The organism is Thiohalorhabdus sp. Cl-TMA, from assembly GCF_041821045.1.
Lineage (GTDB): Bacteria > Pseudomonadota > Gammaproteobacteria > Thiohalorhabdales > Thiohalorhabdaceae > Thiohalorhabdus > Thiohalorhabdus methylotropha.
This window is the reverse complement of the sequence record NZ_JBGUAW010000008.1, coordinates 56,383-112,450: the sequence shown is the minus strand read 5'-3', so window position 1 is coordinate 112,450 and position 56,068 is coordinate 56,383. Positions and strand designations below refer to the sequence as shown.

The window sequence follows — 56,068 nt, the reverse complement described above, 5'->3', positions numbered from 1 at the left end:
ATGGGTGTTTCCGCCTACGCGGCGGGCATCTTCCACCTCATGACCCACGCCTTCTTCAAGGCGCTGCTGTTCCTGGGCGCGGGCTCGGCCATTCACGCCGTCCTGGATGAACAGGATATGCGCAAGATGGGTGGGCTGCGCAAGTACATGCCCGTGACCCACTGGACCTTTTTGATCGGCTCCCTGGCACTGGCCGGCATCTGGCCCTTCGCCGGCTACTACTCCAAGGACACCATCATCGAGGCGGCCGCCCTGTCCCATACGCCCGGGGCCGGCTTCGCCTATTTCGCGGTGCTCGCCGGCGTTGTGATTACGGCCCTGTACACTTTCCGGATGTATTTCATGACCTTCCATGGCCCGGAGCGCATGGACGAGCACACCAAGTCGCACGTGCACGAATCGCCCCGGGTCATCACCGTGCCGTTGATCCTGTTGGCGATTCCGTCGGTGTTCGCCGGGTACGTGTGGCTGGAGCCGGTGGTGTTCGGGGATTACTTCGGCGGTGCCATCTTCGTGGACCATCACCACGACGTACTTCACGAGCTGGCGCATCACCATGCCGGTTGGAGTAAGTATATCCCGCTGGTGCTGGCGGTGGGCGGAATCGGCCTCGCCTACTACCTGTACATGGTTCGTCGGGACCTGCCGTCCAAGATCGCCGACATGAGCGGGCCCATCTACCCGATACTCACCAAGAAGTACGGCTTCGACGAGCTCTTCGAGCGCGTCTTCGCCGAGGGGGGCATAGGGCTGGGTCGGGTACTCTGGCGCCGCGGCGACCAGCAGCTCATCGACGGCGCTCTGGTCAACGGCAGCACCCGCCGTGTCGCAGAACTGGCCGCGCGCCTGCGCACGATCCAGAGCGGCTACGTCTATCACTACGCTTTTTCCATGCTGATCGGGGTGTTCGTCCTGGTCAGCTGGTACTTGATCCGGTAAACCGTCGATCCGGGAAATTTCTTCGGGAGAGGACCTCGTGGAACAGCTGCCCATCCTGAGTTTATCCATCTGGCTGCCCATTCTGGGCGGGGTGCTGGTCCTGGCCCTGGGACCCAATCGTGACGAAATGGCCCGGTGGCTGGCCCTGGTGGTGTCCGGGGCGGTATTTCTGGTGACCACCCTGCTCGTGCTGGGCTTCGATACCGGAACGGCGGGGATGCAGTTCGTGGAGGACCGGGTATGGATATCCGCCTTCGACATCCACTACAAGCTGGGTGTGGATGGCCTGTCGGTTCTCCTGGTGCTGCTCACCTCCTTTTCCACGGTGATCGCCGTGGCGTCCTCCTGGGAAGCCATCACCCGGCGGGTGCCCATGTACATGGCGGCCTTCCTGATCATGAACGGCATCATGATCGGGGTGTTCTCCGCCCTGGACGCGGTGCTGTTCTACGTGTTCTGGGAGGCCATGCTGATCCCAATGTTCCTCATTATCGGGATCTGGGGCGGGCCGAACCGCATCTATGCCACCATAAAGTTCTTCCTCTACACCTTCCTGGGCTCGGTGCTGTTGTTGGTGGCTCTGATCTACCTGTACAGCCAAGCGGGGACCTTCGACATCCTCGCCATGCACGAGGTGCCCCTGTCGCTGTCCGAGCAGATCTGGATCTTCCTGGCCTTCCTCATCGGCTTCGCCGTGAAGGTGCCCATGTGGCCGGTGCATACCTGGCTGCCGGACGCCCACGTGGAGGCTCCGACGGCGGGCTCGGTGATCCTGGCGGCCATCATGCTGAAAATGGGCGGCTACGGCTTCCTCCGCTTCACGCTGCCCATCACTCCGGACGCCAGCCACGAGCTGGCCTGGCTGGTGATCGCCGTATCCCTGGTGGCCGTGGTCTACATCGGGCTGGTGGCGCTGGTCCAGGAGGACATGAAGAAGCTGGTGGCCTATTCCTCCATCGCGCACATGGGCTTCGTGACCCTGGGCTACTTCATGTTCAACAGCCAGGGTATCGCCGGCGGACTCGTGCAGATGATCTCCCACGGGTTCGTGTCCGCCGCCCTGTTCCTGTGCATCGGGGTCATGTACGACCGCCTGCACACACGCCTGATAAGCGAGTACGGCGGGGTCGCCAACGTGATGCCGGTGTTCGCCGCCTTCTTCATGCTGTTCGCCATGGCCAATGCCGGGCTCCCCGGAACCTCCGGGTTCGTGGGCGAGTTCATGGTGATCCTGGGGGCCTTCAAGGTGGAGCCCTGGTTCGCCATCCTGGCCGCCACCACCCTCATCCTCGGGGCGGCCTACACGCTTTGGCTGTACAAGCGGGTGATATTCGGATCGATCACCTCCGAGAAAGTGGAAAAGGAAATGCCGCCCATGTCCCGGCGGGAGAAGTGGGTGTTCGCGCCCCTCGCCGCGTTGGTGCTCCTGATGGGCCTGTGGCCGGCGCCTTTCCTGGAGATCATGGATAGCTCGGTCACGCAGCTGGTCGAGCAGGTCAACACCACCAAGCTCTGATCGCCGGTTGCGAGACAGGGTAAGAGGGTAGGAACGCATGGAGTTTTCAGCGAGCGACCTGGGGGCCATCCTCCCCGAGCTTTTCGTGGTGGTAATGGCCTGCTTCATCCTGGTCCTGGATCTATATCTGAAGCCCGAGCAGCGCGGCATCACCTATGCCGCCACGGTGCTCACCCTGCTGGTGGGTGGCCTGTTGGCCGTGAATACCCTTCCCGGGGCTCGGGAGACGGCATTCAACGGGCACTTCATCCACGATCCGCTGAGCGGAGTGCTCAAGACCGTGCTGCTGGGCATGACCGCCCTGGTGGTGATCTACGCCCGCCGGCCGCTCCAGCGTCTGGAGATGTACAAGGGAGAATTCTTCCTCCTTGTCCTCCTGGCCGCCATCGGCATGATGCTCATGGCCTCCGCGGGGACCCTGCTCATGGCCTACCTGGGCCTCGAGCTCATGTCCCTGTCGCTGTATACCATGATCGCCATGGACCGGGATTCGGTTCCCGCCACCGAGGGCGCGCTCAAGTACTTCATCCTGGGCTCCCTTGCCTCCGGCGTGTTCCTCTACGGACTCTCCCTGCTTTACGGGGCCAGCGGCAGCCTGGTGATCGCCGATATCGCGGCCCATGCCGCCGAGATGGGCGCCGAGGACCCGCTCATGGTCATGGGCGTGGTGTTCGTCGCCATCGGGCTGGCCTTCAAGCTCGGCGCCGTGCCGTTCCACATGTGGGTCCCGGACGTTTACCAGGGCTCTCCGTCGCCGGTTACCGCGCTGCTGGCCTCCACCCCGAAGCTGGCCGCCTTCGCGCTGGTTATGCGGGTCATGGTGGACGGTCTCGGTCCCATGGCCGCCCAATGGCAGGAGATGGCCGCCATCCTGGCTGTGCTGTCCCTGATCATCGGCAATGTGGTGGCCATCGCGCAGAGTAGCCTCAAGCGCATGCTCGCCTATTCCGCCATCGCGCACGTGGGCTATCTGCTCATCGGGCTGGCCGCGGCTCCCACCGCCGATATCGGCTATATGCCGGTTATGATGTACATGATCATGTACACTCTCATGGGGGGCGCCGCCTTCGGCATGGTCAGCCTCATGCACCGGCAGGGCGTCAGCGGCGACCGCATCCAGGACTACGCCGGGCTCTCCCAGACCCACCCCTGGAAGGCCTTCCTGCTGATGATCCTTATGTTCGCCATGGCCGGTATCCCGCCCACCGGCGGTTTCATGGCCAAGCTGTACGTGTTCCAGGCCGCGGTGCAGGCGGGCATGGTGGAGCTGGCGGTGTTCGGCGTGCTGATGGCCGTGATCGGTGCTTTCTATTACCTGCGCGTCATCAAGGTGATGTACTTCGACGCCCCGGAAGGGCAGCTCCGTCCCGACGGGGACGTGCTCGCCAGCGGCATGCTTTCCCTGAACGCCCTGGGTGTGCTGCTGCTCGGCATCATCCCGGGACCACTGGTGGACCTCTGCCTCTACGCGGTGCAGGGGATCTAAGCGGGCCATCGAAGTGGCGCGCGGATAAGGCCCCGGACGCGCCCGGGGCCTTATCGCTTTCCCGGTTCGAGGGGCTGCTGCGTCGGTGGCCCTCAGGTTGACCCCGGGGGGGCAGGGGTGGTACTTTTTTGAATTCCTGACAGGCGCGTAGCTCAGCGGGAGAGCGCTACCTTGACACGGTAGAGGTCGGCGGTTCGAAACCGCCCGCGCCTACCATCTTCCTGACCCGAGGCATCCGGCCGGATGCCTTTTTTTGTTTGGGGGGAACTTGGCCCGAAGGGATGGGCCAAAGTTCGGTGTTTCTGCTGCAATCCATTCTCGGTCCAAGCAACCACGGGAGGCCGCTGTGCCATCCGTATCCCTGCCCGACGGGTCCATAAAACAGTTCGACCAGCCTGTCACCGTTGGTGATGTCGCCGCGGAAATCGGCTCCGGCCTCGCCAAGGCCGCGGTGGCCGGCAAGGTGAACGGCCGTCTAGTGGATCTCTCCCACACCGTTCCCGACAACGCGGAAGTCGCCATTGTCACCTCCGAGGACGAGGAGGGCCTGGAGGTGCTCCGGCACTCCACGGCGCACTTGCTCGCGGAGGCGGTGAAGGAGCTGTTCCCGGAGGCACAGGTGACAATCGGTCCCGTGGTGGAGAACGGCTTCTACTACGACTTCGCCTACGAGCGGGCCTTCACTCCCGAGGATCTGGAGGCCATCGAGGACAAGATGGCCGAGATCGCCGAGCGTGACGAGCCCGTGAAGCGGGAAGTGTGGCCGCGCGACGAGGCGGTGCGCTTCTTCCGCGAGCAGGGTGAGGAGTACAAGGCCGAGATCATCGGTGAGATCCCGGACAGCGAGGACGTGTCCGTCTACTGGCAGGGGGAGTTCGTAGACCTCTGTCGCGGACCGCACGTGCCGAGCACCGGGAAGCTGAAGGCCTTCAAGCTTACCAAGGTGTCCGGCGCGTACTGGCGGGGGGACGCCCGCAACGAAATGCTGCAGCGCGTCTACGGGACCGCCTGGCCCGACAAGAAGTCCCTCAAGCGCTATCTGACGCAGCTTGAAGAAGCGGAAAAGCGGGACCATCGGCGCATCGGCCAGCAGCTCGACCTGTTCTCCATCCAGGAGGACGCCGGCGGCGGGCTGGTGTTCTGGCACCCCAAGGGCGCCCGGATCCGGCGGAATATCGAGGACTACTGGCGCAACGAGCACGAGCGGGACGGCTACGAGTTCCTGTACACCCCGCACGTGGCCGATTACGACCTGTGGTGCACCTCGGGCCATGCCGATTTCTACAGCGACTCCATGTATCCTCCCATGGAGGTGGAAGGGCACCCCTTCGAGATCAAGCCCATGAACTGCCCGTTCCATGTGCTTGTGTACAAGGACCAGCTGCGCTCCTACCGGGAGCTGCCCATCCGCTGGGCGGAGCTCGGCACCGTCTACCGCTATGAGATGAGTGGCGCCCTGCACGGGCTGATGCGCGTGCGCGGCTTCACCCAGGACGATGCCCACATCTTCTGCCGGGAAGACCAGATGGAGACGGAGATCGCGGGGGTCCTGGACCTGACCATGCGGGTCCTGCGCACCTTCGGCTTCGACGATGTGGACCTCTATCTCTCCACGCGCCCGGAGGAGAAGTCCGTGGGCTCGGACGATATCTGGGAAAAGGCCACCAGCGCGCTGCGCGGGGCCATCGAGCGCCAGGGCATGGAATACCACCTCGACGAAGGCGGAGGCGCCTTTTACGGGCCCAAGATCGACTTCAAGATTCGCGACGCCATCGGCCGGCAGTGGCAGTGCTCCACGGTCCAGCTTGACTTCAACCTGCCGGAGCGGTTCGACTTGGAGTATGTGAACGAGGAAAGCGGGCGCTCCAGGCCGATTATGATCCACCGGGCCATCTTCGGCTCTCTGGAACGGTTCTTCGGCGTGCTGGTCGAGCATTACGCCGGAAAGTTCCCGGCTTGGCTGGCTCCCGTTCAGGCCCAGGTGCTGCCCATCACCGACAAGCAGGGCGACTATGCCGCCGAGGTGGCAAACGAGCTGAAAAATGCCGGATTTCGGGCGGAAGCCGACTTGAGGAACGAGAAAGTCGGCTTTAAAATACGTCAGCATACCATGGACAAGGTCCCTTACATGCTCGTGGTGGGGGACCAGGAAATGGAGTCCGGCCAGGTATCCGTGCGCCATCGATCCGGGGAGGATCTGGGTGCTACGGACCTTGGCACGTTTATCGACCGCCTGCGGGACGAGGTCGATAGCAAGCAGATCGAATCGGAGGGCTAGAGATCGCTAAACAGGAGAAACAACCTCGCGTCAACGAGGACATCGAGGCTGAAGAGGTCCGGCTGGTTGATGCCGAGGGAGAGCAGGTAGGCGTTGTTTCCCTCCAGGAAGCGTTCGATAGAGCGGACGAGGCGGGGCTTGACCTTGTCGAGGTCTCGCCGCAGGCGGAGCCGCCTGTGTGCAAGATCATGGACTACGGCAAGTACAAGTACGAAGCCAGCAAGCAGGCACACAAGGCCAAGGCCAAGACCAAGCAGGTCCAGCTCAAGGAAGTCAAATTCCGGCCCAAGACGGATCAGCATGACTACCAGGTCAAACTGCGGAACGCCATCCGGTTCCTGAAGCACGGGGACCGCGTCAAGGTAACCATGCGCTTCCGCGGCCGGGAAATGCTGCACCAGGACATCGGCCGGGGGATCCTCCAGCGCATCGAGGAAGACCTCGGGGAGTACGGGAAGGTGGAGCAGCAGCCCAAGCTGGAAGGGCGCCAGATGATCATGGTGGTCACCCCGCTCAAGCATTAAAAGGCCGGGCCGTATCGGCCTTCTGCGTACTTTTCGTTTTCCCATGCTCAGGACGAGAGAGAGCCGTCGTCATGCCCAAGATGAAGACCAACCGCGGGGCGGCCAAGCGCTTCAAGGTCACCGCCCGCGGCAAGATCAAGCGCCGGAGCTCGCACTACAGCCACATCCGCACCAAAAAGGACCGGGACCGCAAGCGTAACCTGCGCAAGCCGGATCTCGTTTCCAAGGTGGAAGAGGGCAACGTGCGCCGGATGCTGCCGTACTCCTGAGCCCGTTTCGGGAGCCGGGGCGGCCCTCCGAAGGGGCCGCCGGAATCCATTGGACCCCTGCGGGGACCCGGGAAGGGATCTGCGTGGGGAGCGAAGATCCAAGGAGTAATGCCTCATGCCACGAGTGAAGCGTGGAGTCGAAACGCACCGTCGCCACAAGAAAGTCCTGAAACAGGCGAAGGGCTTTCAGGGCCGGAAGAAGAACTGCTTCCGGGTCGCCAACGAATTCGTCGAGCGCGCGGCGCAATACCAGTATCGTGACCGCAAACAACGGAAGCGCGACTTCCGGCGGCTCTGGGTAACCCGCATCAACGCCGGTGCCCGCGAGCACGGGTTGAGCTATAGCCGCTTCATCAATGGCCTGCGCAATGCCGGGGTTGAGGTGGATCGGAAGGTGCTCGCCGACCTCGCGGTGCGGGACAAGGAAGCTTTCGCCAAGATGGTCGAGGTGGCCAAGGAAGCCCAGGCGGCTTAAGGGCCCTATCCCGAACGGGAATCGGCATCGCAGGGGAGAAAGGGCTTTGCCCTTTCTCCCTTTGTGTTTGGGGGGCGGACACCCAGCGACAACCCCGATCCCACCCTTGTGCAATTCGCGGAGCGAACATGCAGGAAAAGCTGGAGGCCATTCGCAATCGGGCGGAGCAGGAAATCCGGGACGCCGACTCCCTGGATGCGCTGGAGCGTCTGCGCGTCCAATTCCTGGGAAAGAAGGGCGAGCTTACCGAGCTCCTCAAGCAGGTGGGCCAGCTCGCCCCCGAGGAGCGCAAGGAAGCCGGCCAGGCGGTTAACGCCGCCAAGGAAGCCGTGCAGGAGGCCCTGGAGGCGCGCAGGGAAGAGGTGGCCCGGGTGGAGCTGGAGCGCCGTCTGGAGGCCGAACGGGTGGATGTGACCCTGCCGGGCCGGAATACCGACGTGGGCAGCCTCCATCCGGTGACGCGCATGCTGGAGCGCATCGAGGACCTGTTCGTCTCCATGGGGTTCGAGGTGGACAAAGGGCCGGAGATCGAGGATACCTTCCACAATTTCGAGGCCCTCAATATCCCCGAGGATCATCCCGCGCGGATGATGCACGACACCTTCTATTTCGGGGAGGATTGGCTGCTCCGCACCCATACCAGCCCCGTACAGATCCGCGTCATGGACGACCGGGAGCCTCCGCTGCGGACCATCGCCCCCGGCCGCGTGTTCCGGTGCGACAGCGATGTGACCCATACCCCCATGTTCCACCAGGTTGAGGGGCTCGTGGTGGACGAGGGGGTTACCTTCGCCCACCTAAAGGGGCTGTTGCAGGACTTCCTGCAACGGCTGTTCGAGCGGGACGACCTGCCGGTACGCTTCCGCCCCTCGTATTTCCCCTTTACGGAGCCCTCGGCGGAGGTGGACATCGGCTGCGTGATCTGCGATGGAGCGGGCTGCCGGGTGTGCAAGCATACCGGCTGGCTGGAGGTGCTCGGCGCAGGGCTCATCCATCCGAACGTCTTCGGTCACGTGGGCATCGACGCCGACAAGTACAGCGGCCTGGCCTTCGGCATGGGCGTGGAGCGGCTTACCATGCTGCGTTACGGAGTGGACGACCTGCGCCTGTTCTTCGAGAACGACGTGCGCTTCCTGGCGCAGTTCCAGGCTGGATAGTCCGGCTGCGCCGAACAGCAGCCAAGGAGCACCCGGGAGCGCGGGGAATAGTCCGGGGAGCAGGGAGCGGCCGCCGGATCGAGGTTCCGGTCGAAACGCGGGTTCCCCGTGCCCGCCGCGGTCCTGTCGGGTATTACGCTAGAGCAACGGGAAGGAACACCGATGCGGTTCAGTGAGCGCTGGCTCGCGGAGTGGGTGGAGCACGACTGGGACCAGGCGAGCCTGGTCCATCGCCTGACCATGGCCGGCCTGGAAGTGGAGGGCACCGAATACCTCGGACAGGGCCTCGACATGGTCCTCGTGGGGGTTATCGAGACCTGCGAACAGCATCCGAATGCCGACCGGCTTTCCCTGTGCACCGTGGACGCCGGGGAAGGGCACGCGCGATCCATTGTGTGTGGGGCCGACAACATGGGGCCCGGGGACAAGGTCCCGGTGGCGGTGCCGGGCGCTTTGCTGCCCAACGGCCTGAAGATCAAGAAGAGCAAGCTGCGCGGCGAGGTCTCCGAAGGCATGCTGTGCTCGGAGACGGAGCTGGGCCTCGCCGAGGAATCCGCAGGGCTGATGATCCTGCCCGCGGATGCCCCGGTGGGCGCGCCGGTCCTGGAATACCTGGAGCTCGACGATACGGTGGTGGAGCTCGATCTGACCCCCAACCGGGGCGACTGCCTCTCCATCGCGGGAGTGGCCCGGGAGGTGGCCGCGCTCGCGGACTGTCCCCTGGTGGGGCCGCCCCTTGGGCCGGTTACGCCGGTCCTGGAGACGCGCCGTGGCGTTCATCTGGAGGCGGGGCCCGATTGCCCCCGCTATCTGGGTCGGGTGGTGGAGGAGGTGGATCCCAGTCGGAGGACCCCGTTCTGGATGCAGGAACGTCTGCGCCGCTGCGGCGTCCGACCCGTATCGCTGCTGGTGGATATCACCAACTACGTCATGCTGGAGCTGGGCCAGCCCCTGCATGCCTTCGACAACGACCGGCTCACCGGGGATGTCCGTGTGCGGCACGCCCGCTCCGGGGAGCCGGTGACCCTGCTGGACGGCAGCGCCGCGGAACTGGAAGCCGGCGCCTTGGTGATCGCCGACGACGCCGGCGTTCAGGCCGTCGCGGGCGTGATGGGGGCGGAAGCCACAGCGGTGGGGGAGGCCACCGCCAATGTCTTCCTCGAGGCGGCCCACTTCCGGCCTGGCGCGGTGGCCGGTCGGGCCCGGAAGCTCGGGCTGCACACCGATGCCAGCCACCGTTTCGAGCGGGGCGTCGATCCCCACTTGCCCGTGATCGCCATGGAGCGGGCGACGTCCTTGCTGGTGGAGCTGGCAGGGGGCAAGGCCGGGCCGGTGGTGGAGGGGGTCAACGAGGCTGATCTGCCGCAGCGCCCCGTCATTCCCTTCCGGCCCGCACGGGCGGATGCCCGCCTGGGCACGAACCTCGGCGCCGAGGCAATGGGCGACGCTTTTCGCCGCCTGAGCTTCGAGGCGGAAGAGGAGGGCGAGGAGTGGGAGGTGGTGCCGCCGTCCTTCCGCTTCGATCTCACTCTGGAAGCCGACCTGATCGAGGAGGTCGCCCGCCTCCACGGCTACGACCAGCTGCCCACTGCCCGCATGGTCGGCCCCATGGAGCCGCACGCTGGCTACGAAACCGACGTCCAGGACCGACCCCTGCGCCAGGCTCTGGTGGATCGCGGCTACCGCGAGGTGATCACCTACAGTTTCGTGGACCCCGAGATCGTGGCCAGGCTCGATCCCGAGGCCGACCCGCTTGCCCTCGCCAACCCGCTCTCGCGGGAGCAGTCGGTGATGCGTCCCGATCTGTTCGCCGGACTGCTTGAGACCGCCGCGGCCAACCAGGCGCGCCAGAATCATCGGCTGCGGCTGTTCGAGCTGGGCCGCGTATTCCCGCAACGGGAGGGCGCCCTACAGCAGCGGGATGCCATCGGCGGCCTCCTCGCGGGACCCGTGGACCCGCCCCACTGGGAAGGCCGCAAGCGCTCGGCGGACTTTTTCGATGCCAAGGGAGACGTCGAGGCCCTCCTGCGCCGGGCCGGGGTAAGCTCCCGCCGGACCGAGCTCGTGGCCGACACCCATCCCGCCCTGCATCCGGGCCAAGCGGCGCGGATCCTGGTGGACGGTGAGGAGACCGGCTGGCTCGGAACCCTGCATCCCTCCCTGGCCGAGGCGGTGGAAGTAAGTATGGGTACGGTGCTTTACCAGCTTGATCTGGAAGTGCTTCGTGGCCACTCTGGGGGGGTGCCCCGGTACCAGCCGGTATCCCGCCTCCCGGTGACGCACAGGGACTTGGCGGTTGTGGTTCCGGAGGCCGTCACGGCGGCGGCCCTGGAGGGCCTGCTGGCCGAAGGACTGGAGGAGGGTCCGCTGAGTCTCGTGGACTGGCAAATTTTTGACGTTTACACTGGCAAGGGCATCGAGGAAGGCTTTAAAAGCATGGGCTTGTCGCTGACACTCCAGGCCCGTGACGAGACGCCCACCGACGAGCAGATCGATGCCGCCGTCTCCCAGTTGGTGGAGCGGTTCGGGAATCGACTGGGGGCGACCCTTCGAGCTTGATGCCGCACGGGAGGCCCTTCCCCAAGATCCTGCTTCACTAGGTCTCCGGAGCCGCACCGCCCCGGCGTGGCGGACTCCGGAGGCTTTACCGTCCGAACACGAATATTGAGGGGTCCAGATTGGCAATTACCAAGGCGGACCTGGTGGAAATGCTCCACGACCGGATCGGGTTCAGCAAGAAAGAGGCCCGGGAGCTCGTGGAGACCAGCTTGGATGAGATACGGTTGGCCCTGGCCAACGGAGAGGAGGTGAAGCTCTCCGGCTTCGGGAAATTCGAGCTTCGAGACAAGCCGCCCCGGCCGGGGCGCAACCCCAAGACGGGGGAGGAGGTGACCATCACCGCCCGCCGGGTGGTCAATTTCCGGCCCAGCCAAGTGCTCAAGGGCCGGGTGAACGGCGAGCCCGTGGAATGAGTGAAGGCGCCCCGCTTCCCGACAAGCGGTTCTTCGGAATCCGGGAAGCGGCGGAGCTGTGCGGTGTGGAGCCGCACGTGCTGCGTTACTGGGAGGAGGAATTCTCCCAGCTGCGGCCCCTGCGGCGCAGCGGCAACCGGCGCTATTATCGGCCGGAGGACGTGCGGCTGGTCCAGCGTATCCGATATCTGCTCTGGGAGCGCAAGTACACCATCGAGGGGGCCCGCGACCGCCTGAACGAGGGCGGCTCCGCCGAGGGCGAGGCCAGCGCGATGGCCGTGCTGCGCGAGGTGCGCGGGGAGCTGTCCGCCCTCCTGGCCGATCTCGATGCCCGGGAAAAGCAAGGCATGGATTGACCACGGTCTCCGGTTTCCCTAGAATATCAACTTCTGTTCGGGGCGTAGCGCAGTCTGGTAGCGCACTTGCATGGGGCGCAAGTGGTCGGAGGTTCAAATCCTCTCGCCCCGACCATATTCCTCATCCAGCTTTTTCCTCCCTATATCGCTCGGGCCGGGCAGGCCCGCCTCTATAAGTGGGCCGAGGGCTTGCTCCGGTGATTCTGATCAGTAACGACGATGGCTATCGGGCCCGCGGTATCCAGGCGCTCAGCGAGCATCTGCGTGCCGTGGATCAGGTTCTGGTGGTGGCTCCCGAGGCGGACCGCAGCGCCGCCAGCAATGCCCTGACCCTTCTCCATCCTCTTCGCGCGCGTCGCATAACCGAGGACACCTTCGCCATCGACGGCACCCCCAGCGATTGCGTGCATATCGCCCTGGGCGGCGTCTTCGAGGTGGAGCCCACGGTGGTGGTATCCGGAATCAACCACGGTAGCAATATGGGGGATGACGTGGTCTATTCCGGCACCGTGGCGGCGGCCGTCGAGGCCCGCCACCTGGACACCCCCTCCATGGCCGTTTCCCTGGTGGGACGCAATGCCACCCATTTCGAGACCGCCGCGCGGGTGGCCGCCCACCTGACGGGGCAGCTCCTGTGTACCCACCAGCTCCCTCCGCAGCTGATCCTCAACGTCAATATCCCCGACCTGCCCTTCGAGGAGCTGAAGGGGGTCCAGGTGACCCGCCTGGGCAATCGCCACGCGAGCGAGCGGGTGGTGGTGGACAAGGACCCGCGCGGCGAGACCATTTTCTGGATCGGCTCCGCCGGTCCGGAAGCCGATTCCGGCCCCGGAACCGACTTTCACGCGGTGCGCTCCGGGTATGTATCGGTTACCCCCCTGGGGCTGGACATGACCCACTACGAATCCATGCAGGAGATCGAGGGGTGGCTCCAAGGCGCCCCCATGACTCCGGAACAGGAATGACCTCGGCCCGCACCCGGGAGCGCATGGTCGACGGCCTGCGCGCCCGGGGTATCGGGAGCGAGGCGGCGCTTTCGGCCATGCAGCGGGTGCCGCGCCACCTGTTCGTCGACGAGGCGCTGGCGACCCGGGCGTACGAGGATACCGCACTGCCCATTGGCTGGGGCCAGACCCTGTCCCAGCCCTGGGAAGTGGCGCGTATGACGGAGGCGGTGCTCGAGGTGGCCCCGGAGCGGGTGCTCGAGGTGGGGGCGGGCTCCGGTTACCAGAGTGCCGTTCTCGCGGAGCTGGTGGACGGTGTCTGGGCCGTGGAGCTGCTGCCCCAGCTGGCGCGGCGCGGAAAGCAGAACCTGCGCACGCTGGGCTACGGGAATGTCCGCTTCCGCGACGGTGACGGCCGAACCGCCTGGCGGGAAAGCGCACCCTTCGATGCCGGGCTCATGGCCGCCAGCGCGGAAGGGCCGCCCGAGGAGATCCTCGACCAGATCCGGGTGGGCGGCTGTCTGGTGGGCCCGGTGGGCACCGGAGAGGACCAGCGGCTCATCCGCTGGCTGCGCAATCCGGACGGATTCCAGGCCGAGGACCTGGGTCCCTGCTGCTTCGTCCCTCTGCGTCACCAAGCGGGCACGCCGTCCTCCTCGAAGTAGCCCGAAGGTGGACGAAGCCCGCTCCGGCAGGACCTTTCTTGACGCGCATTAAGTATTGCCGAATTCCGGTGTCCGAACGGTCCAAGGCAGGCCGGGGGCGGTACCGGGAGCCGGGCAATAGGCCAATTCTCGTGGAAAAGGGGCTGATATGATCCGACGCCTGGTGCACTGGTCCCTGGTCAAGGCCGGCCATCCCCGCGCTCCGCTCTGGCTGGGCACTCTCTCCTTCGCGGAATCCTCCGTGTTCCCGGTTCCCCCCGACGTGCTCATGGCGCCCATGGCTCTGGCCCGGCCACGCAAGGCCTGGTATTTCGCGGCGCTGACCACCGTCACCTCCGTTCTGGGAGGGCTGGTGGGCTACCTGATCGGGGCCCTTTTGTACCAGGCGGTGGCCGAGCCGCTGCTGGCCTTCTACGGCGCCCGGGAGGAATACGCCCGGGTCGTGGAATGGTTCGGCGCCTATGGGGGGTGGGCCGTATTTCTGGCGGGGCTCACCCCCATTCCCTACAAGGTGTTCACCATCGGCGCCGGCAGCCTGCAGATGCCCCTGCTGCCCTTCGTGGTGGGCTCCCTGGCCGGTCGCGGACTCCGCTTTTTTGTCCTCGCCGGTATCATCCGTGTGGGCGGTGAGCGGCTCTATCAACAGGTGGAGCGCTGGTCCCCGGCCGTGTTCTGGACAGGCCTTGCGGCTCTGGCCGGACTGGTCCTGTACAGCTTCTACTCGGGCGGATGAAGCGTCCGCGGTAATGCGATAGGCTGGCTATATATACCTTGTGGAAGACACCGTGGCCAGCCGCAGCTCCCGATTTTTCCTGTTTTTGTCCGTCGCCGCGCCCCTCGCCCTGACGGGGTGCGGCGCACCGCCGCCCCTGTACGCGCCGCGCTATCACGGCCCCACGCCCCCGTACTATTACGTCCGGCGGGGGGACACCCTCTACAGCATCGGACGGCGCTTCGGCGTGGACCATCGCAAGATCGCCCGCTGGAACGACATCGAAAACCCTTCCAGTCTGGAATTGAGCCAGCGTCTGCGGCTGATTCCGCCGGACGGGCAATCCGGGGACGGCGGTGGGGATACGGGTGGTCGGCGCGGACGGGACGGCGGCGGCTCCGGGACCGACAGCCAGGACGTCACCACCAAGGAAATGCCCAAGGTAGAAAAGGTGGCGGTGCAAGGGCAGGCGGAGGCCGGGGGGCCGGGGGGCTGGCTCTGGCCCGTCAGCGGCCGCATTATCCGCAGCTACGATCCAGAGGGGCGGTCCCGCAGCAACGGCATCGACATCGCGGCCCCCTCGGGGGCCGAAGTGCGGGCGGCCGCTCCCGGCCAGGTGGTGTACGCGGGTGACGGACTGCGCGGCTACGGCAACCTCGTGATTATCCGCCACGGCGGCGGTTTTCTCACCACCTACGCCTATAACCGGGAGAACCTCGTGGCCGAGGACGACACCGTGGATGCGGGGCAGCCGGTGGCCCGGGTTGGCAAGACGGGGGCCGCAAAGCAGCACTCCCTGCACTTCGAGGTGCGCCGGCGCACGGACCCCATCGATCCGCTGCAGGTGCTGCCCGACCGCTGAGGAGCCGCACCGGGAGGGTGGGGGCGTTAGCCGGCCCGCTCGGTGAGGAACAGCGCCGCCGCAACCACCCGGTCCTCGCTCATGAGCAGGTTGTAGGTCCGGCAGGCGGCCGGGGTATCCATGGTCTCCACCCCGATCCGGTTGTTGACGAGCGGCGCCGTCACCCGGGGCTCGGGGAACTGCAGCCGGTCCCCCGTGCCGATCAGCAGCACCTCCACGCCCGAATCCACCAGCGGCTCCAGGTGCCAGGCCTCCAGGTCGCCTGAGCGCTCGGGAAGCCAGCCACTCCACATGGATTCCCGGAAGAGCATCAGGCTCTCGTTGAAGCGCTCTTCGTTTATGCGCAGCTCGCCGGGGGCATAGCCCCGGATCAGGTAGCTGCCCTCGGTCTGGATCTCACGGAAGTCCATGAATGCCTCTTTTGTGCACGAAATGGGTCTGGCGGCGGGGGCGGCCGGTGCGCAAGGCGGTTTCCCCCCGAAAGCGGCCTGGGATAATTTGACACCTTGAGCGCCCCGTCAGTAAAGTTCTTGGATTTCTCCGTCCCACCATTCGTTCAACCGACTATCGCCGAGGCCACGTTTTCCCCATGGATCATGATTTTCAGCGCATGAAGCGATTGCCGCCGTATGTCTTCGCCATCGTGAACGAGCGCAAGATGGCGGCACGCAAGCGCGGCGTGGACGTGGTGGACTTCGGCATGGGCAATCCCGACCGGCCAACTCCTCAGCACATCGTGGACAAGCTCTGCGAGGCGGCCCAGCGCCCGGATACGCACCGCTACTCTGCCTCCCAGGGCATTCCCCGGCTGCGCAAGGCCCTGTGCCAGCGCTACGCCGACAAATACAACGTGGAGCTCGATCCCGACAGCGAGGCCATCGTCACCATCGGCTCCAAGGAGGGTCTGTCCCATCTCCTCCTGGCCACCATCGGACCCGGGGATGTGGTTCTGGCGCCCAATCCCACCTATCCCATCCACACCTACGGGGTGGTGATCGCCGGCGGCGATCTGCGCTCCGTGGAGATGGGGCCCAACGTGGACTTCTTCGCCGAGCTGGAGCGAGCGGTGCGGGAGGGGTGGCCGAAGCCCAAGATGCTGATCCTCAACTTCCCGCACAATCCCACCACGGCGGTGGCGGGACCGGAGTTCTTCGAGAAGGTGGTGGCCTTCGCCAAGGAGCACGGGCTGTGGGTGGTCCACGACTTCGCCTACGCGGACATCACCTTCGACGACTACAAGGCGCACAGCTTTCTGGAGGTGCCGGGGGCCAAGGACGTCGGGGTGGAGTTCTACTCCCTGTCCAAGAGCTTCAACATGCCCGGTTGGCGGGTGGGCTTCGCGAGCGGCAACACCGAGCTCATCGGCGCCCTCAAGCGCATGAAAAGCTACCTGGACTACGGGATCTTCACGCCCATCCAGGTGGCCTCCATCATCGCCCTGGAGGGCCCGCAGGACTGCGTGGAGGAGAATCGGCAGGTCTACGAGGCGCGCCGCAACACCCTGGTGGAGGGCCTCAACGACGCCGGCTGGCCGGTGGAAAAGCCCAAGGCCTCCATGTTCGTATGGGCGCCCATCCCGGAGCCCTTCCGGGAAATGGGCTCCCTGGAGTTCACCAAATTCCTGCTCGACGAGGCCGCGGTGGCCGTTTCTCCGGGCATCGGCTTCGGGGAGTACGGGGATGGCTACGTGCGCTTCGGCCTGGTGGAGAACGAGCACCGGACCCGGCAGGCCATCCGCAATATCCGCAGGTTGATGCGCACGCACGCCCCGGCGGCCTTGGGCTCCACACAGGAGTAACGGCCGCCCCTAACGGCAAATCGGTGGAAACGGTTACAGGGGAAGGAGACCCGAAGGTGGATCCAGTACGCGTCGGAATTCTGGGACTGGGCACGGTGGGCGGCGGCACCGTGAGCCTGCTGCGCCGCAATGCCGAGCCCCTCGAGCGGCGCCTGGGCCGCTCCCTGGAGGTGACCCGGGTGGCGGTGAAGGACCCGAGCAAGCCCCGTCCGGTGGAGCTCGACGGCATCGACGTGGGCACGGATGCCGAGTCCATCTGCACCGACCCCGAAATCGACATCGTCATAGAGCTGGTGGGCGGGGTGGACAATGCCGAGCCCCTGGTGCGCAAGGCGCTGGAGCACGGCAAGCCGGTGGTCACGGCCAACAAGGCCCTGCTGGCGGAGCGCGGCAACGAGCTGTTCCGCTTCGCCGGGGAAAAGGGCGTGGACCTGGCCTTCGAGGCGGCGGTTGCCGGGGGCATTCCCATCATCAAGGCCCTGCGCGAGGGCCTGGCCGGCAACCGCATAGAGAGTGTGCACGCCATCGCCAACGGCACCGCCAACTACATGCTGTCCCGCATGCGCACCGAGGGCATGGAGTTCGAGGATGCCCTGAAGGAGGCCCAGGACCTTGGGTATGCGGAGCTGGACCCCACCTTCGACGTGGACGGCATCGACGCCGCCCACAAGCTGGCCCTGGTGGCGGCCGTGGCCTTCGGTGCGCCCATCAACTACCAGGCCCTGCACATCGAGGGTATCCGCAGCATCACCCGCGAGGACATCCTCTACGCCGGGGAGCTGGGCTACCGCATCAAGCTGCTGGCCATTACCAAGCATGGCCCCGACGGTGGCATCGAGCTGCGGGTGCATCCGGCCCTGGTCCCGGAGGACACCATGCTGGCCAGCGTGGAAGGGGTATTCAACGCCGTGCAGGTGGTAGGAGACGCCGTGGGGCCGACTCTCTACTACGGTCCCGGCGCCGGCGCCGATCCCACGGCCTCCGCGGTGGTGGGCGACCTGGTGGATGTGGCGCGCACCCTGGGCGCCTCTCCGGAGTACCGGGTCCCCTACCTGGGCTTCCGCGCCGACGGCATGCAGGAGCCGCGCTGGGCCCACGTGGAGGAGGTGGAGACCGAGTACTACCTGCGCATGCAGGCCCAGGACCAGCCGGGGGTACTGGCTCAGGTGACGCGCATCCTCTCCGAGGAGGGCATTTCCATCGAGGCCTTCCGTCAGAAGGAGCCCCATCCCGGTGACACGGATGTGCCGGTGGTGCTGCTAACGCACACCACCAAGGAGCGCGCCATGCGCAGGGCGGTGGCGGCCATCGACCAACTGGACGTGATCAACGGCCCCAGTCAGCTGCTCCGCCTCGAGGAGGTGGACGCGGTCTGACTCGGGGCCCACCCCCGTTTTCAATCGTATCGGAGCCCGGCGCGCCTGGGCGATACCACGGAGTAGCGAGTGACCAAAGCAACCCGGTACACGGGCCTGATCCAGCATTATGCGGGTCGTCTGCCCATCGACGATCCCGCCGACGCCATCAGCCTGGGCGAGGGCCGCACGCCCTGTATCCGCACCTACAACCTGCCCCGCAGGCTGGGCTTCGAAGGCGAGATCTACCTCAAGTTCGAGGGTCTGAACCCCACCGGGTCGTTCAAGGACCGCGGCATGACCGTGGCCGTCACTAAGGCCTTCGAGGAGGGCTCGCGCGCCGTGGTGTGTGCCTCCACCGGCAACACCTCCGCCTCGGCGGCCGCCTACGCCGCCCGGGCCGGCATGACCGCCTTCGTCATCATCCCCGAAGGCAAGATCGCCCTGGGCAAGCTGTCCCAGGCCATGATGCACGGCGCCAAGGTGATTCAGATCCGCGGCAATTTCGACGACGCCATGGAAATTGTCCGCGAGCTCGCCGAGGACTACCCCATCACCCTGGTGAACTCCATCAACCCGCACCGCCTGCAGGGGCAGAAGACCGCCGCCTTCGAGGTGGTGGAGGAGCTGGGCCGCGCCCCGGACTACCACGCCCTGCCCGTGGGCAATGCCGGCAACATCACCGCCTATTGGATGGGCTACAGCGAGTACGCCGAAGAGGACCGCTGCGGCAAGCCCGTCATGCTTGGCTTCCAGGCCTCGGGCTCGGCGCCCATCATCGAGGGCCACCGCATCGGTAGTCCGGATACCGTGGCCACCGCCATCCGCATCGGCAACCCGGCCTCCTGGGACAGCGCCCTGCGGGTCCAGCAGGAGTCAGGCGGCTGGTTCGACTCGGTACAGGACGCGCAGATCCTGGAGGCGCAGAAGCTGCTGGCCTCTACCGACGGCGTGTTCTGCGAGCCCGCCTCCGCAGCCTCCGTAGCCGGCGTGGTGGCCGAGATCCAGGAGGGTCGGATTCCCCAGGGCTCCACGGTGGTCTGCACGCTCACCGGGCACGGCCTCAAGGACCCCGATACCGCCATTGAGCAGAGTGATCAGCCCTATACGGTGGACGCCACCGAGTCCGCGGTAGAAGGGGTCATCAAGGCGTTCATCTGATCCGGGCCGCCGCTCCAGGAACGGACGGCGCCAATCTTTGACCGCCGCGTGTCGGAGCCGGTCTTGAGCAAGCATCTGCCCCCCGATCTCGTCCTGCTGCTGCGCGGCGCGGCGGATCACCCGCAGGATCTGCTCGGTGGCCGCACGCCCCTGCAGTATGCCGAGCTTCCCAATCTGCGGGCCCTTTCCCGCCGGGGCCGCCTGCGGCCCTTCGACGCCGCTCCCTCGGGCCATTCCGTCCATGCGGGCGGGGACCTGTTCGGCGCCTTCGGCCTTCATCCCCCATCCGACCAGGATCCGCCCGCCGGTCTGATCGACTGGTACGGTGATGGCCGGGACCCGGCCGAAGGGAGGTATCTGCACGCCGACCCGGCCCATCTGGCCGTCACCCCGGAAGCGGCGGTGGTCACCGATCCCGATGATCTCGCCTTGCACCCGGAGGAGGCCGAGGAGCTGGCGGAAGCGCTGAACCGCGAGCTGTTCGAGCCGGAGGGTGCCCGGCTCGTGGTGCTCGCGCCGGGCTGCTGGCTCCTGCATCTGCCCCGGGATCCGGGCGTCCGTAGCGTGGCCCTGGAGTCCTGGATCGGCGCCGACGCGCGAGGCGGGCTGCCGCGTGGCGCGGAGGAAGCCGCTTGGCACCGCCTGGCCAACGAGGTGCAAATGCTCCTCGCCGCCCATGCCGTGAATGGCCGCCGCCGCATGGAGGGGCGGCCCGAGGTGAACACCCTCTGGTTCTGGGGCGCCGGAGCCTTTCCGGGCCGGCCGGAAACCCCGCCCTGGCGGGCGGTATGGGGGGAGGCTCCGCATCTCTCCGGGCTGGGGCGTCTGACCGGTACCGGTTTGCGGGGGCCGGTGTCCGACTTCCAGGAGGTCCTTCGGGAGAAGGGAAGCGCCGGCGGACCGGTGCTGGCGGTGGCGGACCGGCCGCGGGCCGCCGGGGCCCGGGGGGATCTGGGCGCCAAGGTGGACGCCCTTGAGGCGCTCGATCAACAATGGCTCGGCCCGCTTTCTACCGCCCTGGCGGAGGGCGTGGCGCGCTCGGCCTGGGTGATTCTCGGTCCGGAGGCGCCCACGGGCGCCCGTCCGGCCGAGCCCTCGCCGCCGGCCCCGGCGCTGGACTGCCGGGCCGGACGGCTTTGGCCCTGGAACCGGCCGCGGCCGGTCAGCGAGGAGAAGCTGGCCGGACAAATCGTTGGCTGGGAGGCCTTCTTCCGCTAAGCTGACCGCCGTTTGGCATCCCCGCCATCCTTTCCCGATGGGGAAGGGGGCCGTACCCTGTCCAGATCCGGACCGGTCTCCGCGACTGCTCGGCCCGTTCCCGGAGGGCCGGGCGCGGAGAGCGCTATCCGGGCGTCGTTTGGGAGATTTGGTTGACCGGACATCGTGCCCGCCATTGGACGCCGCGCTCCCGCGACCCGCAGGCCGAACGGCGGCTCGTAGACGCCGGAACCGATCCCCTCCTGGCACGCGTGTACGCCGCGCGGGGCGTGCACACGCCCGAACAGCTCGAACGGCGGGCCAGTGCCCTGGAACGCCCGGACGGCCTGCTTGGCATGGAGCAGGCCGTCAGCGTGCTTGCCCGCGCCATGGAGCGCGACGCCACCATCTGCATGGTCGGCGATTTCGACTGCGACGGCGCCACCAGCACCGCTCTTTCCGTGGTGGCCCTGCGCGCCATGGGGGCCCGCGTTACCTATGTGATCCCCGACCGGTTCCGCTTCGGCTACGGCCTCACCCCCGGAATCGTCACCGAAGCCGCCGACCAGCTCGCTCCCGACGTCCTGGTTACGGTGGATAACGGCATCTCCAGCCGCGACGGCGTGGCCGCCGCCCGGGAACGGGGCATGGCGGTGGTGATCACCGACCACCACCTCGCCCCCGCCGAGCTTCCCCACGCCGACGCCATCGTCAATCCCAACCAGCCCGGCTGTCCCTTCCCCGCCAAATCCAGCGCCGGAGTGGGAGTGATCTTCTACGTCATGGCGGCCCTACGCGCCCACCTGCGCGAGGGAGGGTGGTTCACGGCCCGCGGCCTGGAGGAGCCCAACCTCAACGAGCTGCTGGATTTGGTGGCGGTGGGCACCGTGGCGGACGTGGTCCCCCTGGAGCGCAACAACCGAATCCTGGTGCACCAGGGCTTGGGCCGCATCCGGGCCGGTAAGGCGCGGCCGGGGGTACGGGCCCTGGTGGAGGTGGCGGGACGGGAGCCGGAACAGCTGCGGGGGGCGGATCTCGGCTTCGTGGTGGGGCCCCGGCTCAACGCCGCCGGACGCCTTGAGGACATGAGCCTCGGCATCCGCTGCCTGCTGGCGGCGGATTTCGGCGAGGCCCGCGAGCTGGCCCGGGAGCTGGACAGCCTCAACCAGCAGCGCCGCTCCCTGGAAGCCGACATGCACGACGACGCCGTGGAGGCCCTGGCGGACGACCCGGCCCTGGCGGAGCGCCATGGCATTTGCCTCTACCGCGAGGACTGGCACCAGGGCGTGGTGGGACTGGTGGCCTCGCGCATCAAGGAGCGCCTCCACCGGCCGGTGATCGCCTTCGCTCCCGGGGACGGCGGCCTACTCAAGGGCTCCGGGCGCTCGGTGGCGGGGATCCACATACGGGACGTTCTCGACCGGGTGGCCTCCACCCATGACGGTCTGCTGAGCCGGTTCGGCGGCCATGCCATGGCCGCCGGGCTGTCGCTTGAGCCCGATCGGCTGGCCGTCTTCGAGGAGGCCTTCGATAATGCCGTGCGGGAGCTCGCCGATCCGGAGGCCCTGACACCACGCCTGGAAACCGACGGTGAGCTGGGCCCCGAGGAGCTCAATCTACGCAAGGCGGAGCTGCTGGAGAGCGGCGGGCCCTGGGGCACCGGATTCCCGCCTCCCCTGTTCCAGGGACGCTTCCGGGTCCAGGAGATGCGGGTGGTGGGCCACAACCATCTAAAGATGTGGCTGTGCCCGGACGGCGGCGATTTCACCATCGAGGCCATCCAGTTCCGCGGAGCCCCCGAGGGACGTATACCCGAGCTTGAAGCCGTGGAGATGGCCTACCGGCTTGAGGTGAACACCTTCCGCGGCCGCCGCAGTGTCCAGCTGGTGGTGGAGGAATGCCGGGAGGCCGGGCGTTCCGGTTCCGCCGACGGCGGGTACGCGGCCTCCTAGTCCTTCTCGCGGGGCGCTTGGTCCTCGGCGGAGTAATGGCGCTCCGGGCTCACGTGATGCTCGGCGGTGCTGAATGGCTCGTGGCGCTCGTCCTCCTCCGCACCCCGGACGGTGAGCACGGCCCAGATCGCCGCCGCCGCCCAGAACATATCCCCCAAAATCATCCAGGGCGTCCACGGCGCGAGCGCATAGGTGACCAGCGCGGCAAGGAGGATCACCCCGATGGGCCCTACGGTGGCGGAACGGCGGCCGAGGCCGATTACGGCCACAGGCGGGAGAAGAACGGCCAGGACGTAACGGGCGGGAAATCCCATGGGGTAGTGTCCTCCTCACGAACGCGGAAAATGGAGCCGGACCGGCCTTCGGGTACGGAACGGAGGTCCGCCCGCCTTGTCCGGCGTTTCCCATCTTGTACCTTAAGTATCCGTGAACAAATAGGAAACCCGGCTCGCGGCTGCCGCTGGGGGACCGGGGCGCCACGTTGGGGACGCGGCGGTCCGGCAGACTCCGGTGGCCGGGCCAGGGGGGATCGGCGTCCCGGTTCAGGCTTCGGTGCGCCGCCAATGGGGGGCCATGATGCCGCATTCCTCGCACTGGACCTGGGTGAAGAACAGCCAGTCGGCGATCTCGCCGTGATCGGGGGCCGCCGCTTCCGCTCCCTCCCAGCGAGCGAACAGCTCCCCGTAGGAGTCGAGGACCAGGACCGAGGGACGGTTCCGGGTCATCCGGTCCCCGGTAGCACCGCGGGGGTCCCGAAGCACCGGGAAAGGCAGTTCCGCCGCGGGCGCGGTGCCGGGCACCAGTGCGAGGACCTCGCCCCCGGACCGGCGGTAGTCCGGGTAATGCTCGGCGAACCCGCTCAGCAGCCCCGATGCGTCCCGTTCCGGCAGCACCAGGACCACGGGACGCCGATGTTTGTAGTCCCAAAGGGACACAGGCCGCCCCTGGCGGTCCGTCAGTCGGAAGTTGGCGACGACTTCTCCGGGTCGGGCAACAGCCATGGTCGTCCTCCGGTATGGTGAGTGGGCTTGGCTGGATTTTCCGTTTTGGACCGGTGGGAGCGGGCGGAATTCGGCGGGCTCGCCATCCGAGCCGGGGGAAAGCCGCCCGGCCGGTGCAATGGCGCAGGGGGCGAAGATGAAACGAGTGCGGAGATTCCTGCTCGCCGGTCTGGCAGGGGTGGCGGCGCTGCTGCTGGTGGCCGCCGTGGCCGTTTCCTGGCTGGTGGACGCCAGTGCCTACCGGGGGGATCTGGAGGCGCTGGCGAGCCGCCATTTCGGCCGCCCGGTGGAGATCCAGGGCGTCATGCGCCTGGATCTTCTGCCCTGGCCCGGCCTGGAAATGCAGGAAGTGCGGTTGGCGGACGCTCCCGGGTTCGGGCCGCAGCCGCTGGCACGGGTGGCGCGGATCCATGGTCCGATTCGGCTGCTTCCCCTGCTCCGGGGGCGGGTTCGTCTGGGCGCCGTGTCGCTGGAAGGGCTGGCGGTGCACCTGGTCGGAGGCCGCAGCGGCCGTGGCAACTGGTCTCCGGCCAAGGAGGGAGGCTCAGGGGGGAGTCCACTTGCCGGCGTTGTCGGCCTGGCCCACGGCGGCCTCCGCGTCAACGACGGCAAGGTGATTTGGGAGGACCGCAAAGCGGGCCGACGCCTTGCGCTGAAAAACCTGCGCCTGGAGAGCGGTGCGCTGGCTCCGGGCCGCCGGGTGCCCCTGGCGCTGTCGGCGGATCTGCGCGGCCGGGACTCCATTCCGCGGGGCACGGTGGAGCTGACCACCGCTTTGATCGGGCGGCCCCAGGAGCGGGAATACCGGGCCCGGGATCTGGAGGCGGACCTGAGCCTGCGGGGACGCCACCTTCCCGGAGAGCGAATCGATGGGCGCCTGCGGGTGCGGGAGATCCTGGCGGATCTGGACGCCGGCCGGTTCCGGGCCGGCCGTGTGCTCCTGGACGCCCTCGGCTTGCGGATGACCGGGGAGGCGGAGGGGGGGCGCGCTTCCGGCGGGACCGATTGGAGCGGGCATTGGAAGGCGGAGGTCCGGGATCCAGGCCGCGCGGCGGCGGTCCTGGCCCGATTGTCCCTGCCCAGACTCCCTCCCGGAGCCCTGGAGCGTTCCTATCTGCGAGCCGGCTTCCGGTACTCGGGGGCCTCCCAAAGCGCGTCCCTCACGGATGTGCGGGGCTCGGTGGCCGGCCTGCACGTGCAAGGCAGGTTGGAGGGCCGTTCGCCGCTGTCCGACCCCGCGCTTGAAGGGAGGCTGTCGCTTCGTGTGGACCACGGCCGCAAGGTGGCGGGATGGCTGCTCCGGGGAGCCCCCGAGGGATTCCGGGCCGGCGGCCTGGAAGGGGGGCGGGTTTCCGCGCGGATCGCCTTCGGCGGCGCCCCGCAAGGTTTGACCCTGGCCGGTCTGGAGGGGCGGCTCGGCGGACTGCTCTTCACCGGCCGGGCCCATTCCCCGGACCTTCGCACGTACTCCGGGCGGCTGGAGACCGCGGAATTCGATCCGCGCTCCTTGGCCAACCGCCTGGGGCTGCCGCTTCCGCCGAGGTCGGATCCGGGCGTGCTCCGCCGGGCCGAGCTGGCCGCCACTTTCTCCGGCGGGTCCGCCCGCATTGCCTTCCCCCAACTTCACGCCACCCTGGATCGCTCGCGGCTCACCGGCGGCCTGCTCCTGGTGGCCGGTGCGCGCCAGCCGCGGATCGGATTCGATTTCCACGTAAACGGCCTGGATCTGGACGCGTATCTGCCCCGGTTGCAGTCGGCGGCGCCGTGGCCGGCCGGGGTGGCCGCCGCGATCCTTACCGAGGTTCCCGTGCGGACCCTGCGTGGATTGACCCTCGGCGGCCGTCTGCGGGTGGACGGTCTCAGGGCGGGCGGTGTCCGAATGGAGCGGCTACGGGCCAGCCTGCACGCCGCCCGCGGTCGGCTGCGGGTGGAGTCGATGCATGCCCGCTTGTACCGGGGGCGATACCGGGGCCGGCTGCAGGGGGACGTCACTGGGCGGAAGCCCAGGCTGGCGCTGCAGGAGCGGATCAGCGGCGTACAAGTGGGGCCCTTGCAGCGGGATGTGGCCGGTAAGGTGCTTGTGGACGGAGTGGCTCGGCTGGACCTGGACCTGGAGGCTCGGGGCCGCACCCCGGCGGAGATGGTGCGGACACTGGAGGGAACGGGCGGATATCTCCTTCGGGAGGGCAACCTCGTGGGCCTGGATTTGATTGAGCGGGTTCGGTCTTACCTATCCCCGCTGGGCGGAAGCGGTCCGGCCGGTGGGGGCGCGGGTACCCGCTTTCGTTCCCTCCAGGGCACCCTGGAGGTCCGGGACGGCCGCATCCATAGCCGGGACTTGAAGGCGATGGCGGCTCTCTTCCGCGCCGACGGAAGCGGTTATGTGGACCTGCCGGAAGGTCACCTGGACTATGCGCTCGATCTGGCCCTGCGGGGAAAGGACGAAGCGCTCCCAGCGCTCCTGAATGGCCTGGTGATCCCGCTCCGTCTGCACGGTCCCCTCGCCGACCCACGGGTGGATGTCCAGCTCGGAGACATGCTCGGCGTCGGGCTCGACAGCGGCGGGACGGGCCCTGGCGACTCCTGACCGCCCGAAAATCCACCCGATATTACGGCGCCCTCTCGGACACCCAGGTCGGGACAATTTTCAGACACGCCTCTGGCTTGGTATGTTCCTTTTCAATATCATGCCCTAGTGGGGACGTGAATCGTCCCCTTGCAGGCCCCGAGGAGTGGGCGCCCATGGCTTCGATCTTCCTGTCGCGGTTTCCCCTGCTTGATAGAGACCAGAAGCTCGTGGGCTACGAGCTGCAGCCACGTTCCCTGCAGGCGGAGTCCGGCGGCGACGGGCGGCGGCCGGACGTCCAGGTTTTAACCGAGGCCATGGGTCGGGAGGAGCTCCCTGCTCTCGGCGGCGGTATGCCCCTCCTGGTCCCCGTTACCTCGGAAATGCTTCCCCGGCGCACCAGTCTGGGGCTCGATCCGTGGGCCCATCTACTGGAGGTTTCCGCGGAGGACCTCGTCGATTCGGGCATTCAGGGCACGCTGGACGAGTGGCGCCGAGAGGGCGGACGCGTCGCGGTGGAGCTGGGCGATCCGCTCCGGGATCCCGAGCGGGTGGGCCGCCGGGTGGATATGTACCGGATCGATGTCTCCCGCTGCGGGGACCTCAATACCCTGAGCGAATGGCTCGCGCCGCTGAAGGCCGCGGAGGTTCCCCTGGTGGCCATCGGGGTACACGACCGGGGGGCTTTCGACATCTGCCGGGACCTGGGCTGCGTGCGCTTCGAGGGCCAGTTCTTCGCGCAGCCGGTGGACGTGACCCGGGAGGCGCTGCCCGAGGAGACCACCGTCCTGTTCCGGCTCTTCAATCAGTTGGGGCGCCGCGCCGAAATCAAAGAGGTGGCCGAGACCTTCAGCGAGAACCCGGAAATCAGCGAGCGTCTGCTGCATTTCATCAACTCCGGTGCCTTCCATATCCCCAAGGAGGTGGAGAACGTCCGCCAGGCAATGGTGATGCTCGGCCAGAAGGGGCTCCAGAAGTGGGTGGCTCTGCTGCTGTACTCGGGGAACATAACCGCGGGGCTTCGGCAGCCGCTGCTGGAGGAGAGTATTGTCCGCGGGCGGAGCATGGAGCTGGTGGCGCGGGCGGGAAAGGGGGACGAGGCATTCGGCGACGAGGCGTTCATCGCCGGCGCGCTCTCCGTCATGCAGCCGCTGCTTGGCCGCCCGCTGCGGCAGCTGGTCCGCGAAATGCATCTGGACCGGGAGGTGTCCGGTGCCCTGCTCCACGGACGCGGACAGATCGGTGCCCTGCTCCGGGCGGTGATCGAGCTGCGCCAGTCCCGATCGGTCCGGGGGCCTGCCGGGCCCGAGGCCGCCCCCTTCGGCGCCGATCGCCTGCTGCCCGCCGAGGAGCAGGCGGTTCTGGAGCTGGAGGAGCTGGAGCGCTTCCACGGCTCCGACGATCCGAATTTCTGAAATATCCGCCGGCCATGCTGGGCGGACTTTCGGATGACGCCCCGCGCCAGCATGGGGCTTGCATCCTCGGATTTCCGAAGGACAAAGTAAAAGTTGCACCGTGCGGGGAAGGTGCCGGTCATAGGAGAGGGTAGATGAGACGGGATGACGATTCACCGCTCAGTTTGCCGGAGAGCGGTGGGGGAAATGTCGCCGGACCGCAGTCCGGGCGGGGTACGAGCGTACTGGGTATTGAGCGGGGGCTGGTGCGCAGACTGCTGGATACCCTGGGAGATCCGCCCTTTTCCGTGATTCTGTGGGACGGCCATCCCGTGGAGCCCGTGCCTTCGGACCCCATCGCCCGGGTGCATATCCGCGACCGCGGCGCCTTCTATCGCCTGCTCCGGCACCCCGACCTCCATTTCGGCGACGACTACGCCGCCGGCCGCATCGAGGTGGAGGGGGATCTGGCCGAGCTCCTGACCGTGGTGGACCTGACCCGGCAGCAGCGGCACGGTGCGGGCGGCGGCCGGCCCGGTCTGACCTCCCGCCTGTACCGGGCCCGCCGAAACACCCTGGCGGGCAGCCGCGAGAACATTCACCACCACTACGACCTGGGCAACGAATTCTACGCCCTCTGGCTCGACGAGGACATGCTCTACACCTGTGCCTACTTCGAGGATCCGCAAATGGGTCTGGAAGCGGCACAGCGCGCCAAGATGGATCACGTGGCCCGCAAACTGCGCCTGGAGCCGGGGCAGACCGTGGTGGAGGCCGGCTGCGGCTGGGGCTCGCTGGCGCGGCACTTGGCCCGGGAGTTCGGGGTAACCGTCAAGGCCTTCAACATCTCCACCGAGCAGATCGCCTACGCCCGGGAGCAGGTCCGGGCCGAGGGCCTGGAGGACCGCGTCCAGTTCATCCAGGATGACTACCGCAACGTGACCGGGACCTACGACGCCTTCGTGTCCGTGGGCATGCTGGAGCACGTGGGTACCGACCACTACCGCGAGCTGGGAGGGGTGATCGACCGGGTGCTGAGCGAGGGGGGGCGGGCCCTGGTGCACTCCATCGGCCGCAACCGCCCCATCGGGCCCATGAACCCCTGGATCGAGCGGCGCATCTTCCCCGGCGCCTACCCGCCTGCCCTCTCCGAGACCACGGAGATCTTCGAGCCGTACAATTTCTCCATCCAGGATGTGGAGAACCTGCGGCTGCACTACGCCCTGACCCTGGAGCACTGGCTGCAGCGCTACAATGCCCACGAGGAGGAGGTTCGGCGGCGCTTCGGGGAGAAGTTCGTGCGGGCCTGGCGGCTCTATCTTTCCGGCTCCATCGCCGCATTCCGCTCGGGCAGCCTGCAGCTCTTCCAGCTGGTGTTCAGCCGGCCCACGGACAACGAGCTGCCCTGGACCCGGCACTACCTCTATCCCGGCGCCGGGGGATGAAATCCCGCGGGGGAGGCCCGTCCCCTAGGGAGAAAGCCCGCCGCGCTTCCGGGCCTGCCTGAAGCAGTCCTCCCGCCAAAGACAGGCCGGCTGGTCGCAGTAGCCGGCCTCGGCGGAGGCGAAGCAGTCGAAGTTGCCCTCCGCCCGCTGAATACGGTGGATGAGCTCGGCCTTGCGGGCTTTCGCCGGCTTGATACCCTTCCTCCGGGCGATTGCCCGGATCTCCGTCATGTCCATGATTAACCTCCCCGGATGATCGTTCGGGCGGGCGCGGAGGCGCCGCCGCATCGCAGGTGCTCATCCAATCTATACACCATCGGCCCCGCATGGGTAGGGTGGCCAACAATGGCATCCACGGAGGGAGTAGGGGCGATGAGCCGAGTCATTCTGGCCCTGGATCAGGGCACCACGGGAAGCACGGCCCTGGTATTCGACCGCCGGGGCGAGGCGGTGGGCCGCGCCTATCAGGAGCTTATCCAGTCCTATCCCCATCCCGGCTGGGTGGAGCACGACCCCGAGGAGATCTGGCGGGGTAGCCTGCGGGTCATGGCAGCGGCGTTGGCGAACGCAGGCGTTGCCGGCCGGGACGTGGCCGCCATCGGCATAACCAACCAGCGCGAGACCACGGTGGTCTGGGACCGGGCCAGCGGCGCCCCGGTGCATCCTGCCATCGTCTGGCAGAGCCGCCAGACGGCGGGCATCTGCCAGGAGCTGCAGGAAGCGGGGCTAGAGCCTTTTTTCCGGGAACGGACCGGACTGGTGGTGGATGCTTACTTCTCCGGAACCAAGATCCGCTGGATCCTCGACCGCTATCCGGAGGCCCGGAGAAAGGCCGAGGCGGGCGAGGTGCTGTTCGGCACCGTGGAGACCTGGCTGCTCTGGAAGCTCACCGGCGGGGCGGTGCATGCCACGGAGCCCACCAACGCCTCCCGCACCCTGCTGTACAACATCCACCGACGGGAATGGGATCCCGAGCTGCTTGAGGCGCTGCGGGTGCCAGCCGCCATGCTGCCCGAGGTGCGCCCGAGCGCGGGGGAGCTCGGCCGGACGGTGGCCCTGGAGGGGCTGCCGAGCGGCATCCCCATCGCCGGCATGGCCGGGGATCAGCAGGCCGCCCTGTACGCCCAGCAGTGCTGGGAGCCGGGCCAGGCGAAGAACACCTACGGGACGGGCTCGTTCGTGCTCATGAATATGGGGGACCGGCACCCCATAAGCAGCCACGGCCTGCTGACCACCCTCTGCTGCGACGCCGACGGGCGTCCCGCCTACGCCCTGGAGGGGGCGGTTTTCGTAACGGGGGCGGCGGTGCAGTGGCTGCGCGACGGGCTCGGCATCGTTGAGGACGCCTCGGAGACGGAGGCCCTGGCCGCCAGCCTAGCGGACAACGAGGGGGTCTATCTGGTGCCGGCTTTCGCCGGGCTGGGGGCGCCTTATTGGGACATGGAGGCGCGGGCGGCCCTTCTCGGCATGACGCGGGGTACCGGGCGCGCCCACCTGGCCCGGGCCGCTCTGGAAAGCATGGCCTACCAGACCCGCGACGTAATGGACGCCATGAACGCCGACGCCGAGACGCCGGTGGCCGAGCTGCGCGTGGACGGCGGCGCGTCGGCCAACAATCTACTGATGCAGTTCCAGGCCGATATTCTGGGCGTGCCCGTGGACCGGCCGCGCCTGGTGGAGACCACGGCCGCCGGGAGTGCCTTCCTGGCCGGCCTGAGCGTGGGCTTCTGGTCGGGTACCCGGGAGCTGGCCGGTGCCCGCAGCCGAGAACGCCTGTTCGAGCCGCGCATGGAGGCGGCAGAGCGGGAACGGCTCTATTCGGGCTGGCGGGAGGCGGTGGCGCGAATCCGCCACGGGCCCTCTTCCTGAGCTGGTCTCAGCCCTCCATCACCACCTGGACCACCCGTATACGGTCCTCCTCCAGGTTGCGCAGCATGTTGGCTGCCATCTCCCGCATGTCCGGCCCCAACAGGATGTGCAGGCCGAGCGGCGGCGGGCCGTTCTCCCGGACCCGGTCCAGCATGGCCGAGAAGAAGGCCGCCGCCGGGCTGGTGGCGTCATTCCAGTAGCGGACCTCGAGCCCCCGGGCGCGGAGGTCCACCTCCAGGTTCTCGGCGGTGGTCAGGTGGCTGATCTCCGGGCTGCGCGCCCAGGGCACCGGGAAATGCACAGTACCGCCGCGGCCCGCCACGATCTCGTACATGGCCAGGCGCCCGCCCGGACGCAGGACGCGCCGGATTTCCCCATACAGACTGTCCTTGTCCGCCACGTTCATGGACATGTGCTGCGTCCAGACCCCGTCGAAGGCATTGTCTTCGAAGGGCATGGCCTGCGCGTCCCCCTGCCGGTATTCCACCCGCTTCGCCAGCCCGACCCGTTCGGCGAGGGTGCGAGCCAGCGCGCAGTACTCGCTGGTCAGGTCCAGGCCCGTGACCCGGCAGCCGCATTGCCGAGCAAGCTGGCGGGAGGGCCCGCCGATGCCGCTGCCCACGTCGAGGACGTGGTCTTCGGCGCTGAAGCCGGCCAGGTGGATCATCTCGCGGGTAGCCTCGGCGCCTCGGATGTGGAATTCGTCCACGGGCGCCAAGTCGTCCGGGTGGAGGTGGGCGGGATCAAGACCGGCGGCTTCCAGTGCCTGGAACAGGGCGCTTTCCAGGTCGCCGCGGGTGTAGTGGGATTCTACGGTTGTTTGGGACATGGTGGCGTCTCCAACGCAGTCGATACATATTCAGGTTCCGATGAACACCCGGCCATGTCCAGGGCGGAGCGGTGCCCGGCGGGCGGGTCTTCCCCGTTCCCGTGGATGCCATACCCGGGGGCAGAATGGCCAAGGTTCGGATGGCGGACCTCGGCGGGGACCAAGCGATCCTGCTGGCCATGCGGAGCAACGAGGACGACACCCGCACCGCCTATGACCGGGTCAGGGACCGGAATGATCTGCCCGAACCGGCCCGCGGGCTGGTAGAGCGGAACCGGGAGGACGAGCGTCGTAACCGTGCGTGGATCGAGGAGACCCTGCGGGGCATATACGCGGAAGGATTCGGAGCTCGTAGCTCCCACCGGGCGGCGGCCCCGCCGCCCTTTTGGCGGACCCGGCCGGGAGGCGGTCTAGCGGATCAGGAGCGCCTGACCAGGGCGCCGCCGGGTGCCCCGAATCTTGGGACCCTTGGTCGCGGCCCGGCGCACCAGCGGATCCTCGTCGGCCAGCAGCCGGTTACGCTGCCCCTCGGTCAGCTGCGGGCTGCGGGCGATGAAGTAGCGCAGATTGGGGTCACGGTCGCGGACGCAGCGCTCCACCTGTTCAGGCCCGAGGTCGCCGCGGCGGGCGCAGTTCAGGCGGACGGTCTGATTGGGGTCCGCGAGCAGGGCGGCCACTTCGTCGCCGCTCAGGTCCATCCGCCGCGCGAAGTATGCCTTCACCTGGGCATCCTGGTCCTCGAGAATGCACGGGCGCCAGCGGGGATCCAGGTCGGCCCGCAGGACCAGCTCGGTCCGCTCGGCCACGGGGATGCGCTTGTATTCCTTGAGCAGCTCGGACACCGGCTATTCCTCCGAGGGCGGGAAGGGGGCCAGTTTGCCGCCCCGGCGTCGTTCCGGCAATCGCCCGCGCTTCTGTTATCCTGAGGGTCCCTCGGACCCAAGACGGAGGAACCGTGTCTACGCTCCATTACCTGGCCTTCGGCTCCAATCTCCATCCGCTCCGGCTCGGCGAGCGGGTACCCTCCGCCCGGCTGCTGGGCCGGGTGGACCTGTCGGGCTATCAGCTTGCTTTCCATAAGCGCGGATACGATGGCTCCGGGAAAGGGAACCTGGTTTATACCGGGGATTCGGGGGACCGGGCGTTCGGAGCCCTGTTCGAGATAGCGGCCGGGGAAAAGCCCGATCTGGATGCCGTGGAGGGGGAGGGGTACCGGGACGACCGCATGGAGGTGCAGGTGAACGGCCGCCGCTACTCCGCGTTCGTGTATCTGGGCGAGGAGGACTTCATCGAACCGGACCTGCCGCCCTACGACTGGTACCGGGATATCGTCTGGCACGGCGCCCGCTACCAGGGCGCTCCGGCGGACTACCTGGACCGCATTGCCGCGGTTTCCTGCATGGCGGACCCGGATCCGGACCGCCGGGCGCGGTGCGAGGCACTGCTGGCGCGCCTGAAGTAACAGCGGCTCCTTCGCTCGTCTGCCGGACGGAAACGGGGCCGGCAGGTGCCGACCCCGTGCGCGGATCATGCCCGCCTGCTAGAAAACCGTGTTCACCATCCCGTAGAAGAAGGTCGGGTCGGCGCCGTCCTCGATGCTCCCCAGCTCCACGATGCCATCGTCGCTGAAGAACTTGGAGTAACCGAACAGGAAGACCGCCTTGGGGTGGGCCTTGTAGGCCACGGTCAGGTCGATCTCGTTGCCGAGACTTTCTTCCACCCCCGACGGGGCGTCGGCCAGGGCGAAGTTGTGGGCCTTGAGAAACACCCCGGTGTCCGGCCGCGGCTTGAAGTGCAGCGACAGATTGGCGTCGCGCAGGCCGTGCCGGTTGGTGTCGGCGGCCGGCGAGATGAGGAAGTAGTCCATGAAGCCGTAGTAGGCGTGGTTGGTGGAATACAGGGTGCTGAACGCCTCGTAGTCGCCGTCGTTGGGGTCCTTGTCTCCGGACAGGTAGTCCACCCCGCCCCAGATCAGCGGCCGTCCGGCCGCCTCGCCGAAGCTGTAGCCCAGATAACCCGTCCCCATGTAGGCGCTGATGTCCTGATTGCCGCCGTCGGGACCGAGATCCCCGCGCTGCAGATAGCCCTCCACCCGGTAATACAGCCCCGGATCCTTCACGTAGCCCATGGCCATGGGCGGAAAGGGCGACAGGTAGCCGCCTTTCGCGTCGGTATTCACCAGGAAGAAGCCGGCCGTGTGGCGTTCGGCCCCGGGCCGGGCACCTCCCTCTAGGAGGGACGCGGAGTAGGGCACGGCGGCGAAATCCTCGTCATAGACGTAGGTCAGCTCCAGGCGGCTGTTGCCGCCCACCACGCCGTCGCCGCGGTAGTGGGCGATGTAGGCCTGCTGGTCGGCGGTCTTGTCCCCGGCGGGCAGGGGGCCCCCGGCGCCGGTGGCGCCGCCGTAGTCCTCCCCGGCCAGCACCAGGCCGTAGGCGCTTACGGCGTGGCTGCCGCTGCTCCAGCGCAGTCGGGCGCCGTCAAAGGAGCGTCCGCGCTGGGACCAGACGAAGTTGCCGATCAGACGGTGGTCGGCGAGGGCTTGCTCGAAGCGGCCCAGGCGTAGGCTCAAGGCCTCGCTCAGGTCCCAGTCCAGATAGGCCTGGTGGAGCGACTGGTTGGCCGGGGTCTTGTTGAGGTCCACGGCTGCGCCGGTGTCGTTGTCGCCGAAGATGCCCACCTTCTGGGGCTGCAGGAAGACCCGCAGATCGTCCCCGAAGCGGAAATCCAGATTGACGCGTGCCCGGTAGTTGGTGAACCGGTCGATGCCCTCGTCGGCCGGGAAGGGGTAGCTCTGGTGGCGAACCCGGAACTGGGCGCCGATATCCAGGTTGGTGTCCTCGTCATCGATGGTGATGCCCGCGCTCGCAGCGGGGGCCGCCAGGATGCCGGCGGCGAGGATGCTGCATGCGGGGCGGAAATGCCAGCCATTGCCCATGGAGATGCTCCTCCTGATGAGGGTTGCGGTGCACGAGACGGCTCGGAGGCCGCTTCTCCCAATACAACCGGCGTGCCACGCAGTTATCTTTTTGATATTTAATATGAAAATTTCTGGAGGGCGGCGATCAGGTGAGCTGTGCTTGGCGTCAATGGCCACATTGTCTGCAAGTGCGGCGGGCGGCGACTACTGCTCGAATTGTCGACAATGGTAACTTTTCGCGCTTTCCGAGCCCCTTGGAAGCCTCCAGAGATTATGTATAAGTTCATGATATAAAATATAAAAATAATATGGCACGAGACCTGCTATCGGAGGGGTGCCGGCAAGGCATTTCCATAATTTTCCGATAGGAGGAGATTCCCATGTCCGAACCCACCGAAACCGCCGCCGTCACGCTCTCCGGCAGCCCCCTGGCGCCCATCGACAAGGGCGGGCTGGACGGGCTGGTGGCCAAGGGCAAGGCGGACCCCACCCGGGTGGCCACCCTCAAGAACCACACCGTCTGCGAGGGCCGGTTCCGGCATCTCAACTATGTCCGCGACCTCCCCGCCCACGTCGTCGACGAGCCGCCGCACCTGCTGGGCGACGACACGGCGCCCAACCCCTCGGAGGCCTCCTTGGCAGCACTGGGCTCGTGCATATCCGTGGGCATCCATGCCAACGCGGTGGCTCGGGGCATTTCGCTCACCAAGCTGGAGCTCTATCTGGAGGGCGACGTCAACGTGACCTCCGTCTGGGGGGCGGGGGACCAGTCGGAGAAGCGGCTCGGCTTCACCGACGTCCGCATCAAGGTGGATCTCGACGGCGACGTGAGCCGCGAGGAGCTGGAGGATCTGGTGCACCACGCCGACTACTGGTCCCCGGTGGCCAATACCTTCCGCAATCCGGTCAACACCGAGATCGGCCTGGCCGACTAGGTCACACCTCGTAAAGGAGGGAACGGTATGACCGACGTCACCGAAGTCCGTACCGGCAGCGCCGGTCCGAAGGTGGCGGGGGAATCGGGGCCCGAGGGCCCCGGGCTCCTCCCCGCTGTCAATACGGTGGTCGCCGACGTGCTCCGGCCCCAGACCGTGGCCATCGATTGCGCGGGCCGCTATCCGGGAGACGTCATGCAGGCGCTGGGCAAGGCGGGGGCGTTCACACCGCATCTCGCCTCCCAAAATCCCGTGGGCGAAATGGATTTGCGCGGCAGCATCGAGGCCATGACCGCGGTTTCCGCCGAATGCCTGTCCACCGGCTTTCTCACCTGGTGCCAGGACACCTGCGCCTGGTACGTGGAGAACACCGACAATGCCCGCCTAAAGGCCGCCATGGCCGGCCCCCTCGCGCGGGGCGAGGTGATGGGCGGAACCGGGCTTTCCAATCCCATGAAGTATTTCTCCGGCATCGAGCCGTTACGCCTGAGCGCCGTGGAAGAGCCGGGCGGGTTCCGCATCAACGGCCTGCTGCCGTGGGTCAGCAACCTGGGCGAGGACCACTATTTCGGCGCGGTGTTCCGGGTCGAGGGCCCCGAACCGCGGGAGGTCATGGCCATCATCCCCTGCCGCACCGAAGGGCTGACCCTTTCACAGAACACGGAGTTCGCGGCGCTCGAAGGGACGGCCACTCTGGCCTGCCGCTTCGACGACGTCTTCCTGCCCCGTTTCTGGGTGCTGGCGGACCCGGTGGGTCCCTTCCTGCAGCGTGTCCAGCCCGGCTTCGTGCTCCTGCAGATGGGCATGGGCCTGGGAATGGTGCAGGGCTGCATCGAGCTCATGCGCGAGGTGGAGCCGCGTCTGGCCCACGTCAATTGCTACCTGGAGGACCGTCCGGACGAGCTGGCCGAGGAGGCGGAGGACCTGCAGGCGGCCACGGCCGCGCTGGCACGGGATGGCCACCGGGTGGATCCGGAATTCATGCGTGAGGTACTCCAGCTGCGGCTCGCCGGGGGCGAGCTGGCCCTGCGGGCGGCCCACTCCGCCATGCTCCATACCGGGGCTAGCGGTTATCAGGCGAAGTCCGCGGCCCAGCGCAAGCTGCGGGAGGCCTACTTCGTGGCCATCGTCACCCCCGCCATCAAGCATCTGCGCAAGGAGATCGCCGAGCGCCTTTCGGCCCGTCAGCAGGAGGCCGCCGCATGATCCGCCATTCCACCCGCCTGCCTCCGGGGGAGGCTCTCGAGCGCCTGCACGCGGCCATCGAGGAAGCCGACATGCGGCTGGTGAGCCACATCAACGGCCAGGCCAAGGCTGCCCTGGTGGGCGTGGAGGTCCCCGCCGATCAGATCCTGGAGGTCTTCCGGCCCGACTACGCCGTGCGGGTATGGCGGGCCTGCAAACCGGCCGGCATCGAGATCCCGCTGCGCATCCATGTCTACCAGGAGACGGCGGACGGACCAACGCATGTCGCCTGCCGTCCGCCCCTGGAGGCCTTCACCCCCTACGGCTCTGCGGAGCTGGACGCCATCGGCGAGGAGCTGAATCCGGTCTTCGAGGGCATCCTGGCCGCGGTTCCGGAGGAGATCACCCCATGAGCGAACCCTATCGCCGTTACATCTGTCTGGTCTGCGGCTACATTTACGATGAGGCCAAGGGCGACTCCGACAGTGGCCTGGCCCCGGGCACCCGATTCGAGGACATCCCCGAGGATTGGTATTGCCCCCTGTGCGGCGTCGGAAAGGCCGACTTCGTTCCGCTCGAGGACCCGCCGGATACCGCCGGACCCGGGGCCGCGGCGCTCCCGGGGAACGACGAGGGCCCCGATCCGGAGGGCGTGGTGATCGTGGGCGCCGGGGTGGCCGGCTGGTCGGTGGCGGAGGCCCTGCGCCGTGAGGATGCGGGGCGTTCCATAACCCTGGTGGCCGCCGATGATGCCGCCGTCTACTCCAAGCCGGGCCTGTCCAACGCCCTGGCGGCCGGCCGGGCGCCAGGCGAACTGGTGGAGGCCTCGGGCGCCGAGAAGGCAGCGGAGCTCGGCGTGCGCCTGGAAGCGTTCACGCGCGTGCTGGCCGTGGATGCCGGGCGGCGCCGGGTGATCACCCCTTCCGGGGGGCTTCCCTACGGGGAGCTCGTGCTGGCCACGGGCGCGCGCTCCGTGCCGCCGCCCCTGGGCGGCGATGGCGCGGGGGAGGTGCGCACGGTGAACAGCCTTACCGACTATCGACAGCTCCGCGCGGCCCTTGCCGAGAAGCGCCGCGTCACCGTACTGGGTGCCGGCCTGGTGGGAACGGAGCTGGCCGAGGACCTGAATGCTGGGGGCTTCGAGGTGACCCTGGCCGATCCGGCGCCCACTCCCCTGGCACGCCTTCTCCCCGAGCCCCTGGGGGACCGCTTGAAGGAAGCCCTGGCCGCCTCGGGTATCGAAGTATGCTGCGGCACTCCGGTCGCCGAGGTACGCCGGGAAGGGGCCGGATACGTGATCAAGGGCGGCGACGGCACGGAATGGCCGACGGACCTGGTGATCGCCGCGGCCGGGCTGGAGCCGGTGCTGGAGCCGGCGCGCTCCGCCGGTGTGGAGGTGGGCCGCGGTATCCCGGTCGACCGCTCCATGCGCACCTCGGATCCCCGCATCCTGGCGGTTGGGGACGGCGCGGAGGTGGCGGGCCAGTGCTACGCCTTCATCGAGCCCATCCAGCGCCAGGCGCGGGCTGCCGCGGCCACTCTGGCCGGTCGCGAGGCGCCCTTCGTGCCCCTGCCGCCGCTGATCCGGGTAAAGACCCCCAGCTTGCCGCTGGCGGTCTGCCCGCCAGCCCCCGGTTTAGTGGGACGTTGGGAAGAGGAGGAGCGCTCGGGGGGCGACAGCCTGCTGTTGCATTTCGACGGCGACCGGGTCACCGGGCTCGCCGCCAGCGGGGCCTTCACGGAGCGTGCGGGTGGCCTGTACCGGCGGCTCCGCAAGGAGACGGAGCACGTCGAGGACCCGGCGCTCTCCTGAAAGCCCGTTAAGCTCCGCCCCCCGGCCCCGGGTCCATCCCGGGGCCGATGGGCTTCCTCCGCAGGCCTCTTTCCCCTCGCGTCCGCATGGCCAGCGCCCCTGCCGGCTCCGGATCCTTTCTGCTCAGGCCTCCAGCCCCAGCTTCTCCAGCCGATAGCGCAGCTGCCGTGGCGTCAGGCCGAGCATCAAGGCGGCCTGGGTCTTGTTGCCGCCGCACTGACGGACCGCCGCGAGCAGGCGCGCGCCCTCGTTGGGGTCCACCCGGGCGTAGGGCCGCACCCCGCCCGCGGTCTGCCCCGGGCCGGGCGAGCCCGCCTGCGCGGCGTCGCCGGAGGTCCCGGTGTGGTGGATCCGGCTCTCCTCGGCGAGGATGGTGTCCATCAGCCGCGCGGAGATCAGCGGGCCCTCCGCCATGAGGGCCGCCCGGTGGATTAGGTTCTCCAGCTGGCGCACGTTTCCCGGCCAGCTCTGGCTGGCCAGGCGGTCGAGCACGCCCTGGCCGAGCTCCACCTCGCGGTCGAACTCGGCGTTGGCGGAGGCCAGGAAATGGCGGGCCAAGGCCGGGATGTCCTCCGTGCGCTCGCGCAAGGGGGGCAGGTGCACCGGGAAGACATTGAGGCGGTAGTAGAGGTCCAGCCGGAAGGTGCCGCCGTTCACCGCCGCGGCCAGGTCCTGGTGGGTGGCGGTGACGATGCGGACGTCCACGGGGATGTCCCGGGTCCCCCCGACCCGGTGGACGACGCGCTCCTCTAGGACCCGGAGGAGCTTGCTCTGCATGTCCAGGTCGAGCTCGGCGAGCTCGTCCAGGAACAGCGTGCCGCCGTCCGCCAGCTCGAACTTCCCCCTCTTGGTGGCCACGGCACCGCTGAAGGCGCCTTTCTCGTGACCGAACAGCTCCGATTCCAGCAGCTCTTCCGGGATGGCCGCGCAATTGAGCGCCACGAAGGCTTGGTCGCGGCGGTTGCTCGCCGCGTGCAGCATGCGGGCGAATTTCTCCTTGCCGGTGCCGGTTTCGCCCAGGAGCATCACCGTGGCTCGGGTGTTGGCCACGTGTCGGGCCTGGCGCAGGGCCTTGCGCAGGGCGCGGCTGGTGCCGATGAGGCCATGCTCGGCACCGGTGTCGTCCACGCTCGGCTCCACGGCGGTCTCCGCGGCGAGCTCGATGGTGGACTCGGAGATCAGATGGTGGAGGCGCAGGATCTGGGCGATCAGGGTGGCCACGATCTCCAGGATGTTGAGGTCGGCCCGGAAAGGGCGCTCCCGGTGCCGCAGGCGGTGCACGGCCAGTACGCCCACCACTTCCTCCTCCAGGAGGATGGGCACGGCGATGTAGGCCACCGTTTCCGGGGGCAGGATGGAGCGGTCCACGGCGCGGCGCAGATAGCCGGGCTCGTTGTCGATGTCCTGCACCAGGCCCACTTGGCTGGTCTCCATTACCTGGCCGGTGATGCCCTCGCCGCGGCCGTAGACGCCGCGTGCCCGCTCCTGGGGCGTGAGTCCGTAGGCGAACTGGATGCGCAGGGTGGCGGTCTCCGGCTCGGGAAGCAGGACCCGGCCGCGGTTGAGCCCCAGCAGCTCGGAGAGCAGGCGCAGGATGCGATCGATGGCGTAGCCGGGTGGGTGGCTGTGGCCCACCAGCTTGGAGGCCTCGCGCAGCACCAGCATCTCGGAGTCGGATTGGACGCAGTGGCCGTTACCGCGGTTCATGGGGAATGCTCCTTGAAGGCTTCGGGTCGGCGTTCCCGCCTCCCCGGGCTTTGCAAGGACCGTTCCTGTGCGTCAGGACTTCAGGAGGGCAGGCAACCGGGGGCAGCGCGCCCCCGGCTGGTGCATGCGGCGGGTGATCGCCCGCATCTGGTGCGTCGGTGGTCAGGCCTCGTGGCGCCAGCTGAACCGCCGGATGAGAAGCAGGCAGAGACCGTCGAGCAGGAAGCCCATGGTGCCGATAACCACCACGATGGCCGACAGCGTGGCGTAGGAGAGGGTATCCCGGGCGTCGTTGATGGCGTAGCCGAGGCCGGAGGTGACCCCGAGGAATTCCGCCGGGACCAGCACGATCCAGGCCACGCCCACGGCCATGCGGATGCCGCTGAAGATGTCCTGGGCGATGGCGGGCAGGATGATGCGGCGAAGCATCTGCAGGTGCTCGGCCCCCATGTTGCGGGCCACCTTGAGCCACAGTGGATCGATGCGCTGGACGCCGTGCGCCGTGGAGAAGGTGATGGGCCAGACCGCCGCTACGGCGATGAGGAATACGATGGCCTGATTCCAGGTGGCGAATACCAGAACGGCGATGGGCATCCAGGACAGGGGGCTGATCATACGCAGGAACTGAAAGGGCACGTGGGTGATCTCGCGCAGGGTGCGGAAATAGCCCACGGCCACCCCAAGGGGCACGCCGATGGCCGCCGCCCACAGCAGGCCGAGGCCGAGGCGGTAGAAGCTGGCCCAAATGGCCTCGTACAGTGAGGCCGACCACACTAGGTCCCATAGTGCGGCGAAGGTGGGACCGGGCGCGAAGCCGGCGAAGGGGGCCGTGGCCGGGTCGGCGGCCAGCAGGTAGCCCCCGAGCCACCAGAAGGCGAGGAGCACGGCGAGCCCCACCGCGGTGTAGAGGCCGCGGCTCAGCCAGGGCGAGTGGAAGACGAGCCCGGCCAGGCGGGCCCCGCTTCGGGGGCCCGCCTGGCCGGCGCGCGCCGACGGCGAAGTGGGCGCGAGCGTGCTCATAGGGAAATCACCTCCTCCCGCTTGAACGGGCTCTCCATGTCGATGCCCGGGGCGTTCTCCCAGCCCCGGATCTGCTTCATGGCCCGCTCCACATAGCGGTACTCCACCAGGTCATTGGCGACGAAATCCGGGTCCAGATCGTTGAGGAAGGTGGTGTCGCCGCCCACCTTGGTCTTGGTCATGGCCTCCACGATGAAGCGGGTGGCCGAAGGGAAGGGGTAGGGCTGGAAGTCGATCCGGCCGTTGTCCCATTCCGGGTGGTGGATGGCGTCGGGCTCGGCATAGTCGGCGTCGGCGTAGCTGGTCATGGCGCGCTTCACCACGTTGGCCGGCATGGGCAGGTAGCCCTCGCCATCCTTGGAGAGCAGATGAGCCACCTCGGCCTTGTTCTGCTGCGCGTAGATCTGGGCCTTGACCACGGCGTTGGTGACCTTTTGCGACCACTCCGGCTTGGTTTCGAGGGCGTTTTCGTTCATGCACACCACACAGCACGGGTGGTTGCGCCAGATGTCGCCGGTGAAGCGCAACATCTTCGCCCCGGCCAGCAGCTCCCCGGCAGCGTTGAATGGCTCCGCCACGATGTAACCGTCGATCTTGCGCGAGGCCAAAGCGGGCGCCATGTCCGGCGGCGGCATGATGGAGAGGTTCACTTCGTCCGGTGCGAGCTCGGCGTTCATGTCCTTGAGCACCGGCTTCAGCCCGGCCTCGCGGAGTCCCATCTGCAGGATGATATTGTGCTGGGAATACCAGTAGGGGACGGCGATCTGACTGCCGCCGAGGTCGGCGAACCGCTGGGCGTCCATGTGCCGGCCCACCACCAGCCCCGAGCCGTTGATATGGGCCCAAGCGGTGATCTTCACCGGGAAATTGTTGTTGTAGCGCATCCATACCGGGATGGGCTTGAGCAGGTGGACCAGATTGAACTTGCTCGCGGAGAAGCCCTCCACCAGCGGCGACCAGCCGCGGATGAGCGTGGGCGCTTCGGCTTTCAGGCCTTCCTGCTTGAAGAAGCCCTTGGCGTAGGCCACCAGCAGGGCGGTGGCGTCGGTGATGGGCAGATAGCCGATGCGGACCACTTCGTCGTCGGGTACCGCGGCTCGGGCCATGCGCGCGGGCAGCGACAATCCCGAAGCCAGCAGTCCGCCGGCGGCGAGGGAATCCAGCATGAAATCCCGGCGGCCCATCTCGTGATCGAACAGGTATCCGTGGTCATCGGTGTCGGTCGGCTTGGTCATAAGGTGCTCTCCTGTTGGGGGTCAGACGGCGCGGCGAATGGGGGGCGGCTGCGTGTCGGCTGACGGCGTCTCCGCAGCCTCGTTTCCGGATTGCAGGCCGCTGGCGGCTTCGAAGCGGTGCATGAGGCGTTCCCGTACCCGGGAGAATTCCGGGGCGTGACGATTGCGGGGAAAGGCCAGGGGGATCGGCTCCTCGCCGAGCACCCGGCCGGGGTTCTGGGCCATGACGAAGACCCGGTCGGCCATGGCCACCGCTTCGTCGATGTCGTGGGTGATCAGCACCATGGTCAGGTCCTGGTCCGCGGCGATCTGAGCCACGTCGTCCTGGAGCGCGCCGCGCGTGAAGGTGTCCAGCGCGGAGAAAGGCTCATCGAGGAGGAGCAGCTCCGGTTCCAGGCTCAAAGAACGGGCCAGGGCCACCCGCTGCTGCTGTCCCCCGGACAGGGATTGAACCGGGGCGTCCCGCCGGTCGCCGAGGCCCACCAGCTCCAGGAAGCGGTCCACCCGGTCCTCCATGCCCTCCGTGCGGCCGGCGAACAGGCAGCCCAGCCGCACGTTCTCCCGCACATTGAGCCAGGGATAGAGGCAGGCCTTTTGGAACATCAGGTTCCAGCGGGCATTGGGACGGGTGACCTGCCGGTTGTTGATGCGGACCACGCCCTCGCTGGGAAGCAGCAGGCCCGCCATCATCTGCAGGAGGGTGGTCTTGCCGCAGCCGCTGCGGCCGACGAGGGCCACCCGCTCCCCGGCCTCGATTCTCGCGTCCACGCTGCTGAGAGTGGGCTCCCGATGCCCCCGGAAGGTATGGGAGACATAGTCGATGGTCACTGTTGCGCTCATTGCGGCATCCCCGATTGAAGTGGGCTGACCGGGGCTCTGCAGCAATTGTGCCATGATTGAATATGCGGTGGATTGCAGGCCTGACCGGTAAAACCGGAAGTTTTCCGGGTAACGGAATGGACATTGTCAACAATGGCCTGGTGGTCTTGCGCTTTACCGGGCAACGGAAAGTGTATGCACCAGACAGGTGCGATCATGGGAGGGATGCGCAAGATTCCAGGGCAAACGGCGTCGGCGAGGCTTTTGGGGCTGCCAGCCAGATTGGGGTTTTGGGCGGGTTAGGGCCGCGTTCGCGGGGATGGCACAGAAGGTGCAATCGAGGGGATGGAACGGCTCGCCGACCGGGCCGAAAACGGCAACCCGCTCGCCCGTCCGGGGCGGTTCGGAGGGGCGGAAGCAAGGAGAGGACGCTGCCATGGATAAGCTGGCAATGACCGAGGCCGTCATGGCCGCCAAGGCCGACAAGGGCCTGACCTGGGAAACGCTCGCCGGCGAGGTGGGGCTCAATCCGGTCTTCGTGACCGCCGCCGCCCTCGGCCAGAGCAGCATGCCGCGCGAATACGGGGAGCGGCTCGCGGGTGCCCTGGGACTTTCCGGAGAGGTGGTGGACGCGCTCGCTGTCTGCCCCATGAAGGGGACCGACCAGACCGTGCCCACCGATCCCCTGATCTACCGTTTTTACGAGATCATGCAGGTATACGGAACGTCCATGAAGGAGGTCATCCACGAGAAGTTCGGCGACGGCATCATGTCGGCCATCGACTTCACCCTGGACGTGGACCGCCAGGAAGACCCCAAGGGCGACCGCGTGGTGGTGACCATGAACGGCAAGTTCCTGCCCTACAAGATCTGGTAAGCCGCTGTCCGGCCCCGGCTCCCTCCCTCTACGGGGCTGAACGCCGCCGGCGAAGTCCGCTTCGCCGGCTTTTTTGCGTCCGCCGAGTCTTCGGACACAAAAAAGGGCCGGGTTGCCCCCGGCCCGCACTTCCACGGCACCAGCTTCGGTACGCGGTCTTCAAGCCTTCGACGCCGGCTCCGGCGTCCACGGCACGGCCACCCCCGGAAGGGTGCTCCCGTTCCAGGGAATTGATGGCTCAGCCCGTCACTTCCTTGGAGTTTGCCGAGTGCGGATGGTTTCCCAGGCAATTCCAGTCCGTGCATAGGCAAGGACCCATCGGGGTTCTGCGGCTCGGCAGGGCTATGCGAGTGCCATGCCAAAATCTATGTATTTGAAAATAAATGAATTCTTCTATGGTGCCGGGCGGTCAATGGCTACATTTGCACCAAATTGTGGCCAGATTGGCTAATGGCGGCCCGGAGCGGTGCCTGGGCGGTCTGTCCGGAAGGGGGCGCGAACATCGGTGGGAAACGGAGAGGCCCCGGTCCGGGCCGGACGGGGCCATTGGCTCCGGTTGTGTGGAGGCGGGTGCTATTCCGGCGGTTTTCCGTCCCGGAAGGTGCGCCAGCCGCTGATCATGGTGCTGACCATGCTCTGCCGGGACAGGAGCTCCTCGCGGATGGCCGCGTACACGTGGCCGATGACGAAGGCCACGATGAGCCACATGCCCAGGTGGTGGAGGGTGTGGGTGGGCTGGCTGCCGCCGAGCAGCGGAATGACCCAGCCGAACAGGGCATCCTGCCAGCTGCCCTTGCCGGTGCCCTCGCTGTAGAGGGCGAAGCCGGTGAGGATCATGAAGCCGGTCCCCAGAACGAACAGCACCAGCATGGAGGCCTGGGCCAGCGGATTGTGTCCCACGAACTTGCGGGGCGAGCGCTCCAGGAGGGCGTACCAGCGCAGCTCGTAGCGGAAATCCCGCCACCAGGAGGCGCTCCGCAGCGGCAGGTGGAACATCTGCCGAGCGTGGTGATTGCCGACCAAGGCCCAGTAGATCCTGCCCAGGAAGCCCACGGCGAGCACGTAGCCGGCGGCGAAATGGAGGAAGCGAATGGTCCCCATCAGATAGTGGTCGCTGGCCTCTCCCGGCCCGGCGAAGGGCGGACTGCCGATGAAGTAGCCGGAAACGGCCAGCACCACGATAGCGGCGGCGTTGACCCAGTGCCAGAGGCGCACCGGGGCCTCGAAGACGTACACCGAGGACGGCCGGGCTTCCGCGTTCCCGTTCATGCCAAACCTCCCGTTTTTGGTCCGGGGGTGCGGGGGCGCCTAGCGCACCTGCACCCGAGAGAGCTCATCGCCGTCCTCGGCCATGACGTGCGTGGAGCACGCCAGGCAGGGATCGAAGCTGTGCAGGGTGCGCAGGATCTCCACCGGCTCTTCGGGGCGGGCCATGGGCGTGTTCATGAGCGCGGCCTCGAAGGCGCCGATGTTGCCCTCCGGATCCCGGGGCGAGCCGTTCCAGGTGGTGGGCACCACCGCCTGGTAGCTGGCGATCTTGCCGTCGGCGATCTCGATCCAGTGCCCCAGGGCCCCCCGCGGCGCCTCCGACTGGCCCACGCCTTTCGCCCGCTTGGGCCAGGTGGCGGGGTCCCACTTCTCGATGTTGGCGGTGGAGCTGTCCCCGGCCTTGATGTTGGCGATCAGCTTGTCGTGGAAATAACGCATCTTGTGGGCCGCCCAGGAGGCCTCCAAGCCGCGTGCCGCGGTGCGCCCCAGGGTGGAGAACAGGGCCTCGAAGGGCGCACCGAGATCGGACAGGAACTTGTCCGTGGGCTCCTTGAACTCGGGATTCCCCTGGGCGTAGCCGATGATGTAGCGGGACAGGGGGCCCACCTCCATGGCGTGGCCCTGCCAGCGGGGCGCCTTGATCCAGGAGTATTTCCCGGCCTCGTCCAGCTCCTCGATGTTGGTGCTCGTGCCCTTGGTGTTGGCGCCCAGAGTGAAATCCGGCTCCGTGATGCCCTCCCAGGGGTGGAGGCCCCGGGACTCGTCGGGGTAGGAGAACCAGGAATGGGCCACGTACTCCTTGATCTGGTCCGGATCGCGGAGGTCCACCTCGTGGATCTTGGAGAGGTCGCCGTCGACGATGGCGCCGTGCGGCATCAGATGGCTGTCCGGGTCGTTGGCGCGGTCCGGGATGTCGCCGTAGGCCATCACCGCCTGCGACGAGATCCCGCCGCCGTACAGCCAGTCCTTGTAGAAGCCGCCGATGGCCAGCAGGTCCGGGATGTAGACCTTGTCCACGAACTCGATGGTGCGGTCGATGATGGAGGACACCAGATTCAGCCGCTCCATGTTGATGGCGCCCACCGCGCCCGTGTCGTGCACGTTGATGGCGCAGGGCATGCCGCCCACCAGCCAGTTGGGATGGGGGTTCTTGCCACCGAAGATGGTATGGACCTTGACGATCTCCTTCTGGAAATCGAGGGCCTCCAGGTAGTGGGTAACCGCCATGAGGTTCGCCTCGGGCGGCAGCTTGTAGGCGGGGTTCCCCCAGTAGCCGTTGGTGAATGGCCCCAGCTGCCCCGACTCCACGAATTTCTTCAGGCGGTTCTGGATGTCGCGGAAATACCCGGGCGACGATTTGGGCCAGGAAGAGTAGCGCTGGGCGAGCTCCGAGGTGGCCTTGGGACTGGCCTCCAGGGCATTGAGCACGTCCACCCAGTCCAGGGCGTGGAGATGGTAGAAGTGCACCAGGTGATCGTGGATCTGCAGGGCCAGCTGCATGAGATTGCGGATGGAGTTGGCGTTGTCGGGGATCTCGATCCCCAGGGCGTCCTCCACTGCCCGGCAGGAGGTCAGGGCGTGGGTGCCGGTGCAGACGCCGCAGATGCGCTCGGTGAAGGCCCAGGCGTCGCGCGGGTCGCGCCCTTTCAGGATGACCTCCAGGCCCCGCCACATGGTGCCCGTGGAAACCGCATTGCGGATCACACCGGCGTCGTCCACGTTTACCTCGCAGCGCATGTGGCCTTCGATGCGGGTGACCGGGTCGACGACGACCCGGCGTCCGCTGTCGTCGAGCTGGAAGCCGTTGGGGGTCTCGGTCTTACTCATTCTTCAGTCTCCTCCTTGGACCGGGCTTTCCGGACCGCGCTGGCGGCGGCGTGCGCGGCGGCACCGACACCCACGGCGCCGGCGGCCACGGCGCCCACCGTGTCGGCGTTGGATTCGATGCCGAACCCGGGGATGGTGGTCAGGCGGTCGTAGAAGGACCCCTGGTCCCAGAAGTTCTCCTCCGAACAGCCGATGCAGCCGTGCCCGGACTGAATGGGGAAGGAGGTTCCGCCGTTCCAGCCCACCGTGGAGCAGGCGTTGTAGGTGGTCGGGCCCTTGCAGCCGAGCTTGTAGAGGCAATATCCCTTGCGGGCCCCTTCGTCGTCCCACTCTTCGGCGAACTGGCCGGCGTCGAAATGGGGGCGCCGGTAGCACTTGTCGTGGATGCGCTGGCCGTAGAACATCTTGGGCCGGCCCTGGCGGTCCAGCTCGGGCAGGCGCTCGAAGGTCAGCATGTAGGTGATCACCCCGGTCATCACCTCGGCGATGGGCGGGCAGCCCGGTACCTTCACGATGGGCTTATCGGTGATCACCTTGTGGATGGGGGTGGCCTGGGTGGGATTGGGCTTGGCCGCCTGCACGCAGCCCCAGGAGGCGCACGACCCCCAGCTGATGATGGCCTTGCAGTCGGCGGCCGTCTCGCGGAGCTGCTCCACGAAGGGGCGGCCGCCGGAGATGCAGGACATGCCCTCCTGGTTGAGGGGCGGATTGCCCTCCACCGCCAGGATGTAATTGCCCCGGTACTTCTCGCGCACGTCCTGGAGGATGGCCTCGGCCTGATGCCCGGCGGAGGCCATGAGGGTGTCGTCGTAGTCCAGGGAGATCATGGACAGGACCACATCCTTGGCCAGCGGATGGGCGGACCGAATGAAGGATTCGGAACAGCAAGTGCATTCCAGCCCGTGCAGCCAGAGCACCGGTGTCCGGGGCTTGGTCTCCATGGCATGGGCGATGCGTCCGGAATAGGCGGGGCCCAGGCCCAGCGCCGCGGCGGTAAGGCTGCAGTATTTGAGAAAGCTGCGCCGGGTGATTCCCTGCCGGCGCATCACGTCGTAGAAGGTCTCCGTCATCGTGCTCCTCCCTGACAAGCGTTGTGCTCCGGGGGCGAACCGGAATTTTCCGGTCCTGAGCACCTTTCGTGCCATCGAAATTAATCCCTTTAAAACAATCTATTAGTTTTTGTTCGGGAGCGTGGGCGGCGGGCAAGGCGGAAAGGCCGCTTCCGCCGGGGGCGCGGAAGCGGTAATGGGGTGATCAGCTTCCGGCGTCTTGATCCGAGCCACCACGCCCGAAAGGCATGGAAGGTAAATTTCCGGTTCGGGATATTTATGAAAAGATAGCTTTCAGTTCGGAATGGATGGATCACGGCGCCATACATTAAAAAATCAATAAAACAGTGCTTTATGTGGGATTGAACGAGTGGCACGGCCGTTGCCTTACTCCTGGTGTCGGGAATTTTTCAGGGAGCGCGCTAATGGGGCAGGCCGGACACATATTGGTTCTGGGCATCGGCAATCTGCTGTGGGCGGACGAAGGGTTCGGGGTCCGGGCCGTGGAGTATCTGCAGCGCAGCTACCGCTTCCCCGAGGAGGTGACCGTGCTCGACGGCGGCACCCAGGGGCTGAATCTGGTGGGGCCGGTGCGCGAGGCGGATGTGCTGGTGGTGCTGGACGCGGTGGATTTCGGCAGCGCGCCTGGCACGCTCCATCGGGTCCGGGATGAGGAGGTGCCCCAGTTCCTGGGCGCCAAGAAGATGAGCCTGCACCAGACCGGATTCCAAGAGGTACTGGCCACGGCGGAGCTGCTCGGGGATCCGCCAGGCTCCATGTTGTTGGTGGGCGTGCAGCCGGAGGTGCTGGAGGATTACGGGGGCAGCCTGACGGACACGGTGGCCGCGCAGCTGGAGCCGGCGGTGGTGGAAGCGGTGGAGTACCTCCGCGCTTTCGGCGTCGAGCCCCTGCCCCGGTCCGCCGAGCCGGAGGAGGAGGCCGGGAAGCCGGCGGCCGCCCTGGCCCGGAGTGCCTACGAGGAGGGGCGGCCGGGGCCGGAGGAGGCCTGCCGGTTCGGCGATGCCCGCTTCCTGCCGTTGACCGGCGGGCCGAACGGTGCAGCCGAGTAGCCGGTCCGCGGAATTCCACCCCGAAAAGGAGGAAGGGCGCCCATGTGTATTGGCCAGCCCATGCAGATCCAGGAGCAGCAGCCGGGTCGGGCCCTGGTGGCCGGGCGCGGGGAGGAGCGCTGGGTGAGCACCCTGCTGGTAGACGACCCCGGGCCGGAGGCCTGGGTACTGGTGCACCTGGACGCCGCGCGCCAGGTGCTGTCGGCGGAAGAGGCGGCCCGCGTGGGTGCAGCCCTGGACGGGCTGGAGGCGGCCCTGCGCGGGGAGTCCGTGGATGCCTACTTCCCCGACCTCGTGGACCGGGAGCCACCGCTTCCGGATTTCCTGCGCGATCAATATCCGGAGGATTCGCAATGAGCACGCCACTGATTCGGCGCCTCACCGAGGAGCTGGGGCTGCCCCTGCTGGATCGCGACGGGGCCGACGAATTCCTGGGCGCCGGCGGCGAGTGCGTCCTGTTTTTCACGGGGGATCCGGGGCGCTACAAGGAGGCCGATGACGTAGCCGTGGTGCTTCCGGAGCTTCTCAAGGAGCTCGGAGGGCACCTGCGTGCGGGCGTGGTGGCCCGTGAATCGGAGAAGGAGCTGGAAGCCCGCTACGGCTTCGCGGTATGGCCGGCCCTGGCCTTTTTCCGGGACGGCTGCTACCTCGGCGCCATCAGCCGGATGCAGGACTGGGACGTCTATCTCCGGCGGATTCCGGAGATCCTGGCGGTGCAGCCGGACAGCCCCGACCTGCGCCTGAATTACCAAGCGGATTGAACGGCAAGGCGAGGAACAGGCCATGCGGCTCGAAGACATATCCATCGTCCCCAACGGGGGCGGCGATTCCGGGGAAGACCCGGAGCCCGAATACACGGTCATGCCCGACGACATGGCGACCTACATGCCCCCCGACCTCACCGACTGGGAGGGCGCGGTCCATACCTTCCCGGAGGCGGTGGCACGCCTGCAGCGGATCCAGGCCGAGGCGGACTTCCACACCGTCGGCAGCGCGTCCGCGGGCATAGAGCTGGAAGACCTGGACGACCGCAGCCGGCAGCTGGTGAACGACGTGCTCGGGGAAGGGGAGGTGAGCATCCGGATCGACGGCGGGGAAACCTGGCAGATCCAGGAGGCAGTGATGGCCGGCATATGGCGCCTGCGCCGCCTGGACCCCGACGGAACGGTGGCGGCCGACCGCGTGGAGGTGGGCGCCATCCCGGAGGTGGTCACCCGGGCAATGCTGCTGGAGACGGCGGCCGGCGTGCACGAGGAGCCCGCGGAGCCCGAGGCCGTGAACGCCCGCGCCCTGCGGGTGGAGCTGGCGCACCACGTGGCGGCCTTCGAGCCGGAGCAGGAGGCGCACGTGATCAATCTCACCCTGCTGCCCATGACCGAGGCCGACCAGGCCGACCTGGAGCGGATCGGTCGCGGGCCGGTGACCATGCTCTCGCGGGGCTACGGCAACTGCCGGATCACTGCCACCGCCGTGCGCAACCTGTGGCGGGTGCAGTATTTCAATTCCACCGATCAGCTGATCCTGGACACCCTGGAGGTGGTCCGGGTCCCCAAGGTGGCCCAGGCGGCGCAGGAGGACATCGACGAGAGCGCCGTGCGCCTGCGGGAGATGCTGGAGCAGCTGCAATGAGCACCGGGTTCTCCCATCTGGAGGGTCGGGCCGTCGGCCCGCAGGACCCCCTGGAGTGTAATATCTGCTGGTACGTCTATGATCCGGCCGAGGGGGACGAGGTCTGGCAGGTACCGCCCGGCACGCCCTTCCAGGACCTGCCTGCGGAGTGGCGGTGTCCGGTGTGCGATGCCGGCCCGGAAAAATTCCTACCGCTGGGGTAGAGGGCATGGATCCAAGGGTGAGCGAGCTGGAGCGCCATTACGCCGCCGTCGCCCGGGGCCGTATGGCCGATTTTCCGCTGGCCAACGGCGCGCTCGCCGTGGAGGCCGTGGGCTTCCGCCCGTGGGAAGGGGCCTGGCTGGGCGCACTGGTGACCCCCTGGGCCCTCAACCTGGTGCGCCTGCCGCCGGTTCCGACCGGGGGCTCCCGGTCCGGCCGGAAGACGGAGTACCGGTTCCCGGCAGGCGCCTTCGAATTCGTGGAGGCGGCGGACGAGGGGTTCGGCGCCTACGCCATGTGCTCCTTGTTTTCTCCGGTGCTGGAGTTTGCCGACCAGCAGGCGGCGCGGACGACGGCGGAAGCGGCGGTATCGGAGGTGCTCGACGCGGACAGGGAAGCCCCGGAGGCCGGGCAGGATGCCGCCAAGCGAACCATGTCCCGGCGCGGCTTCCTGCGGGGCGGAGGGGCGGGGGCTTCGTGACGGCGTCCCCGGGAATCGAGGGCCGGCTGACGGTAAGGGTGACCGTGGCCGCTGGGCGTATCCGGGCGGTGTCGGTACGCTCCTCGCGGCCGGTCCATGCCGGTAAGCTGTTCCGCGGACGGATGGCGGAGGGGGTTCCGGCCATGGTGCCCCTGGTGTACGCGGTCTGCGGTACCGCCCAGACGGTGGCCGCCCTCGGGGCCCTGGAAGGGGCGCGCGGTATCCTACCCGGCGCCGCCCACCAGAGCGCCCGCCGGATCACCGTGCTGGCGGAGACGGCCCGGGAGCACCTGACCGCGATCCTTACGGACTGGGCGCGTTGCCTGGACCGGGAACCACGGGCGGCGGGTCGGGAAGAGATCCATAAGTGGCCGAAGCGAGCCCGGGATCTGCTCTATCCGGAAGGCGGTTTCGAAACGTTGGGTGGCGGCCCGCTGACCCCGGAGCGGGGAGGGCTTGCCGCTTTGCGGTCGGAGATGGCCCGGGTGCTGGAAGAGCGGGTGCTGGGCATGCCTCCGGAGGCGTTCCTGGACCTGCCGGAGATCGGGGCCGCCGAGGCGCCCAGTCGCTGGCGAAGCGGCCCCCTGGGGCCGGCCATGCTGGCCTGGCTGCGGAGGACAGGGCGCGCGGGGTCGGGAAGCGCGCCGCTGGACCCGCTTCCGGATTTCGGGGAGGCGGAGGTGGCCGGTCGTATGGCCGCGGGCGGCGATGCCTTCCTGGCCCGGCCCGAATGGGACGGTGCCCCGCGGGAGACCAGCCCGCTTACCCGCAACCGGGACCACCATCTGGTGGCTTCCGCCATCCACCACTGGGGGGCCGGGGTGCTGGCGCGTCACACCGCCCGGCTGGTGGAGCTGGCCGGGATTCCGGGCCGCATGGAGGCGCTGGCCGCCGGGCTGGAGCCGGATCGGGCGGCCCGGACGACCGGGACCGCCTCGGGCGCCGGCGTCGGCGTGGTGGAGGCCGCCCGGGGCCGGCTGGTGCACCGCGCGACCCTGGAGGGCGAAAGCGTCCGGGACTATCAGGTGCTAGCGCCCACGGAGTGGAACTTCCATCCGGAAGGAGCGTTGGCCCGGGGCATGCGGGGAAGACCGGTGCCCGGAGAGGACGAGGCGGCGGAGGTCGATCTCCTCGCGCGGGCCCTGGATCCCTGCATCGGCTATGGCGTCGAGGTTTACCATGCATGAGATGGCCCTTTGCGAGAGCATCCTCGATATCCTGCAGGAGCAGGCCAAGGCCCAGCGGTTCTCGCGGGTAAGGACCGTCCGCCTGGAGGTGGGCGCCCTTTCCTGCGTGGAAAGCGAAGCACTACGCTTCAATTTCGAGGTGGTGACCCGCGGCTCCCTCGCCGAGGGGGCGGGGCTGGAGCTTATCGAAGTGGCCGGGGAGGCGTGGTGTTTGGTTTGCGCCCAACCGGTTACGGTAGGGGGGCTGCTCGATGCCTGCCCCCTGTGCGGCAGCCACCAGACCCAGGTAACGGGTGGGGATACGCTGCAGATCAAGGAATTGGAGGTGGACTGATGTGTAATGTTTGCGGCTGCGGCGAGGGCGAAGCCCGGGTGGAAGGTGAAGCCCACAACCACGTCCATGAAGGGCAGCAGATTCCCTGGGCACTCCGGAACCCCGGCGGCAACGGTGGAGGCGCCGCGTCCGGGCGCGATCTGGATTACGGTGCCGGCCCGGCGCACGCGCATGCCCCGGGCCTCAGCCAGTCGCGCATGGTGCAGATCGAGCAGGACGTCCTGGAAAAGAATGACCGCTATGCCGCGGAGAACCGCGAGTGGCTGTCGGAGCGCGGCATCCTGGCCCTCAACCTGGTATCCAGTCCCGGGTCCGGGAAGACAACCCTCCTGACCCGCACGGTGACCGATCTGGCGGAGCGCTATCCCATCAGCGTCGTGGAAGGTGACCAACAGACCCGCAACGACGCGGAAAGGCTGCGGGCCACGGGGGCGGCCACGGTGCAGATCAACACGGGCAAGGGCTGCCACCTGGACGGCCACATGGTGGGCCACGCCCTGGAGCGGCTGCAGCCCGCGGAGCACGGGGTGGTGTTCATCGAGAACGTGGGCAATCTGGTCTGCCCCTCCTCCTTCGACCTCGGCGAGGACGCCAAGGTGGTGGTGCTTTCCGTCACCGAGGGCGAGGACAAGCCGGTGAAATACCCCGACATGTTCCACCGCGCCGACCTCATGCTTCTGAACAAGACCGATCTGCTGCCCCACCTGGATTTCGACAAGGACCAGTGCATCGCCTACGCGCGCCAGGTGAATCCGGATATCGAGGTGCTGGAGGTCTCGGCCACCACCGGCGAGGGTTTCGCGGCCTGGTACGAGTGGCTGGAGGGCCGGCGCAAGGGGCGCCTGGAGCATCTGGCCGGGGACCTGGAGCTCCGGGCGGCGCGCCTCCGCGCCGCGCTTTCGGAAAACGGCTAGGCGCGGGGCGCCGTCGGAAGGGCTCCCATGAGCGAACGGCTTCCCATCCTGGTGGTGGACGACGAGCGGCGTGCCCTGGAGACCATTCGGCGCCTGCTCGAGGAGGAGTTCGCGGTCCACGTCGCCGAGGATGCGTCCACCGCCCGGGGCATCCTGGAGAGCGTGCCGGTGCAGGTCATCCTGTGCGATCAGCGGATGCCGGATATTTCCGGGGTGGAGCTGCTCAAGGAGGTGCGCGAGCGCTGGCCGAGCACCATCCGCATGATCATCTCCGCCTACACGGATTCCGAGGACATCATCACCGGGGTCAACGAGGCGGGGATCTACCAGTACATCACCAAGCCCTGGCATCCCGACAGCCTCCTGCTCACGGTGCGCGGCGCGGCGCAGCTCTACCAGCTCCAGCGCGAGAACGACCGGCTCACCGGCGAGCTCCGCTTCACACCGGGCCAGGTCCAGGGCCGGGTGGAGGGCAAGCGCGCCCGGGTGCGCCAGGAATACGCCCTGGACCGCATCATCCGCTGCCCGGACAGCCGCCTCAACAGCGTCTGCGACCAGATCGTGCGGGTGGCGCCCTACAACATCTCGGTCCTGCTCACGGGCGAATCCGGTACCGGGAAGGAGCTGTTCGCCCGCGCCATCCACTACAACAGCCCGCGGGCCGATGCGCCCTTCCTGGCGGAGAACTGCGGCGCGCTCCCCGACGAGCTCCTGGAAAGCGAGCTCTTCGGCCACCGCAAGGGGGCCTTCACGGGCGCCATCGAGAACCGCATGGGCCTCTTCGAGCAGGCGGACGGGGGCACCATCCTGCTGGACGAGGTGGGCGACATCACCCCGGCCCTCCAGGTCAAGCTGCTGCGGGTGCTCCAGGAGGGCGAGATCCGGCCCCTGGGCAGCACCGAGCGCCGCCGGGTGGACTGCCGGATCATCGCCGCCACCAACAAGGATCTTGAGGAGGAGGTGCGCGCCGGCCGCTTTCGCGAGGACCTGTACTTCCGGCTGGCCACCCTGCCCGTGCCCATACCGGCGCTTCGGGAGCGCACGGAGGACATCCCGGTCCTGGCCCGGTACATCCTGGAGGAGGTTTGCGAGGCGCTGGAGAGGCCGGTGGAGGGATTCACCGAGGAGGCCGTCGCCTGCATGCAGTCCTATGGCTGGCCCGGCAATGTCCGGGAGCTGCAGAACGAGATCCAGCGCATGGTGGTTATGGCCGAGGACCCGTGGCTGGGCGCGGACCTGCTTAGTCCCCGGATCCTGCGCAATCTCTCGGAGGAGCCCCGCCCGCGGGAGCTCGAGGACGTGGCAGAGCAGGGCGGCACCCTGCAGGATCGCCTGGAGGCCCTGGAGGCGCGGGTGCTGCGCGAGACCCTGATCCGCAACCGCTGGAACAAGACCCGTGCCGCGCAGGAGCTGGGACTTTCCCGCGTGGGGCTGCGGGGCAAACTGGAGCGCCACGGCCTGGAGCCCACCAAGGCCACCGGAGAATGAGCGGAGGGAAGCCCATGGCGGCGAGCGAGCGGGAAGACGGATTCACCGTGCTGTGGCTGCAGTCTGGAGGCTGCGGCGGCTGCACCATGTCGCTATTGTGCGCGGAGGCCCCGGACCTGTTCACCACCCTGGACAGCGCCGGCATCCGTTTCCTCTGGCATCCCTCCTTCTCCGAGGCCACCGGCGAGGAGGTCACCGCCATGCTGGAGGCGGTGTGCGCCGGCGAAACGCGGCTCGACGCCCTATGCGTGGAGGGCTCCCTGCTGCGCGGTCCCAACGGCACCGGGCGGTTCCACGTGCTCGCCGGCACGGACACGCCCATGGTGCGGTGGGTGGAGCGGCTGGCGGCGGTGGCGCGCTACACCCTGGCCATCGGTACCTGCGCC

The 56,068-nt window shown here is 67.6% G+C and carries 55 protein-coding genes and 2 tRNA genes (2 of these 57 running past the window's edge); 43 read left to right on the top strand and 14 right to left on the bottom strand.

Annotated features, from left to right (window positions below):
- From nuoL to ACERLL_RS12430, 17 genes are all read left to right on the top strand, one after another.
- A protein-coding gene (gene nuoL, locus ACERLL_RS12510) for an NADH-quinone oxidoreductase subunit L (RefSeq protein WP_373656429.1) crosses the window boundary here: on the top strand, window positions 1-939 show its 3' end. 984 nt of this gene lie to the left of the window's left edge; the window shows 939 of its 1,923 coding nt (coding positions 985-1,923); the start codon falls outside the window, past its left edge; its stop codon occupies window positions 937-939.
- Window positions 940-976: 37 nt separating this feature from the next.
- Window positions 977-2,455: an NADH-quinone oxidoreductase subunit M gene (locus tag ACERLL_RS12505; protein WP_373656428.1), complete on the top strand. Its 1,479-nt coding sequence runs from the start codon at window positions 977-979 to the stop codon at window positions 2,453-2,455.
- Window positions 2,456-2,492: 37 nt separating this feature from the next.
- Entirely contained in the window at window positions 2,493-3,941 is a 1,449-nt protein-coding gene (gene nuoN, locus ACERLL_RS12500; RefSeq protein ID WP_373656427.1) for an NADH-quinone oxidoreductase subunit NuoN, read from the top strand.
- A gap of 141 nt (window positions 3,942-4,082) precedes the next feature.
- Window positions 4,083-4,157, top strand: a tRNA-Val gene (locus tag ACERLL_RS12495).
- Between the two features lie 130 nt (window positions 4,158-4,287).
- Window positions 4,288-6,219, top strand: coding sequence for a threonine--tRNA ligase (thrS, locus tag ACERLL_RS12490; protein ID WP_373656426.1), 1,932 nt, complete (start codon window positions 4,288-4,290; stop codon window positions 6,217-6,219).
- The gene (gene infC, locus ACERLL_RS12485; RefSeq protein WP_373656584.1) at window positions 6,207-6,743 is read left to right on the top strand and encodes a translation initiation factor IF-3; all 537 of its coding nucleotides are present in this window, start codon (window positions 6,207-6,209) and stop codon (window positions 6,741-6,743) included. The genes thrS and infC overlap by 13 nt, the downstream gene beginning before the upstream one ends.
- A 71-nt stretch (window positions 6,744-6,814) precedes the next feature.
- On the top strand, window positions 6,815-7,012 hold the full coding sequence (gene rpmI, locus ACERLL_RS12480) for a 50S ribosomal protein L35 (protein ID WP_373656425.1): 198 nt from the start codon (window positions 6,815-6,817) through the stop codon (window positions 7,010-7,012).
- Between the two features lie 115 nt (window positions 7,013-7,127).
- On the top strand, window positions 7,128-7,487 hold the full coding sequence (rplT, locus tag ACERLL_RS12475; RefSeq protein WP_373656424.1) for a 50S ribosomal protein L20: 360 nt from the start codon (window positions 7,128-7,130) through the stop codon (window positions 7,485-7,487).
- 128 nt (window positions 7,488-7,615) lie between these two features.
- A complete protein-coding gene (gene pheS, locus ACERLL_RS12470; protein WP_373656423.1) occupies window positions 7,616-8,644 on the top strand; it encodes a phenylalanine--tRNA ligase subunit alpha in 1,029 nt (342 codons plus the stop codon).
- A gap of 162 nt (window positions 8,645-8,806) precedes the next feature.
- Window positions 8,807-11,203, top strand: coding sequence for a phenylalanine--tRNA ligase subunit beta (gene pheT, locus ACERLL_RS12465; protein ID WP_373656422.1), 2,397 nt, complete (start codon window positions 8,807-8,809; stop codon window positions 11,201-11,203).
- Window positions 11,204-11,322: 119 nt separating this feature from the next.
- On the top strand, window positions 11,323-11,616 hold the full coding sequence (locus ACERLL_RS12460; RefSeq protein ID WP_373656421.1) for an integration host factor subunit alpha: 294 nt from the start codon (window positions 11,323-11,325) through the stop codon (window positions 11,614-11,616).
- On the top strand, window positions 11,613-11,972 hold the full coding sequence (locus ACERLL_RS12455) for a MerR family transcriptional regulator (protein ID WP_373656420.1): 360 nt from the start codon (window positions 11,613-11,615) through the stop codon (window positions 11,970-11,972). Before ACERLL_RS12460 ends, ACERLL_RS12455 begins: the two co-directional genes overlap by 4 nt.
- A 38-nt stretch (window positions 11,973-12,010) precedes the next feature.
- Window positions 12,011-12,087: transfer RNA gene (locus ACERLL_RS12450), tRNA-Pro, on the top strand.
- Between the two features lie 82 nt (window positions 12,088-12,169).
- Complete coding sequence (gene surE, locus ACERLL_RS12445; protein WP_373656419.1) at window positions 12,170-12,937, top strand: 5'/3'-nucleotidase SurE; 768 nt, start codon at window positions 12,170-12,172, stop codon at window positions 12,935-12,937.
- Window positions 12,898-13,581, top strand: a complete 684-nt coding sequence (locus ACERLL_RS12440; protein ID WP_373656418.1) for a protein-L-isoaspartate(D-aspartate) O-methyltransferase — start codon at window positions 12,898-12,900, stop codon at window positions 13,579-13,581. Before surE ends, ACERLL_RS12440 begins: the two co-directional genes overlap by 40 nt.
- 148 nt (window positions 13,582-13,729) lie before the next feature.
- On the top strand, window positions 13,730-14,314 hold the full coding sequence (locus tag ACERLL_RS12435; RefSeq protein WP_373656417.1) for a YqaA family protein: 585 nt from the start codon (window positions 13,730-13,732) through the stop codon (window positions 14,312-14,314).
- 52 nt (window positions 14,315-14,366) lie between these two features.
- Window positions 14,367-15,155, top strand: a complete 789-nt coding sequence (locus tag ACERLL_RS12430) for a peptidoglycan DD-metalloendopeptidase family protein (protein ID WP_373656416.1) — start codon at window positions 14,367-14,369, stop codon at window positions 15,153-15,155.
- 26 nt (window positions 15,156-15,181) lie between these two features.
- On the opposite strand, the gene ACERLL_RS12425 is transcribed toward ACERLL_RS12430, so the two are convergent.
- Window positions 15,182-15,565 (bottom strand): Mth938-like domain-containing protein, encoded by a 384-nt coding sequence (locus tag ACERLL_RS12425; RefSeq protein ID WP_373656415.1) that lies wholly within the window; start codon window positions 15,563-15,565, stop codon window positions 15,182-15,184.
- 179 nt (window positions 15,566-15,744) lie between these two features.
- On the opposite strand from ACERLL_RS12425, the gene alaC reads away from it, so the two are divergent.
- From alaC to recJ, 5 genes are all read left to right on the top strand, one after another.
- Entirely contained in the window at window positions 15,745-16,953 is a 1,209-nt protein-coding gene (gene alaC, locus ACERLL_RS12420) for an alanine transaminase (RefSeq protein WP_373656414.1), read from the top strand.
- A gap of 56 nt (window positions 16,954-17,009) precedes the next feature.
- Window positions 17,010-18,329: a homoserine dehydrogenase gene (locus ACERLL_RS12415; protein WP_373656413.1), complete on the top strand. Its 1,320-nt coding sequence runs from the start codon at window positions 17,010-17,012 to the stop codon at window positions 18,327-18,329.
- 69 nt (window positions 18,330-18,398) lie between these two features.
- Window positions 18,399-19,469 (top strand): threonine synthase, encoded by a 1,071-nt coding sequence (gene thrC / locus ACERLL_RS12410; RefSeq protein ID WP_373656412.1) that lies wholly within the window; start codon window positions 18,399-18,401, stop codon window positions 19,467-19,469.
- Window positions 19,470-19,532: 63 nt separating this feature from the next.
- Complete coding sequence (locus ACERLL_RS12405; protein WP_373656411.1) at window positions 19,533-20,687, top strand: hypothetical protein; 1,155 nt, start codon at window positions 19,533-19,535, stop codon at window positions 20,685-20,687.
- 152 nt (window positions 20,688-20,839) lie between these two features.
- Window positions 20,840-22,618 (top strand): single-stranded-DNA-specific exonuclease RecJ, encoded by a 1,779-nt coding sequence (gene recJ / locus ACERLL_RS12400; protein WP_373656410.1) that lies wholly within the window; start codon window positions 20,840-20,842, stop codon window positions 22,616-22,618.
- Here recJ and ACERLL_RS12395 read toward each other — a convergent pair.
- Together ACERLL_RS12395 and ACERLL_RS12390 are read right to left on the bottom strand one after the other, a co-directional pair.
- On the bottom strand, window positions 22,615-22,932 hold the full coding sequence (locus ACERLL_RS12395) for a hypothetical protein (RefSeq protein WP_373656409.1): 318 nt from the start codon (window positions 22,930-22,932) through the stop codon (window positions 22,615-22,617). The two genes, recJ and ACERLL_RS12395, sit on opposite strands and share 4 nt — an antisense overlap.
- A gap of 228 nt (window positions 22,933-23,160) precedes the next feature.
- Window positions 23,161-23,619, bottom strand: coding sequence for a peroxiredoxin family protein (locus tag ACERLL_RS12390; protein ID WP_373656408.1), 459 nt, complete (start codon window positions 23,617-23,619; stop codon window positions 23,161-23,163).
- A gap of 136 nt (window positions 23,620-23,755) precedes the next feature.
- Between ACERLL_RS12390 and ACERLL_RS12385 the strand changes: the two genes are divergently transcribed.
- The 3 genes from ACERLL_RS12385 to ACERLL_RS12375 all read left to right on the top strand — a co-directional run bounded on the left by ACERLL_RS12385 (window position 23,756) and on the right by ACERLL_RS12375 (window position 29,024).
- The gene (locus ACERLL_RS12385; RefSeq protein WP_373656407.1) at window positions 23,756-26,206 is read left to right on the top strand and encodes an AsmA family protein; all 2,451 of its coding nucleotides are present in this window, start codon (window positions 23,756-23,758) and stop codon (window positions 26,204-26,206) included.
- A 155-nt stretch (window positions 26,207-26,361) separates the two neighbouring features.
- On the top strand, window positions 26,362-27,600 hold the full coding sequence (locus tag ACERLL_RS12380; protein ID WP_373656406.1) for an EAL and HDOD domain-containing protein: 1,239 nt from the start codon (window positions 26,362-26,364) through the stop codon (window positions 27,598-27,600).
- A gap of 134 nt (window positions 27,601-27,734) precedes the next feature.
- Window positions 27,735-29,024 (top strand): class I SAM-dependent methyltransferase, encoded by a 1,290-nt coding sequence (locus ACERLL_RS12375; protein ID WP_373656405.1) that lies wholly within the window; start codon window positions 27,735-27,737, stop codon window positions 29,022-29,024.
- Between the two features lie 24 nt (window positions 29,025-29,048).
- On the opposite strand, the gene ACERLL_RS12370 is transcribed toward ACERLL_RS12375, so the two are convergent.
- The gene (locus ACERLL_RS12370) at window positions 29,049-29,261 is read right to left on the bottom strand and encodes a Rho termination factor N-terminal domain-containing protein (protein WP_373656404.1); all 213 of its coding nucleotides are present in this window, start codon (window positions 29,259-29,261) and stop codon (window positions 29,049-29,051) included.
- Between the two features lie 135 nt (window positions 29,262-29,396).
- Here ACERLL_RS12370 and glpK point away from each other — a divergent pair, with 135 nt between their 5' ends.
- Entirely contained in the window at window positions 29,397-30,893 is a 1,497-nt protein-coding gene (glpK, locus tag ACERLL_RS12365) for a glycerol kinase GlpK (RefSeq protein ID WP_373656403.1), read from the top strand.
- Between the two features lie 7 nt (window positions 30,894-30,900).
- Here the strand turns inward: glpK and ACERLL_RS12360 are convergent, their stop codons facing one another.
- The gene (locus ACERLL_RS12360) at window positions 30,901-31,722 is read right to left on the bottom strand and encodes a class I SAM-dependent methyltransferase (RefSeq protein ID WP_373656402.1); all 822 of its coding nucleotides are present in this window, start codon (window positions 31,720-31,722) and stop codon (window positions 30,901-30,903) included.
- Between the two features lie 410 nt (window positions 31,723-32,132).
- Window positions 32,133-32,564: a hypothetical protein gene (locus ACERLL_RS12355; RefSeq protein ID WP_373656401.1), complete on the bottom strand. Its 432-nt coding sequence runs from the start codon at window positions 32,562-32,564 to the stop codon at window positions 32,133-32,135.
- A 113-nt stretch (window positions 32,565-32,677) separates the two neighbouring features.
- Between ACERLL_RS12355 and ACERLL_RS12350 the strand changes: the two genes are divergently transcribed.
- Window positions 32,678-33,184 carry a gamma-glutamylcyclotransferase family protein gene (locus ACERLL_RS12350; RefSeq protein WP_373656400.1) on the top strand — a complete coding sequence of 169 codons (507 nt, stop codon included), beginning with the start codon at window positions 32,678-32,680 and terminating at the stop codon, window positions 33,182-33,184.
- A gap of 78 nt (window positions 33,185-33,262) precedes the next feature.
- On the opposite strand, the gene ACERLL_RS12345 is transcribed toward ACERLL_RS12350, so the two are convergent.
- Complete coding sequence (locus ACERLL_RS12345; RefSeq protein ID WP_373656399.1) at window positions 33,263-34,660, bottom strand: alginate export family protein; 1,398 nt, start codon at window positions 34,658-34,660, stop codon at window positions 33,263-33,265.
- Between the two features lie 362 nt (window positions 34,661-35,022).
- Here ACERLL_RS12345 and ACERLL_RS12340 point away from each other — a divergent pair, with 362 nt between their 5' ends.
- From ACERLL_RS12340 to rd, 4 genes are read left to right on the top strand one after another with little or no spacing between them, the layout of a single operon-like run.
- Window positions 35,023-35,577 (top strand): OsmC family protein, encoded by a 555-nt coding sequence (locus tag ACERLL_RS12340; RefSeq protein ID WP_373656398.1) that lies wholly within the window; start codon window positions 35,023-35,025, stop codon window positions 35,575-35,577.
- A gap of 27 nt (window positions 35,578-35,604) precedes the next feature.
- On the top strand, window positions 35,605-36,783 hold the full coding sequence (locus ACERLL_RS12335; protein WP_373656397.1) for an acyl-CoA dehydrogenase: 1,179 nt from the start codon (window positions 35,605-35,607) through the stop codon (window positions 36,781-36,783).
- Complete coding sequence (locus ACERLL_RS12330; protein WP_373656396.1) at window positions 36,780-37,175, top strand: DUF302 domain-containing protein; 396 nt, start codon at window positions 36,780-36,782, stop codon at window positions 37,173-37,175. The genes ACERLL_RS12335 and ACERLL_RS12330 overlap by 4 nt, the downstream gene beginning before the upstream one ends.
- Entirely contained in the window at window positions 37,172-38,575 is a 1,404-nt protein-coding gene (gene rd / locus ACERLL_RS12325; protein ID WP_373656395.1) for a rubredoxin, read from the top strand. Before ACERLL_RS12330 ends, rd begins: the two co-directional genes overlap by 4 nt.
- 123 nt (window positions 38,576-38,698) lie before the next feature.
- On the opposite strand, the gene ACERLL_RS12320 is transcribed toward rd, so the two are convergent.
- From ACERLL_RS12320 to ACERLL_RS12305, 4 genes are all read right to left on the bottom strand, one after another.
- The gene (locus tag ACERLL_RS12320) at window positions 38,699-40,282 is read right to left on the bottom strand and encodes a sigma 54-interacting transcriptional regulator (RefSeq protein ID WP_373656394.1); all 1,584 of its coding nucleotides are present in this window, start codon (window positions 40,280-40,282) and stop codon (window positions 38,699-38,701) included.
- 162 nt (window positions 40,283-40,444) lie between these two features.
- Window positions 40,445-41,302 (bottom strand): ABC transporter permease, encoded by an 858-nt coding sequence (locus ACERLL_RS12315; protein ID WP_373656393.1) that lies wholly within the window; start codon window positions 41,300-41,302, stop codon window positions 40,445-40,447.
- Window positions 41,299-42,537 carry an ABC transporter substrate-binding protein gene (locus ACERLL_RS12310; protein WP_373656392.1) on the bottom strand — a complete coding sequence of 413 codons (1,239 nt, stop codon included), beginning with the start codon at window positions 42,535-42,537 and terminating at the stop codon, window positions 41,299-41,301. Before ACERLL_RS12310 ends, ACERLL_RS12315 begins: the two co-directional genes overlap by 4 nt.
- A gap of 21 nt (window positions 42,538-42,558) precedes the next feature.
- Window positions 42,559-43,377 (bottom strand): ABC transporter ATP-binding protein, encoded by an 819-nt coding sequence (locus ACERLL_RS12305; RefSeq protein WP_373656391.1) that lies wholly within the window; start codon window positions 43,375-43,377, stop codon window positions 42,559-42,561.
- A 415-nt stretch (window positions 43,378-43,792) separates the two neighbouring features.
- Between ACERLL_RS12305 and cynS the strand changes: the two genes are divergently transcribed.
- Complete coding sequence (gene cynS / locus ACERLL_RS12300) at window positions 43,793-44,233, top strand: cyanase (protein ID WP_373656390.1); 441 nt, start codon at window positions 43,793-43,795, stop codon at window positions 44,231-44,233.
- Between the two features lie 573 nt (window positions 44,234-44,806).
- Here cynS and cybH read toward each other — a convergent pair.
- Genes cybH through ACERLL_RS12285 form a run of 3 tightly spaced genes read right to left on the bottom strand, consistent with a single transcriptional unit; the run spans window position 44,807 to window position 48,399 of the window.
- A complete protein-coding gene (gene cybH, locus ACERLL_RS12295; protein WP_373656389.1) occupies window positions 44,807-45,502 on the bottom strand; it encodes a Ni/Fe-hydrogenase, b-type cytochrome subunit in 696 nt (231 codons plus the stop codon).
- 39 nt (window positions 45,503-45,541) lie between these two features.
- Window positions 45,542-47,329, bottom strand: a complete 1,788-nt coding sequence (locus tag ACERLL_RS12290; protein ID WP_373656388.1) for a nickel-dependent hydrogenase large subunit — start codon at window positions 47,327-47,329, stop codon at window positions 45,542-45,544.
- Window positions 47,326-48,399: a hydrogenase small subunit gene (locus ACERLL_RS12285; protein WP_373656387.1), complete on the bottom strand. Its 1,074-nt coding sequence runs from the start codon at window positions 48,397-48,399 to the stop codon at window positions 47,326-47,328. Before ACERLL_RS12285 ends, ACERLL_RS12290 begins: the two co-directional genes overlap by 4 nt.
- A gap of 404 nt (window positions 48,400-48,803) precedes the next feature.
- Between ACERLL_RS12285 and ACERLL_RS12280 the strand changes: the two genes are divergently transcribed.
- The 11 genes in view from ACERLL_RS12280 to ACERLL_RS12230 are tightly spaced (at most 42 nt apart) and all read left to right on the top strand, a layout consistent with a single transcriptional unit that may run on beyond the window.
- On the top strand, window positions 48,804-49,448 hold the full coding sequence (locus tag ACERLL_RS12280) for a HyaD/HybD family hydrogenase maturation endopeptidase (protein WP_373656386.1): 645 nt from the start codon (window positions 48,804-48,806) through the stop codon (window positions 49,446-49,448).
- Window positions 49,449-49,490: 42 nt separating this feature from the next.
- Entirely contained in the window at window positions 49,491-49,805 is a 315-nt protein-coding gene (locus ACERLL_RS12275) for a HypC/HybG/HupF family hydrogenase formation chaperone (protein WP_373656385.1), read from the top strand.
- Window positions 49,802-50,209 (top strand): thioredoxin domain-containing protein, encoded by a 408-nt coding sequence (locus tag ACERLL_RS12270; protein ID WP_373656384.1) that lies wholly within the window; start codon window positions 49,802-49,804, stop codon window positions 50,207-50,209. Before ACERLL_RS12275 ends, ACERLL_RS12270 begins: the two co-directional genes overlap by 4 nt.
- Window positions 50,210-50,231: 22 nt before the next feature.
- Window positions 50,232-51,077 (top strand): hydrogenase expression/formation protein, encoded by an 846-nt coding sequence (locus ACERLL_RS12265; RefSeq protein WP_373656383.1) that lies wholly within the window; start codon window positions 50,232-50,234, stop codon window positions 51,075-51,077.
- Window positions 51,074-51,280 (top strand): rubredoxin, encoded by a 207-nt coding sequence (locus ACERLL_RS12260; RefSeq protein WP_373656382.1) that lies wholly within the window; start codon window positions 51,074-51,076, stop codon window positions 51,278-51,280. The genes ACERLL_RS12265 and ACERLL_RS12260 overlap by 4 nt, the downstream gene beginning before the upstream one ends.
- A 17-nt stretch (window positions 51,281-51,297) precedes the next feature.
- A complete protein-coding gene (gene hybE, locus ACERLL_RS12255) occupies window positions 51,298-51,759 on the top strand; it encodes a [NiFe]-hydrogenase assembly chaperone HybE (protein WP_373656381.1) in 462 nt (153 codons plus the stop codon).
- Window positions 51,756-52,946, top strand: coding sequence for a nickel-dependent hydrogenase large subunit (locus tag ACERLL_RS12250; protein WP_373656379.1), 1,191 nt, complete (start codon window positions 51,756-51,758; stop codon window positions 52,944-52,946). The genes hybE and ACERLL_RS12250 overlap by 4 nt, the downstream gene beginning before the upstream one ends.
- Window positions 52,939-53,280, top strand: a complete 342-nt coding sequence (gene hypA, locus ACERLL_RS12245; RefSeq protein ID WP_373656378.1) for a hydrogenase maturation nickel metallochaperone HypA — start codon at window positions 52,939-52,941, stop codon at window positions 53,278-53,280. The genes ACERLL_RS12250 and hypA overlap by 8 nt, the downstream gene beginning before the upstream one ends.
- Window positions 53,280-54,194: a hydrogenase nickel incorporation protein HypB gene (hypB, locus tag ACERLL_RS12240; RefSeq protein ID WP_373656377.1), complete on the top strand. Its 915-nt coding sequence runs from the start codon at window positions 53,280-53,282 to the stop codon at window positions 54,192-54,194. Before hypA ends, hypB begins: the two co-directional genes overlap by 1 nt.
- 27 nt (window positions 54,195-54,221) lie before the next feature.
- Window positions 54,222-55,682 (top strand): sigma-54-dependent transcriptional regulator, encoded by a 1,461-nt coding sequence (locus ACERLL_RS12235; protein WP_373656376.1) that lies wholly within the window; start codon window positions 54,222-54,224, stop codon window positions 55,680-55,682.
- A gap of 14 nt (window positions 55,683-55,696) precedes the next feature.
- Window positions 55,697-56,068: the start of an NADH-quinone oxidoreductase subunit B family protein gene (locus ACERLL_RS12230; RefSeq protein WP_373656375.1), read on the top strand. 648 nt of this gene lie beyond the right edge of the window; only the first 372 of its 1,020 coding nucleotides appear in the window; it begins with the start codon at window positions 55,697-55,699; the stop codon falls past the right edge of the window.

Bases quoted from the DNA above. Each gene is read 5' to 3' on its own strand.
- ACERLL_RS12275 (WP_373656385.1), top strand. From the start codon at position 49,491: ATGTGTATTGGCCAGCCCATGCAGATCCAGGAGCAGCAGCCGGGTCGG.
- ACERLL_RS12340 (WP_373656398.1), top strand. From the start codon at position 35,023: ATGTCCGAACCCACCGAAACCGCCGCCGTCACGCTCTCCGGCAGCCCC.
- ACERLL_RS12370 (WP_373656404.1), bottom strand. From the start codon at position 29,261: ATGGACATGACGGAGATCCGGGCAATCGCCCGGAGGAAGGGTATCAAG.
- ACERLL_RS12375 (WP_373656405.1), top strand. From the start codon at position 27,735: ATGAGACGGGATGACGATTCACCGCTCAGTTTGCCGGAGAGCGGTGGG.
- ACERLL_RS12425 (WP_373656415.1), bottom strand. From the start codon at position 15,565: ATGGACTTCCGTGAGATCCAGACCGAGGGCAGCTACCTGATCCGGGGC.
- glpK (WP_373656403.1), top strand. From the start codon at position 29,397: ATGAGCCGAGTCATTCTGGCCCTGGATCAGGGCACCACGGGAAGCACG.
- nuoN (WP_373656427.1), top strand. From the start codon at position 2,493: ATGGAGTTTTCAGCGAGCGACCTGGGGGCCATCCTCCCCGAGCTTTTC.
- ACERLL_RS12305 (WP_373656391.1), bottom strand. From the start codon at position 43,377: ATGAGCGCAACAGTGACCATCGACTATGTCTCCCATACCTTCCGGGGG.
- ACERLL_RS12395 (WP_373656409.1), bottom strand. From the start codon at position 22,932: ATGGGATTTCCCGCCCGTTACGTCCTGGCCGTTCTTCTCCCGCCTGTG.
- hypB (WP_373656377.1), top strand. From the start codon at position 53,280: ATGTGTAATGTTTGCGGCTGCGGCGAGGGCGAAGCCCGGGTGGAAGGT.
- rplT (WP_373656424.1), top strand. From the start codon at position 7,128: ATGCCACGAGTGAAGCGTGGAGTCGAAACGCACCGTCGCCACAAGAAA.
- ACERLL_RS12385 (WP_373656407.1), top strand. From the start codon at position 23,756: ATGAAACGAGTGCGGAGATTCCTGCTCGCCGGTCTGGCAGGGGTGGCG.
- ACERLL_RS12330 (WP_373656396.1), top strand. From the start codon at position 36,780: ATGATCCGCCATTCCACCCGCCTGCCTCCGGGGGAGGCTCTCGAGCGC.
- ACERLL_RS12235 (WP_373656376.1), top strand. From the start codon at position 54,222: ATGAGCGAACGGCTTCCCATCCTGGTGGTGGACGACGAGCGGCGTGCC.
- ACERLL_RS12270 (WP_373656384.1), top strand. From the start codon at position 49,802: ATGAGCACGCCACTGATTCGGCGCCTCACCGAGGAGCTGGGGCTGCCC.
- ACERLL_RS12260 (WP_373656382.1), top strand. From the start codon at position 51,074: ATGAGCACCGGGTTCTCCCATCTGGAGGGTCGGGCCGTCGGCCCGCAG.
- rpmI (WP_373656425.1), top strand. From the start codon at position 6,815: ATGCCCAAGATGAAGACCAACCGCGGGGCGGCCAAGCGCTTCAAGGTC.
- ACERLL_RS12315 (WP_373656393.1), bottom strand. From the start codon at position 41,302: ATGAGCACGCTCGCGCCCACTTCGCCGTCGGCGCGCGCCGGCCAGGCG.
- pheS (WP_373656423.1), top strand. From the start codon at position 7,616: ATGCAGGAAAAGCTGGAGGCCATTCGCAATCGGGCGGAGCAGGAAATC.
- ACERLL_RS12280 (WP_373656386.1), top strand. From the start codon at position 48,804: ATGGGGCAGGCCGGACACATATTGGTTCTGGGCATCGGCAATCTGCTG.
- hypA (WP_373656378.1), top strand. From the start codon at position 52,939: ATGCATGAGATGGCCCTTTGCGAGAGCATCCTCGATATCCTGCAGGAG.
- ACERLL_RS12320 (WP_373656394.1), bottom strand. From the start codon at position 40,282: ATGAACCGCGGTAACGGCCACTGCGTCCAATCCGACTCCGAGATGCTG.
- ACERLL_RS12380 (WP_373656406.1), top strand. From the start codon at position 26,362: ATGGCTTCGATCTTCCTGTCGCGGTTTCCCCTGCTTGATAGAGACCAG.
- ACERLL_RS12265 (WP_373656383.1), top strand. From the start codon at position 50,232: ATGCGGCTCGAAGACATATCCATCGTCCCCAACGGGGGCGGCGATTCC.
- ACERLL_RS12435 (WP_373656417.1), top strand. From the start codon at position 13,730: ATGATCCGACGCCTGGTGCACTGGTCCCTGGTCAAGGCCGGCCATCCC.
- alaC (WP_373656414.1), top strand. From the start codon at position 15,745: ATGGATCATGATTTTCAGCGCATGAAGCGATTGCCGCCGTATGTCTTC.
- ACERLL_RS12285 (WP_373656387.1), bottom strand. From the start codon at position 48,399: ATGACGGAGACCTTCTACGACGTGATGCGCCGGCAGGGAATCACCCGG.
- ACERLL_RS12310 (WP_373656392.1), bottom strand. From the start codon at position 42,537: ATGACCAAGCCGACCGACACCGATGACCACGGATACCTGTTCGATCAC.
- ACERLL_RS12345 (WP_373656399.1), bottom strand. From the start codon at position 34,660: ATGGGCAATGGCTGGCATTTCCGCCCCGCATGCAGCATCCTCGCCGCC.
- ACERLL_RS12290 (WP_373656388.1), bottom strand. From the start codon at position 47,329: ATGAGTAAGACCGAGACCCCCAACGGCTTCCAGCTCGACGACAGCGGA.
- pheT (WP_373656422.1), top strand. From the start codon at position 8,807: ATGCGGTTCAGTGAGCGCTGGCTCGCGGAGTGGGTGGAGCACGACTGG.
- ACERLL_RS12455 (WP_373656420.1), top strand. From the start codon at position 11,613: ATGAGTGAAGGCGCCCCGCTTCCCGACAAGCGGTTCTTCGGAATCCGG.
- rd (WP_373656395.1), top strand. From the start codon at position 37,172: ATGAGCGAACCCTATCGCCGTTACATCTGTCTGGTCTGCGGCTACATT.
- cynS (WP_373656390.1), top strand. From the start codon at position 43,793: ATGGATAAGCTGGCAATGACCGAGGCCGTCATGGCCGCCAAGGCCGAC.
- cybH (WP_373656389.1), bottom strand. From the start codon at position 45,502: ATGAACGGGAACGCGGAAGCCCGGCCGTCCTCGGTGTACGTCTTCGAG.
- ACERLL_RS12360 (WP_373656402.1), bottom strand. From the start codon at position 31,722: ATGTCCCAAACAACCGTAGAATCCCACTACACCCGCGGCGACCTGGAA.
- ACERLL_RS12335 (WP_373656397.1), top strand. From the start codon at position 35,605: ATGACCGACGTCACCGAAGTCCGTACCGGCAGCGCCGGTCCGAAGGTG.
- ACERLL_RS12390 (WP_373656408.1), bottom strand. From the start codon at position 23,619: ATGGCTGTTGCCCGACCCGGAGAAGTCGTCGCCAACTTCCGACTGACG.